The following is a 55,173-nucleotide window of genomic DNA, read 5'->3' as shown; positions in this document are numbered from 1 at the left end:
ATTCTGTTCCCTAGTTTATGAGAATATACCGCTTTTGCTGCGATTTTCCCCAACTTGAGAACAGATCGGTCGCAACTCGAGCACAGTATCCACTTCACCAAGCTTACCATTGGTTCTTAAAGAAATTGTTTCGTTCAACTTATTCAGCTGGAACTTCACACAGGTGCTGCCAGTCTTTTGTTCATCCGAAAAGACCGTCACTCGCCTTCCCAGCCGCTTGTTTCCATATCTATAAGCCAGTGACTACGCAGCATAAGCGCTCGCTCAAATCCTGCCAGTGCACCTGCCCCAAAGATTAAGGCATTCACTGGTATTGACAACGTGATGGGAGATGTGAAAGTGCCTACATTCTCTGTCACCCACGGGACATCACTTATCGTTTCGATTAGCTGCGGGATGCTTAAGGCAAGTGAAACCAATAGAACAATTGCTGCAAGACCGCCAATCACTCTACTAAACAATGGGAATTGCTTGTGCACCCACATTCGTAGGCCTCGAATGGAACGTCGGTCCGGATAAACCGAAAAGGATTCATCTTTCTCCGTTGCGTAATGTATCCGATTAATCCCGTAGCCCCCACTACTAATTTCTAAAACGCCATTTTCTATAGGGAATGCGGCTGGCAGTTTTGAAAACGCCTCATGTTTTCCTTCACGGTATAAATCAACTTTAGGTTCGTCAGCGAAGTAGCTCGATTTTATCGCATACATCGTTTTTGTATTCTCATTGTTCTTAATAACGATATGAAACAAGGAATGTGTAAATATGTGCCAAAATTGATACTTCTTTAATAAGTGACCGTCCCCTTTCTTCACTTTTTTCATCGTCCTCTGTCGCTTCCTTCTTCGCATAAATCGGAACACCGACGCTCACCCTCACTTTCTTTCTTTTGAATAAGTGAAGCAATCACCAAATCTCATTCTTACATAGAAGTTTGTACGTATGTGCCTTTAATTTAGACACAAATATCCTTCGATTAACACCAAAATACGTGTCACTGTCATGAATAGAGAGAAACGGGTCGCGACGGGTCTATAGAATCGAACACTTGCGCGTAATGAATGACATGCTCTTTTCTCAAATCGCTCACAACATATATATGAGCAGATAAAGTGTATATGGAATCAAAAGCCCAATCGCCGTAAACAACCCAGGCGTGTATGCTCTCAAAATGATGGTTTGAGCAACATGAACGACATGATGAAGGAGTGCGAGAATTAAGAAACCAATATACAATCCATCAACCCATCCATTACCAGCAAAAAATACTTTAACTAGCGTGACCCCTGTTGTTGTTAACAAAATGAATACGTCTCTTTTTGCAAAGTCATGGGAGCTGATGTTCCAAAACTTCCATATGTATTGTTTGAGACGTGTATTCGCCAAATGCTTCGTGTGCGCTCCCCATTTTTCAACCGTAATGATCTCTTCAAAATCATGGAACATGAACAAAATAACAAAAAGCCATACAAGCGTTACACCGAGCGTATCTTCCATAATGACTTCTTCCCTTTCCCGACATACATCTTTTACGCATCGGTTTGACATTTTGTTTCATCTACATAAGTTGAACGAAAGAGTTTCACTGAATTCGATGACCGAGATTGGTCTTTACAGGCGAACGCCTACCTATCGACTGTTGAAGTTCATCTCACTTCGATATCGATCGTTGTTCCTCACTGCAAGGGTTGCAGGCAACACGGAAAACGTATGCCGAAAGGTAAAAAGACGTGACCGATCGTCACCACCTGGCGCAAGCATGTGATGACCTCTTACTTAAGTGACAAACCAGCCCTCAAACCGTTCAATTTCGGCCCTCAACGGTCACATATATCGAAATTTGTGACCGTTGACTCCGTTTATGTGCGCATCCACGTTTAAAATCATGATTTTCTTTCTCAAGTGTCACAATAATGAATATATGGTGCATTTGGACTTCTTTCCACACCGTAACCAGTAGGCAGAAACGTGAACCGTGTTGCACTTGTGCTCTGGAGTATAAAGAAAACACGGTGGACGTCTTTTGGCCACCAATGTTGACCTTATAGTCTGGACTACATAGAAAACACGGTGGGCGTACTTTGACCACCGATGTTGCCCTTGTGCTCTGGAGTACAAGCATCCGCCCGAAATGGAAAACAACAACAAACTCCGCGCAAGTTTAGCGGAATAAGCGCATAAATTCGTTAAACTAGGCAAACGAGCGCGCAAATGGCACCCAGCACCACGCTACCCCTCCAACCCAACAGCGCAAAATAGGAGAATCTTAATTTCATTCTATCTACAACAGAAATATCATTTGCACTTGAACATCACGTAACGTGATGTTCTACGCTGGATAAAGAACGTCACTAAACATGAGAAAGGTGTAAAATGATGAAACGTTTTTTAAAGGTTCTATCCGTGTTCGCAGTTTTACTATTGTTAGCTGTGTTATCGATTTTTGGAATGCGTGTTTACAACCACGCTACGTATCAATGGAATGAAGAAGCGACTGTTAATCTCCATGATTACGAAGCTTATCCGGATACTTTCTCTAACGGTCAGATTACTCACTTTGAAGATGGTCTGGCAAATGGGTTCCACCTTCAGCCAGACGACCCGATCGACGCTCCACCAGTTGTTCTTTTTGGAGGCTCGGAAGGCAGTAGCAATTTCGAAGAAGCTGTAAGACTTGCGGAAGAGGGCTACGAGACGTATGCATTATTCTTTTTCGGAGCCTCTAATCAGCCGGAAACACTTAACCGTGTTCCACTAGAATTTTTCTCAGATTTTCTCAAAACTTTTGATTTAGAGGAAACAGCTGTCACAGTCATTGGCTATTCAAAAGGAGCAGAGCTCGCACTGAACTTAACGAATTATTATCCAATGATTGAGAAGCTTGTCTTGTACACCCCGAGTGAGTATACGTATATGGGGTTGGAATTTAGTGCCGACACTGGGTCTTCTTGGACGTGGGGAGGTGAAGAGTTACCATATATCAACTTTGATGGTGTGGATGGATTTACGATGTTTACGACGATGTTTGATATGCTCGTTGCCAGTCCGATTGCGTATCGTGACACTTATGAAAGTGCCGTAGAAAATGCGAAGAACCGGGAAAGCGCACGTATTAACACGTCAAACTTCGAAGGTCGAGCACTTCTGTTTGCCGGAGAAAAAGATGAAATGTGGCAAGGCGACACAGCCGCTCGGCAGATTGGCGAGGCACTTGGTAGCCAAGCGAGGTTGTCCTTTACCGAGAAGCCGGCCATTCATTTGGCATGTCCCCTTACTATGCGGGATGGCACTCGGCGGCACCGCCCAAGCAAACGTTGAGGCTAAACGAGATAGTGATGAATTGTTGTTCGATTTCCTCGCCGATTAATTACTTCAGCATTGCTCTCGATATACGATCGATGATTATTGTAGAAAAGTAAAAGGCTAACCCTGCCATACTTGCTAAGAAAACGTCTCCAAACCCTAATTCCAGGTCCAAATATTGATTACGGTTTATCGCAGATTTTACAACACCGATGAAGACAAATGCGACGACGCTCGCCGCCATGTAATACACCCATTGAAAGCCAAATCGGATGCGCTCAATGAAAAAAGCTGCGGGAATGGCTAGAAAGATATACATCGGCCAAGCAAATATAAAATAAATGATAGCGTAGGCATTGAAGATCGTTGGAAATGATAGCGACTGTGCACCTTGATGAAAAAGATTGTACGCTAAAAGAGCAAACATAAATAAAAATGGAGAAAGAAACGCGGCGAGCAACTTCTTTCCGATGCTTTTTAGTACAGTCATGTAGTCCCCCTCTAATCTCCCATTGTAACAAGGTGGAGGAAGGTTGTACGTCATTCCATGATATAATTTTCTTTAAATGGGATCTTGAGCATCAGAGTACGTTCTTCAATAATTAGATGTAGCGCTATTTACAACATCTATATGAGGTGAATACGATGAGCTTCCTGCTCGACCGCGCCCTACCGATTACGGGGTACGTATTATTTTTGGCCGCTATCTTGAGCCGTTCGTCTCCACTATTTATTGTTGCGCTCTGCGTCATCGGCTTTGCGGTTACTCGAAGAATTCTAATGTTGAGTCGTAACAACGAGCATAAGAAGATTCCTCTTGTCGTCGGTATCTTAATTCTCATCATTATGACGTTTGCTCCGCTGTTTTGGTAGTCTACAACAAGAGGAAGCTTCCCACTTCGGGACTTCCTCTACTCTGCTACTAGCCTCGGCAAAAGCTTTCTTTCAAAATCGATCATTTCTCCACGCTTCACTTCAAATGGCAGCATACTTGTTTCATCAAGCATGTAGTTTAAGAAGAAATAGCAAAAGTACGATGCCCGGAGTGTCGGATCATAGTTCAAGTCAAACACTCGAAACACCCTTACAAAATATTCATCATACTCCCCATGCAAATAAGCCATCACACTAGAATTATCGTTATTCACATCAAATTCATTCCACATAAACTTAAAGAAATCATAAAAAAATACGTACTGCCCAGACGTATCATAGTCGATGTACCACACTTCTTTCTCCCCGGCTCGGTCTTCGGTTATTAGTAGATTGTCCGTCCACAAATCCCCGTGCAACGGGATATACGGGAAGTTTGTGTCAAACAATGATTGGTCGATTAACGCCGCAGTTTGCTCAAAGAGTCGTTGGTGGATTCGATTTCCACTACGGTTAAGCAACTCATTCATCGTTTGTCTTGTGAAACGTGCATCACCCTTTATTGAAGTAAAGTAATTTGCATAATCGGTAAGAATGGTGTCAATTGTGTCCTTTTTATGTGGCTGAGTGTGTAAAGTCGGTTCAATGTACGGCTCAACGATCGTTCTTTGTTTTGCATTACGGGCGATGATCGGTGGTGTGCGAAAATACTGAGAAAAATGAGCCGTATTCGCGACTTTTCTATCGTACGTGTCCCGACTGCAACTCACAGTCAGCACCTCATCGGCAGAAAATATTTTACAATCACCGTTGCTCGAGAACCAAAGGATCGAACCATGAAATTGCTTTTCGCCTTCACCCGTTATTTCAAGCGATTCGTTCATCGTGGTCATTTTTGCTGAAACGACGGGGTGAAGACGTTGCTCATCCTTATAAATCATTCTCTTTTCATCACCAAAGTAATAGCTGCCATCTACTAAATATTTATGGAGCTCAACTGCTCTCCTCTGTTTCCATTCCTCACTCACGTTTCAACTCTCCTTTACATACCGTTACTCTTTATATCTATTGTATTAAAAAATAAAACCAATAACAGTACGATCGTTACTGGCCCTCGACTATGAATAAGCTTTTTTAGGTATGAAAAAATCGCTCAAGATTTGTGATCAACGGTTAGGAAAATGGTGCAACCAGAAATATGCAAAGTACTTATTGCACCGAACAAAACCGCTCCAATAGGCTGTAATGACAACGATCGATCCTCCAAATGTAATATTCATTTGAAATGATCAGTTTTTTACTGTTGCACGAACTGCACAACAGCCATATACGCTACTCTCGCTAAGAGAAAGACGACCACCGCGACACTCGTTACAGTGATTTTCACTTTTTCAATAAGCCGGAAATATGGCCTACACATCATCGTCCTTCATCCATTAATACCTCTTTGACAAAACGACAAATGAAAGAAATACGACACTAATCATGATCGCTGTGATGATTCCGACGGTTTGCATGCCATTAAAATGAATAACGTCTGCCATAGATAGCGTCATTAATGCGATAAAAACCCCCATCATAATAAGAAATGTATAGAACATGCCTCTTTCTTTAATTTTCTGTGTGCGTTCGTCGTTCACTTTAAATTGTGGGTACAAATAAGCTAGTGAAAAACACATCGTCGCCACGCCAAATTGGATAAACTCAGTTCCTTGTAAACCTGTGCTACTTTGAGTTCCAGCATAGACGAGTAAAAAGGCATATCCTAAAAATATGACACTCGCAACGATAAAAAAGATGCGAAATCCAACATTTCTCATGACCATCATCATTCCTCCTGATCTACTTCTTCAAAAATAAATACGTTTTCAATGGATATCTCAAATGAACGAGCGATATGAAACGCTAACGGTAACGAGGGGTTATATGTTCCCATCTCGATTGATATAACCGTTTGGCGTGACACACTTAGCTGTTTGGCCAATGCTTCTTGCGACCACCCATATAGTTTCCTTAATTCTTTCATTCAATTTTTCATCTCGAATAACCCTCTCGCATTCTATTCATACTATAAAGTAAAGCTAATTTTACTGACAAGTTTGTTTTACAAAATACTCATTTATTGCTTTTTTCCAACGTTTATTTTATTATAAATAGAGTGATCGATCTATATATAAAGGCAGGTATATGCGATGAGCAAAAAACGTGAACAACTGCTCCAACGGTCAGAGCTGCTTTTTAGTCATCAAGGATTTCATGCTGTTGGTTTAAAACAGCTCATTAAGGAAGCGGACGTTTCTTTAATGACGTTATATAATCACTTTGATTCAAAAGAAAGCCTGATTTTAGAAATTCTAAAACGGCGAGAAAAAAGGTATTTTGAGTCACTTAATATGGCAAGCCGGAGCGATGACTTGTCAATTCCACATGCTTTCACAGAAGCTCACCTCAAGTGGACCGCTGCAAATAAAGCGAATGGCTGCATGTTTCTAAGAGCAAAAGAGGAATACAACTCGATCAATGATGAGGTTGTTGCATTTGTAGAACAGCACAAAACCCACTTGTTTCAACTGTTTCATAAACACGGATTAACGAAACGAGAATCGTTACGATTAGTGCTGTTATTTGAAGGAGCTACCAGCTCAGCAGAAGTGTTTGCGCTCAACGAAGTTGCCGAAGAGTTGCGATATTCGGTCCAAGCGTTGTTCCCAAATTCATAGGGAATACGCTTTTATTTTCACTTAAAAATATAGTGATCGTTCTATATAAAAAGGAGTCTTTTTCATGTGGAAAATTGTTGTGCCCGGTCTTGCCATGATTGCCGTTACTTATGCCTTTGCACGTCTTAGCTTCGGAATGTTCCTCCCCGACATATCAAATACACTCGGTTTGAATGCCAGTGATGGCGGGTTGGTGGGTTCTGTTGGTTATATATCCTACTCAATCGCTTTATTCTTTTCATCGTTTGCGATCAGTCGGTTTGGTTTTAAGTCGGTCAACGAGATGGCGGGGCTAACAGCCGTGGTTGGACTGGTCGGTATGGCCACATCCACCTCACTTTTGCACCTTGGCGCGGGCGTATTTATTGCCGGTTTAGGTAGCGGTCTTGCATCACCGGCGCTTAGTCAAATGGCTTATCAAACATTCACCCGCACACGAGTGGACCAAGCAAATACGTGGATCAATAGTGGCACGAGTTTCGGTATTATCCTCACAGGCCCTGTTGTGCTACTGTTCACAGAACATTGGCGACTATCGTTTTTCATGTTTGCTATCGTCGCATTTGTCGTGACCCTATGGAACAAACGTATCATTCCTAATGCTTATGAGAATCGACATCTTGACCAGACAAACGTAGATTGGACGTCCACGCTGCGAAACGGTTGGTCACTGATCGCAGCGTCGGTCATCGTCGGTATTAGCTCATCCATCTATTGGACGTTTTCGAGAAGTTTTGTTACAGAGCAGTACAATATGACCGCAAATGAAAGTGTTCTCTTTTGGATTGTCGTAGGCGCAGCGGGTATAATCGGAGGTGTCGCTGGAGGTTTGATACAAAAAATCGGACTCAGTTTATCGTATCGGATGATTTTAGTGACGTTGTTAAGTTCTGTCGCACTGCTAACGGTTCACACTCCGTTGGCCATCTACACTTCACCTGCCTTTTTGGTGGAGCATATATCTTCCTTACTGGCTTACTCATCGTTTGGGCAACGAGAACCTTTGCCCATTTGCCAGCGCTAGGTGTGAGCATGTCCTTTTTAGCTTTAGGCATCGGCCAATCTTTAGGATCTTCTATCGCCGGTATGGTTATAGACATCAGCTCCTATCCATTTGCCTTTATCTTGTTCGCATGTGTGGGCGTCATTGGTTTATTCATCCCGGTGAAGGACACGAACGACATCCCGTAGGCGTTTGAACTACAAATTGGTCAATCAGGGTCAAGGAATACCGTCATTTTCATACTAAGGACACCTCTGTCCCTCGTAGCCACGACTAAGAGAAACCAATCCTAGATAATGGTACGCACGTTCTTGGAGGTACAATCTAGGAAAAAATAAATCCATATACTGTAAATTACTATCTCTATATCGCGAATGCAGAATACATTATTTTTACATTGCTGCGCATCATTCCTTACCAAATAACATTTCTACCACCGGCAGATAAAATACGCTCACGTCGCACTGTATGATCAACGATGATTTTTCCACCACTTATTTAACTGCGATCGGTAGGCAATCCCTTCAAACCAATTATAGAATTTCTTTAACTTAACTTATCTATATAGAATGAACTTAACATTTTCCTGATTTGCGCTGTTGGGTTGGAGGGGTATCGGGGTGCCATCTTGCGCGCAGTTTGTTCCAACTGGAGCGCAGATTCGATGCCCATAATCGAGCAAGCTGTCAGCCCCAGCGTGGCAGAAGCCAAATCGAACTCGGTTCCGCGCGGCTCACGCCGACGTCTTGCTAGGTTTTTGGCTTGGAAATGCAAAGGATGGTTCTCTGAACCGTTGCCTCAGGGGATGGCGGCACATGCGGTCAAGACGAATGACCGTTCTGCGCGCAAGTTTGAGCTTTTCACTAATTTTAGCGCCGATTTCGCCAAACTTGCGCGCAGATTCCAGGCTGAAGTGCCAACGACACGTCGGCCCCAGCGGGGCCGAAGCCAAATCGAACTCGGTTCGGCGCGGCTCGCGCCGACAGAATGTGGGTACTTTGTGGCGGGGATGCATAGGTGACCCGGTAATCTGTTCCCAAGATTGTCCATTCTATATAGATCGGTTTTGCACGATTTTCTGCATCTGCGGCGGTGAAAATCAATCATATTGGGAATTTCTAGGTGATTCGTAATCTAAATCGCTTTGAACATCGCAGTTTACCTGATCGTCGACGATTTATGAACGTTCGCTTCTACACTGAACTTCAACTTTGTTTATTTATAACCAAACTCAAGAGCTGGCAACCAAAGGTGCCGATGGTAAACCGAACGACCCTGTGCTGACATGTTGTTGGCTCTTCTGATTAGAAAGGAGGAGTACAACCTTAAGAACAAGTGGACTTCTTCATTTCATCCTAATATAGATTACTGAAATTCAGTGAGAAACAACTAACCCTCATTCGTCACTATCGAATGGGGGTTAACACGCCGTTTCTATAAGCTATTAAACGAACTGCTCCACAGATACATCGGACTGTCTGACGCCGATGTTCTGCTCATACCAAACGGCAAACACGTACAATACCCAGATTTTTCGGCTGTGGTCAGCAATGCCTGCTTGATGTTCTTCGACGAGCTGTTTGGCATAGGCAAGGTTCACGTAGTCGCCAACACCTGCTTCGTAAATTTTTTCGAGGCATTGCTCTCCACGCGACCCTCGCAACCAATCACGCAACGGGACAGGAAAACCGAGTTTCGGGCGATGGAGTACATGGTCAGGCACAAGATCGGCAAATGCTTCTCGAAGTAATGCTTTCGTCGTCTTTTTTGTGACGAGCAACTCCGTCGGAATGGTTTTCGCCACATCGTACACCTCTTTATCCAAAAACGGCACCCGAAGTTCAAGGCTATGAGCCATTGACATCCGGTCTCCTTTCGCTAATATATCGCCAGGGAGCCAGAAGTTTTGATCGATATATTGCATCTGTCTAACAGGATTGAGATGAGTGACTTGTTCATAATATGGAGCGAGTAAACCCTCGATCTTATGATGAAACAAACGTTTGTTTAAGATGATTTCTTTATCATCGGTAAAGATTTTTGCGTTTCCTACGAAGCGCTGTTCAATCGGTGTCATCGCCCGCGTAAGATAGTTTTTTCCATAGAATGAGGGTAGGTGGCTTAACACCTTCTGGACGGATCGTTTCATTACCCCTGGTAACCAATTCACTTTGGAAAGTGCCATCGGCTCTTGATAAATCCGGTAACCGGCAAACAGCTCGTCCGCTCCTTCACCAGACAGAACGACGGTTACTTCCCGACTCGCCATTTCACATAATGCATAAAGAGGTACAGCGGAAGGGTCGGCAACCGGCTCGTCCAGCTTTTGAATCACTTCTTCTGCTAACTGGAAAAATTCCTCCTCACCGATGATTCGCTCATGATGATGAGTGCCGAGTATTTTTGCCGTCTTTCTAGCAACGACACATTCATTTTGCTCACCTTCAAAGCCGACAGAAAACGTATGAAGGGGCCCTAATTCTCGCATAAGCGCCGTGATGATGGTGGAATCAATGCCACTGGATAAAAAGCTACCAATTGGAACGTCACTTTGCATGTGTAGACTGACGGATGACTCCATCACTGTTCGAATCCGTTCTTTCCATTCTTCCGATGAGTATGAAGCCGCTTCGTGTTGTGTACACGGTTGCCAGTAACTCTCGACGCTCACTAATCCATTTCGTTGGACGTGCATTAAGTGCCCGGGTTTTAACGAATTGATACCCGTTGTCATCGTTTCAACTCCCGGAACATATTGAAGTGTAAGATAGTGAGACAAACTTTCATGATTCACTTGGACGTCACGATCCATAACACTCGCTAAACTACTCGCTTCAGATGAAAATAACATTCGCTCTCCGTCCCGTGTATAGAGAAGAGGCTTGATGCCAAACGCGTCTCTTCCGGCGATAAGCACTTCGTTTTCGTCATCCCACAAAAGAAAAGCGAACATCCCCCGCAGTTCTTTAACGAAGTCACTTCCGTACTCTTCATATAAATGTACGATCACTTCCGCATCACCATTCGTGGCGACTGGTGACCTTTCGCTTCCAAGTCCAACCGTAATGAACGATAGTTGTATATTTCGCCGTTACAAACCAGGCGCAATGTGCCATCTTCATTTTTGAGTGGCTGTATCGCTCCTTCTGTATCAATAATGGCAAGACGACGAAAGCCGAACCCGACGGGTTGTTTTACCCACACCTGGTCATCATCCGGTCCCCGATGATGCATCCTTTCATTCATCGCATAAAGATCTTTTACATTGATCGCCTCATTTTGAAAAGAGATCATACCGTTAATTCCACACACTTCGCTTGTCCCCTTTGCACTAATTTGGCACGGTTGCTTCCTTCCATTCCCAACTATCGACCAGTTGTTCTTCGATGTGTAATCTTCCCTCTATCGCTTCGATCGTTTCTGCAATGGATGTGATTGCAATCGTATACTCGTCGTATTCAATCAAGTAAGCGTACCCTCGCTCATAATCTTGGTAATCAATCACAGTTCCTCCGAGATTTTCAAAAGGATTGTCTGAATAGCTTTCTACAGGTGTATCAATTTCATTCGCATACGCATCAAAATCATCGGTTTCATCTCCATTAAAAACTTGAACATGGATCGGATCCGCACGAATTTCTTCACCGTCCTGAACGTCAGTATCAACCGATTCTGGTAGGTAAAACGAGAAAGGTAAGTCTTCATCATCAACAAGCTTTTGCCTTACATCTGATGGCATGCCTTCTTGTTCAATCGTAATTTCTCGTTCATCAGGTCGCTCAGAAAGACCGTACGTTGCAGGTATTTCCGCAGGGGGACCCTCGGCAGGAAGTTGTGTTGATGAATACTCTGGACGAACAGACTCTGGAACGACGGTAACGAGCGTAAATATGAGTGCTCCAATAAGGACTGCTCCACCACCAAGACCAAAGATCATCTGCTTCCTTCGCCGTTTAGGCGCGTGGGATCGCTGTCTTTTGCGGGCATCGCTAATCCCTTCCAACGCACTTGCATACGTTTTTGTTTTCAACGATTCTGGCGCCCCAATTCGCTGCTTAATCAATACATCCCAATTACGCATCACGATCGCTCCCCCTTTCTGCCATCCGCTTTCGCAATGCTTTACGTGCTCGGTGTTGTAAAGCCTTCACAGATAAACTTGATTTGTTAATGACGGCTGCTGTTTCTTTGATGGTCAGTTCTTCAATGTAACGACAGTGAATCACCGTCTGCTGATCGATCGAAAGCTCTCGCATACACATGACCAATTCATCGAATTCACTTTTATCAACAATCGCTTTCTCAATCGAATATTCCTCTGCAGAGGCCATTTCCATTAAAGCTTCCGATTTATTGTTTTTATTTTTTTTTGTAATAATCAATCACGCAATGACGACTAATCTTAAACAACCACGTCTTAAAGCTGCTGTCGCCACGAAACGTATGCAGGGCACGAGCCATTTTCAAAAACACATCTTGTGTAATTTCCTCTGCATCATGATAATTGTTGGCGCTCATGTACGCATACTGAAAGATATGATCAACATAACGATCATGCAATGTTTTAAGTGCGCCATCATCCCCAGCAAGAGCCGCTTCAACGCAATGAAAATCATCCATAGCCTTCACCTCAAATTGCCTTCTCATAAGTAATAGACTGTTCTTAACACTAAAGAGATACGGGTAAGATTAAAATTTTTTCAATCAGTCTGAGACCTTCTCTGAAGTACAAATGTGATAAAATACAGATTAGCATGTATATTGCTTCAATAATGGTGAGGTGGAACGTATGATGAAGTTTGATCCAATGTATTATCCATATCATTCCAGAAGAAGTTCTGTCTATAGTCAAAAAGGAATGGTCGGCACGTCGCAACCTCTAGCGGCTGAGGCCGGCATGGAGATGATTCGAAAAGGGGGAAATGCTGTTGATGCAGCGATTGCAACGGCAGCTGCACTCACGGTCGTTGAACCGACGTCCAACGGGATTGGCGGCGATTCTTTCGCCATAGTGTGGATGGATGGGAATATGTACGGAATGAACAGCAGCGGTCGGGCACCTGAGGCCATTTCCATTGAGCGTGTGAAAGATTTTGGACATACAGAGATGCCTCAAAAAGGCCTTATTCCCGTCACTGTTCCTGGTGCACCGAGCGGATGGGTTGCACTGTCCGAGCGGTTTGGGAAACTTTCATTGGAAGAAGTCCTTGCCCCAGCCATTTCGTATGCTGAAGGTGGCTTTCCTGTTAGCCCGGTCGTTTCTCATCACTGGAAACGTGCGGTGCGTTCCTACCCGGCTGACAATCCAGTGTTTCAACCGTGGCATGATACATTCACAAAAGACGGGCGAGCACCAGAGCCAGGTGAGGTATGGACATTGCAGGACACGCCGATACCCTTAGAAAGATTGCAAAAACGAATGGGAGAGCGTTTTACGAGGGGGAGCTTGCTGAAGCGATTGACGCGTTTTCTACGGCTCATGACGGGTTTATTCGTAAATCAGATTTGGAGAGTTTCCAAACGGACTGGGTAGATCCAATTTCAGTGAATTATAAAGGGTACGACGTTTGGGAATTGCCACCAAACGGGCAAGGCATCGTCCCACTCATTGCTATGAATATTCTAAATGGCTTTGACTTACCGGCAAAAGAAACCGCACAAACGTATCATACACACATTGAAGCACTCAAACTCGCTTTTGCTGATGGCTTTGAATACATTACCGACCCAGAACATATGAAGATCGACCCGTCGTTGTTGCTTAAGGAGGAATATGCTGAAAAGAGACGGGCGTTGATCGGCCCAGAAGCGGCCGAACCTGTTGCAGGTGAACCCGCTCGTGGGGGTACGGTTTACATGACCGCGGCCGACGGCGATGGCAACATGGTTTCTATGATTCAAAGTAATTACGCAGGCTTTGGGTCCGGCGTTGTGATTCCAAATACAGGCATTAGCTTGCAAAACCGCGGATGGGAATTTAAGTTAGACCCAGACGCTGCCAACGCATTAAAAGGTGGGAAGCGGACGTACCACACGATCATTCCGGGATTCTTAACGAAAGGTCGCGTACCCGTCGGACCCTTTGGCGTTATGGGTGGGTATATGATGCCGCAAGGTCATTTGCAAATTCTAACGAACAGCATCGATTATGGATTTCATCCGCAAGCAGCTTTAGATGCCGCTCGCTGGAAGTGGACCGGTGGAAAAACCGTAGAAGTCGAAGCCAGCTTTCCTACAGAGATTGCAAGACAGCTAGAAAGAAAAGGACATATCATTAAACCGACACTTGAAGGGGGCAGTTTCGGACGTGGTCAGATCATTTGGCGCGACCCGGATACCGGCGTGCTCGTAGGTGGTACAGAACCCCGTGCAGATAGCCATATTGCCATATGGTAAGATGAGCTTCTGCTAGCCATACTCAACAACGAAGGCAAGGGGGCATCCCCTTGCTGTTCATCGTTAGAAAGGATGCAATCCTCATGAATTTACAAATCCAATGGAAGATCTTCATTGCAATGGCACGGGCAAATGCCCTCGGATATGGCGGGGGACCCGCGACGATCCCACTCGTACATAAAGAAATCGTCGAAAAATATCGCTGGATGGACGATGAAGAATTTACAGAGGTGGTCGCGCTCGGAAACACATTACCAGGCCCAATCATTACGAAACTCTGTGGGTACATTGGCTATAAAGTAGGTGGGATTGTCGGCATGATAAACGCCGTGTTAGCCACCGTCTTGCCGACCGCCATCCTTATGCTCATCCTTGTAGGTACACTGACAACATTCAGGGAAACGCCGATCGTTCAAGGCATGACGAATGCAATTATGCCAATTGTAGGTGTGCTCTTGTTATCCTTAACGTACAACTTTTTAAAACAATCCACACAGAAAGCCGGATTCTTCCTGACCATTGTTTTGACGGTCATCAGTCTATTATTATTTGAATGGCTAAATTTGCATCCCGCAATTCTTATCGTTTCATTGATTGCGATTGCCTTCGCACAGAAACCGAAACCACAACCTGCTAGAAAAGAGGAGGCGTAATCAATGCTAACGGACTTATGGAACTTATTTCTTGCCTTTTTCATTCCGGGTATCGTTGGTTATGGTGGCGGTCCAGCATCCATCCCACTCATTGAGCATGAAGTTGTACATCGTTACGGTTGGATGAGCACTCAAGAGTTTGGCGAAGTTCTCGCGCTCGGAAACGCCATTCCAGGGCCAATTGCCACAAAAATGGCTGCTTTTGTCGGTTGGGAAGTCGCTGGTATTCCCGGCGTTCTTGTCACCCTGCTCGCAACAGTTGGTCCGTCGCTTGCGCTCATGATGCTTTTGATGAGTATCCTATTGAAATTTAAAGACCACCCCCGAGTGAAAAACATGACGAACTATATCCGTGCCCCAATTGCGGTTCTTCTCGGCGTACTTACGTATCAGTTTTTCTTCATGTCTTGGGAAGGGAATGGAATGTGGCAAACGGTACTTTTGGTTGGCACTGCGCTATTACTCTTAGAGAAATTCAAGGTTCACCCTGCAATCGTCATCGTTAGCTCACTTCTGTATGGTGCGATTTTCTTATCATAAATAAAAATAGGTAATAAGAACTATATCAAAGACCGGTTCTGTTGGTATTTTATGGTAAATAATCCCTCCTCAATTCGTTTTGATTTTCAGACTATTGTATGGTTTAATAGAAAGTGAGTAAGCCATTCTTGAATATATTTTTATTCACTAGGGGAGCCGGCACCGGCTGAGAGAAGCAATGTTTCGACCCTTTGAACCTGATCTGGATTATACCAGCGTAGGGAAGTGGAGCTTGTTTTAACCATGCTCTGTTTTCTATGCAGAGCTTTTTTTATTGCTCTCATAGAGAATTGAACGCCGGTGCCTCACTGTGAATCAAAACACTTATGGAGGGATTCTGTAATGTCATTTACTGAAGAATTACGTAAAGAATGTGCCCCTGTTTTTGAAGCAATCTTTGAGCATCCGTTCGTGCAAGGAATCGGAAACGGCGACCTTCAACCCGGTCAACTGACCCATTATGTAAAACAAGACTTTGAATATTTGAATACGTTTATGCAAATTTACGGACTGGCGATTAGCCGCTCAGAACGAAGAGAAGATATGCAATTGTTAAATGAACAAATTTCTTTCGTACTAAATGATGAAGTCCATCCGCACAACAATTTCTGCCAAGTCGCTGGTGTAAACTACGAAGACTTGCAGTATGAGCCTCTCGCACCAACCGCTCATCACTATACTCGGCACATGTTGGATGTGGCTCACCGTGGGTCGTTTGGCGAAATAATTGCCGTCCTCCTTCCTTGTCCTTGGACGTACTACGAAATTGCGGTTCACTTGGACGAGACGAAAAAGCCGGATAAAAACCACCCGTTTTATGATTGGATTTCTTTTTATAAAGAAATGGGTGACGGCGTTACGATGGCCTTTCGCGATCGTCTAGATGAATACGCCAAGACCGCTACCGATGAAGAAAAGACACGGATGCGCGATGCCTTTTTAAAAAGCTGTCAATTAGAGTGGCAGTTCTGGCAAATGGCGTTTACTGAAGAAAAGTGGCCCGTACAAATATAATTTAGGAAAGCCAGAATGGGTACATTACCCATTCTGGCTTTTTGCGAGCATTCAAATCCGACCGACTCGTTCTACTCCGATTATGCTAGGGTGAAGGGACGCTTCTACACGGGATTTTTGCGTTTTTGCAGCCGTTTCGGTGATGTGCACACTTCCGGCAATGCGCCCCGCCGCAAATGAACCGCCCTCTACTTTGCCCCGCCAGTCTTCTTATTTTTTCTCCAGTAAATAAAAATAGCAAGCCCTATTAGAAGTAAGGGGACGAGCACTGGAGACAGACCAATGACGAATACCACTACGCCTGAGACGATTGACATGAGCACGTTAATCGTGTCGGTAAACATATTCGACGCTTGTCCCCACGTGTTTAAAGAGGTTTGATCGGTCAACGTTGAACCTGCGGTCTCGCGCACGTTAATGTTCACCAATGCGTACGTGACTTGATGGTCCAAGTAATTGATGCGACCTTGAATCGTTTCAATTTGCTCTTGCGTGTTCGCCAGATCATTCGAGATGGAAAGCAAGTCTTCTGTCGTATCTGCATCTTCCATAAACACGAGCTGCCGTTCTTCAACAGCTTCATGGGACCGAAGTCTTGACTCTAGATCGACGTACTCTTCTGTCACATCTTCCCCTGTTGTCATTCGCTCGACGACTTGTAAACTGAGGGACTCTACCTGATCCAAGAATGGTGTAAAGTTCTCTTCAGGCACTCGCACAGCAAATGTTCCGCTCACTTCACCGTCTCCTTCATCTTGGACAGACGACTCCACAACAAAGCCATTCAATTCGTCAATGGATTGCTGAATCTGGTCTTGAGCTTCTTGGAACCTTTCAACGTCAATAATGAGGTGACCGTTATATACGATCATTCGCTCTGCCGTATCAATCGCTTCCACTTCCGCTTCATTTGCAGCCGAGTCTTCCATGGCTTCACCATCGTCCAACTCCACCTCCGACTCTGCATGATCTTGAGCAACATCCGCCCCACTATCATCTCCTGTTTGAATTAGATCTGCCGATTCCTCATTTTGGTTATCACTACACGCAACAACAAAGGCGAAAAATAGAAAAACGAGCATCATTTTATCTTTCATCTTTTGACCCCCTTCTCTTTCCTTCTTTGTCGTTGCCCGCCATTATTTGTTTCAATTATTTGAAAATATGTAAAAAAACCTGATAGGGGAGAACTCCCCTATCAGGTCTTCACGTTTAAGGTTCAGGTCCTTCAAAACGAAGCAATCGGTCATCTTCATCGATCGGATCGCCTCGTCCATCCGTATTGTTCGTAATCACATAAAACATGTTCTCGTTTTCGTCATATACGACATCGCGCCAGCGTCCTTCTCCTTCAAGGATTGTATCTGTTGTGTCGTCGTCCACATCAAAGCGAATCAACTGTTCACCCGCAAGCGCAGCTACATAAAATGATTGCTCACCAACCATCGCAGCTCCTGACGGAGCCCACGTCTCTTCACCAGAGTTCATGACTGCCGTTTCCATGCCTTCTTCGGTTTCATCACCAACAATTTCTGGCCACCCATAGTTGTTTCCAGGTTCAATGTGATTAATTTCGTCATTCGCCGTAGGACCATGTTCTGTGCTGAACAGTCGGTCATCATCTGTCCAATCCAACCCTTGTGGGTTTCGATGACCGTAAGAATACAAGTAAGAATCATCAAATGGATTACCTTCGGCTACCGTACCATCGAGGTCCATACGCAAAATTTTACCCGCTAAGCTGTCCGTGTCCTGGGAAAGCTCTGGATCTTTTGCATCACCTGTCGTCGCGTACAAATACCCGTCTGGACCGATCGCAAGTCTACCCCCGTTGTGCGTTGTGCTCCTGGAATGTCTTCTAGCAGGATATCGATCTCTTGCCATTCATCACCGTCGCGTTCAATCTCAACAATCCGATTATTAATGCCATCGGTCGCTGCATACGTATGGTAGATGATCGCTGTATTCTCATCTTCTGGGTGCAACACCATGCCGTGAAGACCGCCTTCACCTTCTTGGTGAACTTCCTCGTCTAGCGCGAGACTCATTGGCGTCGTTTCTCCGTCGGTAATTTCAATAATTTGTCCTTCTCGCTCAGTAACATATACTGTGCCGTCATCAACGAGTGTAAGATCCCACGGGGCAGCTAAGTTCTCTGCCAGTGTTTCATAGTCTCCAGCCATTTCATCTTCGTCAATGTCTTCATCATCTGCAGGTTCAGGGTCACCTTCAGTCGGATCATCTTCACCCAATTCATCGGAACCACTGTCTGTCATCTCTTCGCTTTCTTCCTCTTGCGGTTCTTCTGGTGAACATGCACCTAACATCAGCACACTTGCACCGAAGATCATTGTATATTTTTTCAAGCTATGACGCCCCTTTTTCTAGAAATCTATTCTCCTGTACCCCGTACAAAAGAACTTCAATCTAAAGATCAGGGCGACATCGGTTTACACTCGGTAATACTTCCAGCTGCCATTCTCTTCGTGACGAGCGATTTGCTGTTTATCCCGCAAATACTCGAGGTGGGCAAGTGTCTCACCGATAGCGAACCTTGTTTCGTGAACGGTGAGTACTTTAGGGAATAACTTCGCACAAACATCATGTACAACGACAGGCTCTTTCACATACTCATACACTCGTTCTAGTCGCTCATCATGATGAGCAGCAATTTCATCGATTCGCTCGTTGGCACCGTGAAACGGCTTCCCGTGTGATGGAACAACCAAATCTGCGTCAAGTTTCTTTATTTTTTCTAATGATGTGAGATAGTCTTTCAGCGGGTTATCTCGACCATGAAACCAATACGAAATATTCGGCGTAATTTTTGGTAGCAGATGATCAGTGGATAACAGCATATTTCGTTCACGATTGTACAAAACGATTAGGCCATCTGAATGACCCGGCGTAAAGATCGCCTCATACTCAAATCCGCCGAGCACGAACCGCTGTCCTTCTACAATGTGATGATTGATCGTTGGCAAAGGGTTAATTCTCGGTATAAAAGAAGCGGTATTTTCTTTCATCTCTTGTGCATCGTGCTCTGGAATTCCTGCAAGCAAATAGTACGCATACATTTCATCAAGAAATTCCGGCGTCCATGCATTCAATCCAGCCTTAGCGTCGGTCTCTGTCATCCACACTTGCGCCCTGTTTTTTGTTGAAGCGCACCTGCGTATCCGAAATGGTCGGGGTGATAGTGCGTAACAATGATATTGGTAATATCTTTTCCTTTCAGTAAAGGTGCCCAAGCGGCAACGGTTTCATCGTTATGAAGACCAGCATCAATAATTGTCCACCCCTCTACCCCTTCTGCAAGAAATACATTCACATGGTTTAGTCGCAGCGGCAAATTCAATCGTAGCGATTGGATTCCTAACTCCTCCAACATCGGTTCTCTCTCCTCTCGGCTTTGGCAAGCGAGCGCTCGCTCACTATAGATTCATGATGCGAGGCACTCTCTTCTGAGAGCACCTCAGCTTAACTAATTGTCAGTTAAATGGGCTCGTTCTTCATCAGAAAACACCCGTGAACGGACGAGAAAGCGCTTTCCTTCAGGGTTTTCCAGAGAGAACATGCCACCTCTCCCTTTCACCACGTCAATGATGAGTTGCGTATGTTTCCAGTACTCATATTGGTCTTTAGAAATATAAAACGGGGCATCTCCTAAATCCCCAAGGTAAATATCATGTCTACCCGGATTAAATTCCTTTTGTGAGAAGCACATTGGAGAGCTGCCATCACAACAACCTCCCGATTGATGAAAAATGACAGGTCCGTGCTTGCTTTTCAGGTGGTTGATGAGGTCTAGCGTCACTTCTGTCGCTTTCACCTTCTCAACGTGCACGAAGAACCCCTCCTTTTAGAATAGGCCTGCAGGTTGTTCACTGTAGCTTACGAGCAGGTTTTTCGTTTGTTGATAATGCTCTAACATCATTTGGTGATTCTCTCGACCAATTCCCGATTTCTTATAACCACCAAACGCGGCATGGGCAGGATAGACGTGGTAACAATTCGTCCACACCCGTCCCGCTTGAATTGCACGACCAAAGCGATACGCCGTATTCATATCTCTTGACCATACGCCTGCTCCAAGTCCGTAAAGCGTATCATTGGCAATTTCCAACGCTTCCTCTTTTGTTTTGAATGTAGTGACGGACACAACCGGACCAAAGATTTCTTCTTGGAAGATCCGCATTTTGTTATGACCTTTATAGATCGTCGGCTCAATATAATAACCGGTGCTCCGCTCTCCTTGTACTTCGATGCGGTTGCCGCCGGTAATGAGCTCGGCCCCTTCTTGCTTCGCAATATCAAAATATGACAGAATCTTCTCAAGCTGTTCTTCTGACGCCTGTGCACCGATCATTGTTGACGTATCCAACGGGTCGCCGGCAATAATCTCTTTCACACGCTTGAGCGCTCGGTCCATAAACTCATCATAAATGGACTCTTGGATGAGCGCACGAGATGGGCACGTACACACTTCCCCTTGGTTCAAAGCAAACATGACAAAACCTTCAACCGCTTTATCTAAAAACCCATCGTCTTTATCCATTACGTCTTCAAAGAAGATATTCGGCGACTTCCCTCCTAATTCCAACGTAACAGGAATAATGTTTTCTGATGCGTATTGCATGATCATCCGGCCGGTCGTCGTCTCCCCAGTAAACGCGACCTTATCAATCCGATCACTTTGCGCTAACGGTTTACCTGCTTCCAAACCAAAGCCTTGTACGACATTGAACACACCTTTAGGCAACAGATCTTCCATGATTTCCAGCCAGACACCAATAGACGCAGGGGTCTGTTCTGCTGGCTTCAAGACGACACAGTTTCCAGCAGCTAGTGCAGGAGCGACCTTCCAAGTCATCATAAGAAGCGGGAAGTTCCAAGGGATGATTTGCCCGACAACACCTAACGGCTCATGGAAATGGTACGCAACGGTATCTTCATCAATTTGTGAAATGCCGCCTTCCTGAGCGCGAATCGCACTTGCAAAATACCGAAAATGATCAACCGCGAGCGGGATATCTGCTGCGAGCGTCTCTCGTACTGGTTTCCCGTTATCCCACGTCTCAGCAACCGCCAACTTCTCTTTATTTTCTTCCATCCGATCAGCAATACGATTTAAGAGTAATGCTCGCTCTGTGACTGACGTAGCGCTCCAATCCGCTTTCGCCTCATGGGCAGCTTCAATGGCTCGCTCCACATCCACTTCCTTAGATCTGGCAATCTCCGTGAAAACTTCACCTGTGACAGGACTAATATTCTCAAAGTATTCACCGTCGGCAGGCGCTGTCCATTCCCCGCCAATAAAATTCTCATATCGCGACTTAAACTGGACAACTGCGCCTTGAGTACCTGGTTGAGCGTATTTCATTATGATAACCCCCTAAATTGTAATCGCTTTCAAATTCCTATACCTTATTTATTCTAGCTATCCAATCCATATCCTTTATTTCTGTAATAAAAAACCGTCACGAGCTTGGACCCGACGGTTACAAAACATGGTATGATTGCGATAATGCCCACTTGAAAGGAACCTGATCGCAATGGACGTCGCTACCATTACACTTACAATTGCGATGATGGGCCTGATTATTCTTTTTGGTACGCTCGTCGCCATTCGTATGACCGTGACAGAAGACACCAAAAAATTACTGATGGCTGTCATTATCAACATCGCCGTTCCGTTTATCATTTTGAATGGTGTATTCAACACTGAAATTACTGACGAAGTTTTGCAACAAGTATTCATCGTCTTTATCGTTTCAATAATTTTTAATAGTTCCGCCATTATCTTTAGTATCATCGTTTTGAGAATGTTTAGGTTCCAATGGTCGAAGGCAAAAAAGCTGTCGCTCCTTGCCGCTATTGGCAACACCGGATTCATTGCCATCCCGTTGTGCGCTGCCATATTCGGACCGATTGGCGGGCTACTTGCTGCTGTATTCGATGCCGGTTTAGATGTAATTTTATTCACTTTAGGTGTATTCATTCTCCAAAGCGATAACCAAAAGTTCTCACTTCGGCAGCTCAAAGAGCTGATTAATATGCCAGTCATTGCGATTGCCATTGGACTCACTTTCGCCGTTTCTGGGTTAGAGGCGCCTCGGCTTTTTCAAGATCTAGCCGGAATGTTATCTGGTTTGGCTGCACCCCTGGCTATGCTTTATATCGGGTTTTTATTACCGCCATTTTTTCGCCAAAATCAGCGCATTCTTTACCGCGACATTCAATATCCACTCTTTATCCGGTTGCTGTTCATTCCGAGCGTCATGATTTTACTCTTATCCTTTTTAGACATGGATCCGTTCTTGCGGCAACTGTTTGTGATTCTCTCTGCAATGCCGACATTTATGCTTGCACCTGTCATTTATAGTCGCTATACGAATGAAGAGGACACAGCCGCAATGACAACCGTCGTTTCAACACTCTTGTCGCTCTTTACGATCCCACTCATCACTTGGGTCGCTACTTTACTCTTTTCGTAAACCCTATAAGAGGAGGTACTAGGTTTGGACATCGCATTCATCTATCTACCATTATTCATCGTACTTATCGTATCTGTTTACACTGACCTGAAGTACCGCCTCATCTACGACAAATGGACGTTGCCAAGCATGGTGTATTTTCTAGTGGCGAATGCTATTCTTGATTTTTCAAACGTCCATATGTATGTGCTAGGAGGGATCCTTCTCGGAGGCATTCACCTCCTGCTAGCCATTGTGAGCAGAGGTCAAGTTGGCGGTGGAGATATTAAATTATTTACTGTCATCGGGTTAGCTTTAGGATTAAAGGCGGGAATGGGCGTCGTGTTTGCCACGTACCTGATCGCTGGTTTATGGGCGATTCCATACTTAATTTATCAGTCGTTTATCCTTAAAAACAAAGAAGTAACTATGATTCCTCTTGCACCGTTTATTGCCGCCGGGACAGCATGTTACCTCGCTATTTTACTTTGGGTATAGTGCAAAGAAACCGAAAATGGTATGCCCCTTTTCGGTTTCTTCATTTAGAATGTATGAATTTGTACTTTCATTTCAGTACTAAACCGTTCGCATTACACCCGCTCTTCCTTTTTATATTCCGTAGGAGTGCTCCCTGTATACCTTTTAAAAATCTGACTAAAATATCTCGGATTATTTCCAAATCCAACTTCCTCTGCCACCTCAAACACTTTCCGATCTGTATTCATATATTCCATTGCCATCTCCATCCGCCGTTCCATGAGATAATTCGTATAGTTCATCCCCATTTCTCTTTTGAACACTTTCCCTAAATAATCTGGATTCATGAAGAACACTTCTTTAGCGACTCTAAGCAACGATAATGATTGATCCTGAAGGTGCTGCTCTGTATATGCAATGATTTCCCTCACTAGATGGTTTTTCGTCAAGCTGTTCTCACGAACAACCTTCATGACATGTTCCATCATGTACTCTTCTACTTTCATAACATCACGCTCAATTGCATCAATGCCATTAATCGTCGTCAACAATTCTTCTTTTTCATCATGGTTGGAACGAAATGATACTGACCATAGCAGGCTTTTGCATTTCATGAGAATGAACCGGTCCGAAAACTTAGACGTGCTAAGCACATGGAAAAATTTGTGCATCGCGCGTTTGACATTATTTATATCCATCGCCCGTACCACTTCTATCATATTTTCATACTCCCAAATGACTTGCTGCTGATCAAACTTCGTTACTGCTGCACTTGTTAACTCATGGTAAAGAATCACTCTGCTTTTGCTGTTCATGTAAAACCGGTAAGAAAACGCTTCCAAAACCTTGTTATATTCGATTGCTAGCCTTTCTATACGACTCACTTGACTAATTACAGAAATTACAGCACTTTCAACCTGCACTTCCCACTCTTTATGAGAAGTTCGAATGACCCCCTGTAAATGCTGTTCAGGACAATCGCTAATCACAACAATTACTTTACCCGAAACAATTGCTGATGCATAAAAAGATGTGCTGTCTGCGAATTGCTTATCCATTAGTTGTTTTAATTTTCGGCGTTCAGTATGAGCATCTTTTGAAGGAATCTCACTGCATATGATTCTAAACTTCTCATTTCGGGAAGCAGTTTTTAATAAACCATGATCAAAAGAGGCGGAATTTAGTAAGAGTTCGCGCACTTGCTGCTCTTTTGCCTTCGGTGTGATTTGATCAATGTATTCTTGTACTTTTTCCTTCTCTTGAAGGTCCGTGACGACTTGTCGAAGCGCCTCCTCAATCTTCTGTTCATTGCAAGGTTTTAATAGATAGTGTTTTACACCATACTTCATCGCTTGTTTGGCATAGGCAAAATCATCGTGGCCGGAAAGAACAATAAATTGAACCTCGGGAAAAAAATAATATGTTTTCTCTATCAATTCCAGACCATTCAACCCAGGCATCTTAATATCAGTAATTACGATGCGCGGACGCTCAGACTCAATCATCTCTAAAGCCATTTGCCCGTGATACGCTTGATCTTTGCACTTTGTTCCGCAGCGTTCCCAGTCCACCATCTTCGTAATTCCTTCTACAATATGAACCTCATCGTCAACGACAAGCACATCATACATGTACAATTCACTCCTCAATGAATGGAATAGTTACGAACAAGGTAGTCCCTTTGCTTTCTTTACTTGTGATAGTAATGCCGTAATCATCACCATACAAGAGTCGAATCCTTTCATGAATATTGTTTAGGCCAATGCCTGTCCCTTTTGATACTACCGTCCCATTCAGGATTTGTTCGATTTTCTTAGCAGATATTCCCACTCCGTCGTCCCTCACATAAATCATTAAGTCGTTTCCATACCTCTCAATGTAAACCTCAATTTTACAAGGTTCAATCATCTCTTCCAACCCATGCTTAATGGCATTCTCAATGATTGGCTGAATGGTCAGTTTTGGAATGGAAGCTTTCTTCAACTGCTCTTCACAGTAAAGCCGAAAAACCAAGCGCTCATTGTATCTTGATTGCTGAATTGTAATATAGCTTTCGACAATGGCAAGCTCTTCACCAACTGTAATTAGAGGCCCCTTTTTGCTAACCATTCCTCTCATCATGCTGCCAAGCGCTTCTGCCATCTCAGCTATCTTCTTCTGGTCACTCACTTTCGCCATCCAATGAATGGAGTCTAACGTATTATAGAAGAAATGCGGATTAATTTGCGCCTGTAAAGCACGATATTCGGTCTCTTTAATAATTAGCTGCTTTTCATAATTTTCTTTAATTAATGAGTTAATTTTATCAACCATCACATAGAAATTCTCTTGAAGATCACCAATCTCATCTTTTAAAAATTCTTGGTTATGGTCAGGAACCACCTCGAAATTACCTTCTTGTACTTTTTTTACATTTTTTGTTAATCGTTCAATAGGTTTCGAAATGGCTTTCGCTGATTGCCGGCTAATAAAGATCGTGACAATTACCATAAAAAAGATGTATAGAAAAATCATCAATGATATGTACGCTTTTTGATCATTGATGTTATCCAATTCCACAATATTAAAATAACTCAAGTTAGAATGCTTTGAAGAGAGTTCAATAATAAAAAATTCCTCATTATTAATCGTCGCAATCTCGTAACTTTCAATTGGAGGCATTGCTAACAGCTCTTTTATTTCTCCTGATTCCATCGTGCTGGAATAGATAAGATCTTTATCATCTGCAATAACAAAGTTTTGCTCCGGCGCAAAGTTCAGCGCTGCTGAGATGAGGTCATCCACATCAATATATACATATAAAAACCCTAGATGGTTTAATGATAGATTCTCACGTTTTTTAATTTCCCTAGCGGAAATTAAAAACCTTGATCATCTACACCTTGCCAAACATTTCTACCACCGACATTGCGGATTTCGTGATTTACCCATTGGTAATCAATATTCAGATTCGTCCACATCCCAGCTGAAATTAGACGGCCGTTTGAGTCCATAATCTGAGCAGAATTAAAATAATGTTCTTGATTAATAAAGAAGGTAAGCCTTTCAATGAGGTTCTCCCGGGTGCGGAAATAATTATAGTTACGGATAGGCATATCAATTCGATCCATGATGACTTGCATCGTCGGATCGGTAGCAACTTGAAATGTAAAATCTTCAATATAATTCAATTCTCTATCCAAAACATTCGCAGAGACTCTAAGATTATTTTCGGCTTCCTCATACACTTTATCATTATATAAACTTGATAAAAGATGAAAAATAACAAGTCCACACACACCAAAAATAATCATAAAAACAACACTAATGGAAAAGAGCTTATATCTTATTTGCGTAAACTGATTAAATAAGCTTGTTGGATGGAGCTTTTTAAGCAATTTTTTTAACCATCGCCACGTTTTCATTCCCATAAAGATCATCCTGTATAATTTAGTAACCTCACGAACGTACAAACCAACCTTTGCTCTCAGCTTCCCCTCTTGATCATTTATATATCTTCGAATCACTTGTTGGATGATGGATGCCAAGAATTGCTGAAACACGATAGCTAAAACGATAGGGAGGGCAGTAGCCGGCGGAAAATAAACGACAGCTAATGCTGCACCAACCTGTGTTTCTTATCCCACAAGAGAACGTTACCGCAGCGAGCACGGATGAATGCCACTTAAAAAGGATGGATGCTAAGAATCCAATTGTATACCCAAGGCAGGCAATGCCGAGCACCGAAAGGAACAACTGAATGGTATTTAGATCAATCGTTGATAAATAGGGAGATACGACTGCACTGTTAATTAGAATTAACAATAGCATTGCCAGCTTGGATAGAGGTGAAGTGTAGACTGAAAGTTGCTTTGTAGCTGCAGGCAACCTTCTCGTTACCCACAAACCTAAAATGGACGGGAAGACAATCATTAAGAAGAGACTGCGACCATGCCGACAACATCAATTGATACGCGAGCCCCTAACAATAAAAGTATAGTCACAGGCAGTAATATTGGAGAAAGAAGCGTATTAATGAGTACGATAGAAAGAGCTGTTCCGATATTACCTCCGCTCATTCGAACCCACATGATGGTCGCAACGCCCGTAGGAATCGTAAAGGCAATCACAATACCCGCAAGCAGATCAACAGAGTGACTGTAATAAAGCGTTCCTACTGAAAAGGCAATAAGCGGCATAATCACTTGAATAATGACAAGAGATATAATAATAGGTAAAGGATTTAATACAGATGATTTAATGTCTTGATATTGAATTCCTAAGCAACCCGAAAAACAAATAAATGCAAAAATAAACATAATTGCCGCCGATAACGAAGCGGCTCCTTGCAATCCTGTCACGCCTAGAATGACAATCACCGGAATCATATAAGGCATAAATTTCATTAGCCAACGATCAAATGCAAAAACCATGGTGTATCGCTCTTCCTTGTTGTTAGATTTGCTGGCCGATTTTTACGTAATCCACTTCCTTTAGTTGCTCACCTTTGCTTTCAACTTTCTCTATCGTTCTGAATGCCAACCATACATTAAGGTGAATGATGAAACTGACCGCAAATAAAGGAATAAAACCCGGAAAGCTTATAAAAAAAGTAGTATACAGACACAGCCGACAAAATCATGAGTGCCGTTTGACCGAGATGCAAGATACTCAGTGCCGAAGCATATTGTATATACTTCTTAAACTCTAAATCGTAGTGTACGTAAACCGGAAAGATGTATAAAGCAATAAAAATAAACATCAATGCAATGATCGTACTGAAAACTTGCATTCCCATATGGAACATATCATCAAATAACCTAAAATAGTTTATATTAAAGTAGACGACAAAACCAATCGCAAGAAGCATTAGAAACAGAGCATTAGCCTTAATAAACTCTGCTTTATACACGTTCCAAAAGGTTCGAAATAACGGAAAATCCTCTTCACCAAGCTTTGTTTTCCTTGCAATGGCATACACCGCAACCGTACTTGGACCGATACCAAAAATTATACCTCCGAGTAGCGAACAAAACAACCACATGACGTTTAAATAGAAGAAATAACAAATCCATTGACAAAGTGTATAGATAAATACAAACAACCTGCCCCCCGTCATGGGACCACCTCCTATTTTTGATGCACGTCTCGCAAATTGATTGTCAGAATGTCATCGACGTTGATCGGTTGGTTCATTGTGGCTGATTTCCAGACCGCCTCTCCTGTCGCAACAGCATAAGCACCATCTTCACTGCCCGACAAGACATCATACGGTCTGTGTGGATCTTCCCCTAAGAATAAGTCCTCTTGAATGACAGGATCACCACCTCCATGCCCACCTTCTCGTTCGACTACATGAATCGTCTCTTTTGCTCCAAATAGCGGGAAATAGTCGATCGTCTGCCTTGGCGTTGGAAAAGGGACACGGGACGGAGCGTGATACTCCATCGTTTCAATTCTGCCCTTTGTCCCATTAATTGCCAGTCGATAGCCTTCATATGGCAGCGAGAAATTAATGGAGTAGCTTAGTATTGCCCCACGATCATATTTCACTGTAGCTGTATATGCATCTTCAATGTTAATCTCAGAATCATAGATGCACTGGTCAGGTCGATAATTCGAATAGCCATCACGTGATCGTTTATTCATTGATATGTGGTCATCTTGAACTTCTTGAGAATTACTTCTTGAATTCCAGCGTGTATAGTACGTGCATCGTTGCCTTACCTGACACGTTCCACAAAACCTGCCATCTTCTTTCTCTGGATTGTGTTCGCTATTGTCGCCATAATAGAAGCGATCTCCATAAGCAAACACTTGCAACGGGCGCTGGTCCAACCACCAGCTGACGAGATCAAAGTGATGAGAGCTTTTGTGAATCGATAAACCTCCTGAGCGTTCACGTAAGCGATTCCATCTTTGAAAGTAACTTGATCCATGAAACGTATCAATGTACCAGTTCAAGTCTACTGAAGTAATCTTTCCAATTTTTCCTTCAAGCAACAATTCCTTAATCTTTAAATGATAAGGACTGTATCGATAATTAAACGTCACGATTACCTTACCCTTACTTTGTTGCTCTGCTTTGACAATTCGCTCACTATCTTCCGCCGATGTGGCAAGCGGCTTTTCAACAATAACATCCAAATTTAGCGATAGAGCTTCTAAAATGTACTCCACATGTGTATCATCCCTGCCGGCAACGATAACGACATCAGGTTTTTCCTCCTGTACCATGAACTCAAACTGATGATTTTCATAGGTTGGTATCGCTTTCGTTTCAGGTATCCTCTCTGCACACACGTCAAACCTTTTTGCATCAATATCTAATAAACCCACCAACTGGCAGTGACCAGCAAACCGATAAATCATCGGAGCTATAAACATGGAAATTGCTCGATTGCTAACACCGCACACTACATATCTCTTCATTATTAGACACTCCTATTTCGCATCGTTTAACTTTTTAGACCGCTCGTACTAATTCCTTCCACAATGTAACGTTGGAATATGAAGAAAACGACAATGATAGGTAATAAACTGAGTGTTGTCATGGCAAACAACGCTCCCCAGTTCGTCACGGAGTCAGGATCGGCAAACAAATTCAACGCAAGTGATACTGGATACTTTTGCGGTGTTTGCAAATAAATTAACGGAGACATAAAGTCATCCCAACGCCAGTAGAACGAGAAAATCGCCGCTGTCATCATTGCCGGCACAACCAGTGGCAAGATGATCCTAAAAAATATTGAAATACTGTTACACCCATCGATCATTGCAGCCTGATCCAATTCTTTCGGAATGGTACGAATAAATTGCATGATTAAAAAGATGAAAAACGGAACGCCGAAGAACGAGGGTAGAATGAGTGGTAAATAAGTGTCTATCCACCCAAACCAATTGAACATAATGTATTGCGGAATCATGACCATTTCGAAAGGCAGCATCATCGTGAGCATCATTACAACGAACCAAAACCTCTTGCCTTTGAAATTAATCCGTGTAAACCCGTAAGCGACAACTGCGGAGAATAACACACTTCCAACAGTTGCTACAGTTGCAATGAAAATCGAGTTCATAAAGAAGGTTGAAAACGTTATGCCGCCAAACCCTTCCCAACCAACGATATAGTTTTCAAAGTTCCACTCCGATGGAATGATGTGATGTGGATTGATAAACACTTGCGAACTCTCTTTAAATGAACTGCCGGCCATCCAGACAATTGGATAGAGCATAACCGCTGTAAAGGCAATTAACAGAGTGTGCTGAATGATCTTTTTTAAACGAACCTTTTTTTTATGCTCCATTCCTAAGCTCCACTCCTTTACTTATCTTCATAATGAACCCAGTATTGAGAACTTTTAAATATAATCGCTGTTAATATTGCAATAATGACAAGCATTACCCATGCAAGTGCTGCAGCATAACCCATGTTGAAATATTCGAACGCTTGGCGATACATATACAAGATGTATAAGAGTGTGCTGTTTATAGGGTCCCCTGCAGTTACTACGTAAGCCGGTGTAAATGCCATAAACCCTTGAATGGTCTGCATAATTACATTGAAGAGGATAACGGGTGTCAACATTGGTAAAGTAATTTTAAAGAACTGCTGAATAGGCCTTGCACCATCGACAGCAGAGGCTTCATAGAAACTCGTCGGAATATTGCGTAAACCTGCAAGAAAGATCAACATTGAAGACCCGAACTGCCAGCCATATAAAATCACGAGTGTCCAAATCGCTGTATTGGGATCACCTAGCCATGAATGTGTCGGCAAGCCGAGCATAGACAAAACTCCGTTAACTGCCCCTTCATTTCCAAACAGCTGACGCCACATAATGGCAACACCAACACTTCCGCCTACAACGGACGGAAGATACAATAAAGTCCGATAAACTCCTACCATTTCAATGACTTTATTAAGAATTATGGCCACAAACAAAGCGAATATAAGACGAAGTGGAACTGCAGTGCCTGCATAGAAAAACGTAACTTCCATTGACTGCCAAAACATCGCGTCGTTGTTGAACATATGGACGTAATTACCAAAACCGATCCATTCCGGAGTTCCGCCCATCGAATAATTTGTAAAGGAGAGATACAGTGAATACAATATTGGGAACATCGTAAGTAAGATGGTTCCAATGACAAACGGTGATAAGAATATGTATCCTACACCATTTTGCAAGTCTTTTCTAGGTCTCTTATTTTTCCCAAAACCGAACCGCCCTTTTAAATTCCGATTTGGAGGAAGGCCGGTATTCTCTTGTAATCTAGCTTGGTCGTCCATGTGAGATTGTGACACGTTGTTCACCTCTTAGCCTATTAAATTCATTGTCTAACTACCAAGCTCACGAGATTGATTGAATGCGATCCTGCTATAAAGAGCAGAACCGCACCTTTTTATATTAGTTCCCAAGAATTGCGTTCGCCTCTTGCCTAAATTGGGCAGCGCCTTCTTCCGGCGTCATTTGCCCATAAATTACTAGCTCATCAACATCCTCAAGAGCATTTAAGACTTGCGCGGCTTGTGGTGGATAATTTGAATCGACGGGTGTACTGTGGTCCGTCACGTAGGAAATAAAGTCAAATACTTTTTGGTCTGTCTCATTAAGATCGCTTCTCATCTCCTCTTGAATGTCTTCATTAATAGGCACACCGCGATCAGATCCTACCACATCGAAAACTTCAGTTTGGTTCGTGTAAAAATCAATAAATTTTGCCGCTTCCTCTTTATGCTGAGAATTCTCAGCGATTGACCAGAGCATGGAAGGCCTCAAATACATTGCCTCATCATTGTTATCACCGGGTAAAATCGCAAGTTCAATATTTCGATCATCCCCTGCAGCAGACGCAATGGTATTTAATTGGTTTGTCCACCGAAAGTTAATGGCTGCCGTGCCGTGTACAAGTAGTTCGTCTTCCAGCCCTTGAATTTCTCCAATAACATCATAGCCGGGAGCCACTCCGTCATCCACCATTCGCTTATTCATCGTCAAATACTCCACAAAAAGTTGGTCATCTTCATACCCCAGGTCTGTCCCATCTTCATTGAACAGACGCTTACCGTTATCTCGAAGATAGTATTCAAACATATTTCCCGGCTCCATTAACCGCATCCCGTAATTCCCTGTATACTCATGGACCGTCGTAGCCATGTCAATCATGTCTTCCCACGTCCAGTCCTCATTCGGAAGCTCTGCACCTGCAGATTCAATCATGTCCGGATCATATAGCCCCGCCAATGCGTTCATACCTGTCGGAAGCCCGACCAATTCCCCATCAAATTCACCAGATTCTAACACCGTTTCACTGACTGCACTGACATTAATCGTTCCGTCATCAATGAAAGGCTGCAAATCCGCTAACTGCCCTTGAGAAGCATATTGATTTACGAATTCCCCATGATTTTGCTGCATAATATCCGGGAGATTCCCACCAGCTGCTTGCGTTGCCATCTTCTCAAAGTACCCATCAAACCCTGCAAAATCTGGCTGAATTGACACGTGAGGGTTCTCACTTTCATACATTTCAATGATTTCATTTGTCATATTATGCCTTTCTTGTGACCCCCACCACGACATGCGTAGCACTATTTCCTCTTCACCTGCAGTTGCTTCCGTCTCGCTTCCGTTATCAGTGTCCCCTCCGCACGCGGCAAGCAGTGCAGCTGCCATAACCGAATATAATGGCACTTGATAGTTCCTTTTCACACCCTTCACACTCCCTTAAATGCAGTTTTGAAAGCGCTTTCCTTTATATCTTCATTCTAATTTTTATTCTGAAAATTTTAAATTTAAAAACCCGATCTTTTCATTCAAAAAACAGACATGTTTGAAACAAAACAAAAAAGCGACAGCGATCAAGCTGTGCTGCATGAGGAGTCGATTACGCCTCCAAAAGAGAGGAATACCGGCACGCACAGCATAACAAGACGCGATAGCCGCTTTTTTTACTAGGTGAGTTTATATTGCCGGCGGAATCCAATAGAGGAAATCTCCCCAAATAATATCTCCATTCTCATCTCGTTTATATGGAAGTTGAGGATGTAAACTCCTGAAATGCTGTTCATTAATTTGGATACCTTTTTTATTCTCTGATACGTCACCATCAAACAAATAGTTGCTGTTTGATTCCAACCTGTAAGGATAACGATCTCTTAGTGCAGGACGGGTGTGATAGGAAATAAAACGGTCTAATTCAAAATCCTCCTGTATGTTGGTATATGTGGACATATCCAAATTCCCGCCTTCATTATTGAATGCGATGTTGTTTTCAGCGATCAGACCCGGGTTGCTATTGCTCGTAAAACCTGTCGATCCGTTTTCAAAAGCTATGCTATTGCGAATGATGTGAGGAACGTAGATTCCTTCACCCCCCAGTTTAAAGCCATTTTTATCCCCACCACCTGCACTACCATTAGTAAGTGTGCCGTTTCTATATGCAATACTGTCTTCAATGACAACAGCACCAATTGCACCGGTTCCTACCTTTGCATATAAATCAAAACCATCATCAATATTGTTATGAGCAATTGCTCCTCGAAACACATTGCCTTCCCCTGACGTTAGCTTTGCTGCAAATCCATCCGCGTTGTTCTCTGCAGGGTCTCGATTATCAAAAGATGTCGAGTTTAAGACAAGGTTGTGTGACGGCCACATAGATATATCGTCTTCAGAAGGGTCCGTACGACTGATCTGTAGTCCCGTATCGCCGTTTTCATAGAATCTGCTATTCTCTACAATATTATGACTGCCGCCGATGACGAAACCTTTCGTATTACCTGCGGAACGGGCAAAATCAATGCCCTCGATATGCCAATAATCTCCACTCAGCACCGCACCCTCTGATACAGAGTTAAAATCAATGACCGGGTGACTGCCTTTCTTTGCTTTCAACGTTTTCATTTCACCTTCTGCTCCATCATTATACTTACGAATGTTCAGCTTTTCATCCCGAATGTAGTGCCCATCATGGAGAAGGATTGTTTGTCCTCGGCTGACAAAATCTATGGCAGTATCAACATCAACTGGATCATTCCTTGTACCCTCTCCTGTATGATGGCCTTCAGGTGTCACATGAATTTCGTCTTGGAATGTTCGGTTTATAACCGTGAAATTTTTGATGATCGGCTGATCGTTTGATAAGTTTTTCGAGTCATCGGGTATAAACACAGCCGTAAATCGTGTTTGTTCATTATCATTAAGAGGTGCATGAATGGGCAGGACCACACCAGAGGACATTTTTCCTTCCTCTTTAATCACTTGTCCTTCTTGAATGAGCCGGAGAGTCCCCTCAGTATTGGATTCAGCTTTTACATGATACGTCTCTGTGTCTGATGTCCGTTCTAAGGATACGATGTTCAACGTCGGCTCAACTGGCTCAGATGGGGGGGCAACTTTTGGTGGGTCTACATTTGCATCGGTTACCGACAAATCAATATTATGAACATTTATTGTAGCTTCTCTTGCGACAAAGAAACCTACATACATTTTATCATCTTGTACGCTAAGAATATCTGGTTCAAAGATTATGGTCTGATTCTCGCCATTTAGTGAACCTTTAAACCCACTGTTGGTTTTTGTTAATTGTAATCTGTACTCCGTTGCAGGAAAAGTGTTTGACGAACCGGGGCGCTCTTCCCGTATCATGTTTTTCTGAATACCTTCACTGCCTTCTCCATCAGGAGATATCACCCCGCTTCTTACATACAATTGCGTTCCATTGGCTTCGCTAGTTCCACCGCTAAAGCCTCCGACTGTAGCAACATTGGATGAAAATACGCCTGAATCCCACGCTGGACCGATCGCATCGCGTGCCATAATCCCAAATGACTCCTGACCATCGTGAGGTGCCTTCGCATACTCAATAACTTCAATATCTGCAGATAGGTCAAAATTGTCGCCTTCTGCATTTAATTCAGTATAGTAATAGGAAATGCCATCATGGTCTTGCGTCACCTTCCCGGCATTTCCATGGGCATACAACTCGATGTTGCCACCCTCATGTTCTTTAATGCTGTTGGTGTCTTCACCAATTGATTGGCCAAATACAATCGATTCCCATTGATGTTCTCGCGGATTTTGGACGATAACAGGAAGTTTTATCGCTTTAAACGCCTTCCCGTTTGCCTCAATAACAATCTCGTACCTCCCCGGTTCCAATTCATCATATTCCGATATGTCCAACGACAATGTTTCTTCTTCCACCGTAGTTTGATCTCCATTATCATATGCGTATACAACTTCCAGACCGTTAGGATCAAATGGTTGGCCAATTTCATACGTCGTTTTTGGATATTCCACAATTTCTATATGTGTGACTTCAGGTTCTTTGACTTCGATATCGAAACTTGCTACTTCACCTTTGTAGCTAATTTCAACGGTTTTTCTCCCGATGTGATCGGTGTTCACATCATCAATCTCTACCTCTTGAAGACCTATTCGAACTTCTTCTCCGTCCTCATAATGGGCATAAACCATCGTTCCTGCGGGCTCAAATTCTTCTCCAATAAAATACGACGTCTTAACAGGAGCTTGTCTAATCTCCAGTTCAGTGATCGCCTCGTCACGAATGTCGATCGTGAAAGAATCTAAAGCTCTGAAATAATCATCTGAAACTACCCAGACCGTTTTTTCTCCTGGACTTTCCAGTATTTCACCCGGATGAACCGTTTTACCTTGAATTTGAAAGGATACCTCGGTATGCTCGAGCGGTCCATGTTTGTAACCGTCATTGTATTCTGCCTCGATCTCCAACCCGTCCGTGTTCAATATATCGCCGACATAATACGTTGACTTTGCGGGTGCATATTCCACGGTCAAATCGGTTACAGATAAAGGATGAACAGTCACTTCTATCTCTTCTGTCAATCCATTATAATGTATATTAATTTGCTGATCGCCGGTCTCTTGTGGGTCATAACCCGTAACGATCCACTCGTCTTCGTTGACCCTTCGCTCACTTCCATTGGCGCTTTCAACATGCACACGAAGCCCTTCTAAATTTAAATCTTCCCCTTTCAAATATTCTTTTTTCACCCGTTGATCATCAACAACAAGGGAAGCACCATCTGCTTCATCAGATAATACATCCACCTTATACTCACTAAAAGTCACCGCTGTATTACGTGCCGTAAAAAAACCTCCATAGGAAAGTGCTGCATCAAAATCTTCTACTATTTGATGCTCACCATTCACAGAAAGTTGATACACATCTCCGCTTTTGATGAGAGCGAGTGAGTATTCTTTATTCCCATGTGGGGGATCAGAATCATCAAAAGACCAATGATCCTTTTCGATACTGCTCCTGTCGTTCTTGTTGTAAAACCCTTTCATCTCTTGATCAAGTGCGCCAACAGCCAAGTAATCACCCGTAAAGTGTTCATCATTCTCATTTTTTAGAATCTCATCTCTTACCATGATTCCAAAGCTCACTTGATTGTTCGGTGTCCAATCCTCTACCGTCACAGTCGTGCTTAAATTAAAATTTGAACTTTCTGATATTTGTTTGTATGTGTAAGCGATGCCCTCACTGTTGCTCGCGATTTTCCCTTGGTTATTGGAGCTCCTCATGTATAGCGTGCCATCATCGTTCGTATCAATCTCAAAATTCTCAGCGGTTATACTGTTCTGTCCTCCAAGATCACCAAAAACACTCGCTTTATAATGATCAGGGGGATTAATAAACCCTTGATCTTGAACCGCCTTTGCAACAGAACCATAAGGTGATGCGACAAGTAAAAAAGCTAAGGCGGCTGGAAGCCACCTCTTGAACATGATCATTTCGTTCCCTCCTTTCATTTAATACCCCTTTCACATAGGGAATTTGAAATAATGTTTTGCATTCCAATACGATATGTTTTGGACAAGATCACCTAAATATTTGTAATCCTTTGGTGCTTCCCCATTCTCCACCCACTCACCAATCAGTCTGCAGAGAACGCGCCTAAAGTATTCGTGTCTTGTGTATGACAAGAAGCTCCTTGAGTCCGTCAGCATACCAACAAAAGTACTTAATAGGCCAATATTTGCAAGGTCACTCATGTGCTTTGTCATACCTTCCTTGTGATCATTAAACCACCAGGCTGAACCGAATTGAATCTTACCTACTTGCCCATTCGCAGAAAAGGCACCTAACGCGGAAGCAATCACCTCATTAAACTGAGGGTTCACACTGTATAAAATTGTTTTTGGGAGCGCATTATCTTTTTCCAACTCATTTAAGAAACCATTGAGCTTGGCAGCAATCGGCTGGTCACCAATTGTGTCAAAGCCTGTATCAGCCCCAGCACTTCAAACCACTTGGAGTTGTTGTTGCGCATCGCACTTATATGCAGTTGCATCGTCCAGTTATGATCGTGATACATTTGACCGAGCACTCGCAATACGAACGTTTGGTATTTTTCCTCATCAATCATTGACACTTGTTCACCATTCAAAGCTTTCAGAAAAATGCGGGTTGCTTCTTCTTTTGAACACGGTGAAAACGGAATCCCATATATTCCATGGTCAGATAAACGACATCCATGTTCGTGGAAATACGTCATTCGTTTTTCTAAGCTCATTATAAGATCGTCCAAATGTTCAATCCTTGCGTTTGATGCTTCGCTTAATAATTGAACATATTCTTGAAATGCAGGTGAAGAAATCTGCAGAACTTTGTCAGGTCTGAACGCTGGCAGCACTGCGACTTCGAACTCTTTATCATGAGATAAGCGCTTGTGACTTGCTAAGCTGTCGATAGGATCATCTGTCGTACAAATAAGCTCGACATTCGATTTTTCAATGATTCTTCTCGTGGTTAGGTCGGCTCCTTGCAAGTCAGCATTCACCTTGTCCCAAATCTTCTCAGCATTCGTTTCTGACAACATGTCATTCACATCAAAGTATCTCTTTAATTCTAAGTGAGTCCAGTGAAACAATGGGTTTCCAATTGTTTTCGGAACACACGCTGCCCACTTCATGAATTTCTCTTTATCACTTTTATCTCCGGTAATGTAGGATTCATCTACCCCGAGCATTCGCATCGCTCGCCATTTGTAGTGATCTCCATGTAGCCATATTTCCGAGATGTTTTCATATTTACGATTCTGTTCAATCTCATTGGGAGGAACGTGACAATGATAATCAATAATCGGCATCTCTTTCGCATAATCATGGTAAAGTTGTTTTGCGGCGTCTGAGTTTAATAAGAAATGATCATCTATAAACGTGTCTTTAGAAATTAGCATTCAACCTCTCCTTTTACTTGTTTGTATGCTTCATTAGCGTTTCAATGGCTGCACTACCGCCTTCTTTACATAGAATCGTTAAATACGAAGCAACAACTGCAGGACTCACACATTCCATACTCTCTTTCCAAATCTGTTCATTGTTCATCACATTCAGTACGAGCTCTTGCATGGTTTGTTTTCGCTGTGAAACGTTGTTCCATTCGGCGTACATAAAATTCATGGTGGAAAGTTCCTCTCGCAAAGGCACCGCGATACCGTTAATGACCGTTGTCCCACTCTCTTGATCGGGCTCTGTCGGTCGGAAATAATAAATTAACGCCGCAAGTGACAAGCTAAGATAATGTTCAGCTGCAGTTTCCTCACCTTTCCACTTGCGCCAAATGGGCACTACCCGAGAGCGGAATTTCTGCATTCCATTCAGGCCTAAATCCGAAAGTTGATGATGCTGATAAGGGTTGTCAAAGCGTTCAATGACCCCCTCAATATACGCCTCTTTCTCTTCGTCAGTTTGAGGAAGTACCGGGCGAATAACCGAGTGCATGACTTCCTTGATAAATTGCCTGAGTTGGTCATTACTCATCGCTTGTTTGACAGTCGTTGTACCGACAAACTGTGCCAATGCAAACATCATCGTATGCGGCGCATTAAGAAGTCTCACTTTGAGTTCTGAATACGCTTTCACTTCCCCGTACTGCACATTCAATCCACTAACCTTGTGCAAAGGAAGAATATCCTTAATGGTATCGTTCCCTTCAATGACAAGCAGATGATACGGTTCAGCAACTGTGAGAAGATAATCCTCATACCCTAACCGATGAAAATAGTGTTCGTCGTTCTCTTTTGGATAGCCGGTCACAATTCGATCAACGAGTGTGTTATAAAAAATTGATGGTTCAACACCCAATTTTTGAAATTTCCACCTAATTCCCAGTCATGGATTTTCCGTAAAATAATCTCTTTTAGCAGACTCCCATTATTGTCGATTAACTCTAAGGGAAGAATATGTAATCCACCCTCCTTTGATCCTTTAAAAGCTTGATACCTTGCATACAATAGTTGTGTTACTTTGCCCGGGAAAGATAAACAGGCACGATCCTTTTCCAAACGTTCGTAAGTGTATGAGAGCCCTGCTTCTGTCGTGTTTGACGTAATGACTTGCAACTCTTCAGATGCGGCAAACGTCAAAAATCGCTCCCAATCTTCATACGGATTGATCCCTTCGCCAATGGATGTAATTACCTCCGATTCATCGATGACCTTTTCCTTCATATATCCTTTTAACATGACAGTAAATGATCCGTCTTGCCTATCAAATATTGACATCTTCTTTCCGTGAGGAGTCGGCTGAACAGCAACCGCACGTCCTCGATACTCTCCGGTTGTATTGAGCTGATGAATCATCCAATTAAAGTATGCACGTATAAAATTGCCTTCTCCAAACTGCATAATTCGAAACGGATGAGGTTCGTACGCTTCTTTTGGTGCTAGTTCTTTTGCGCGGATAAGCGAATGATCTAATATAGCCATAAACATTGCACCCTTTCACTTACAAAATCACGCCATCTTTGAAAATGGCTATCTCTTTAAATTCATACTTCTCGTTTTGCGTTTGAACTTCGCCGGAGGCAAGTTTAATAATGTATTCAAGCAGCTCTTCTGCAACGCCTTCGATATTCGCTCCTTCAACAATTTGACCGGCATTAAAATCAATCCACCGTTTTTTCTTACGGGCAAGCGTTGTATTTGTCGAGATTTTCACGGTTGGCACGGGACCGCCATACGGCGTTCCTCTACCTGTCGTAAACAAGACAATATGTGCACCAGACGCTGCAAGATTGGATACAGACACAAGGTCGTTCCCTGGGCCTTGAAGAAGGTTTAGACCATTTCTTTCCGCTCGGCTCGCATAACTTAATACATCCACAATCGGAGCAGATCCACCCTTTTGCACACACCCTAAAGATTTCTCTTCCAGCGTTGTAATACCACCCTCTTTATTACCTGGGGAAGGGTTTTCATAGACGACTTGATTGTGCCGGATAAAATAATCCTTAAAATCATTAACGAGATGAACGGTTTTATGAAATACGTCTTCACTTTCTGCACGATTCATGAGCAGCGTCTCCGCGCCAAACATCTCTGGAACTTCAGTCATAATTGCAGTCCCGCCCATTTCAATTAATCGATCAGAAAACCGCCCAACCAGTGGATTGCCCGTAATTCCTGAGAACCCATCGGACCCACCGCACTTTAAACCAATTTTCAATTCAGAAATAGGGATGTCTTCTTTCTGAAAAGTATTCGCATATTCCACCAATTCAGAGATGCACTGAAGTCCTTCTTCAAGCTCGTCATCCACTTCCTGCGCACTAAAAAACATGACTTTCTTATCTTTTACTTCTCCTACCATAGATTGAAATGATTGGATTGTATTATTTTCACACCCTAGCCCCATAACAAGTACACCAGCTGCATTTGGATGTTGTACGAGACTGCTTAAAAATTGCTGCGTATACTTCAAGTCGTCACCAAGCTGTGAACATCCAAACGGGTGAGGGAAGCTACGAATCTCATCTACTTCATCAGCAGTAGTTAGTTCTTTCGTTGCCAGTTTGGCTAAGAGCTCTGCAGATTTGTTTATGCAGCCTACCGTGTTAATAATCCATATCTCATTTCGAATGGCCACATCTTGATTGCCTCGTCGATACCCTTTGAACGTTACAGAGCTCTTTTTTTATTCTCACGATCTGTTTGCAGAGGATTGTATGAATACGTTAATTTTCCATCTAAATTTGTTTTTAAGTTGTGTGAGTGCACCCAGCTGCCTGCCATAATATTCTCTGTAATTGACCCGATCGCATTGCCGTACTTTATAATTTCCGTACCTGTCGCCATTTCTTGGAGAGCTACTTTATGACCTGCTGCAATATCTTCCTTCAATACAATCGTTTCGTTTCCGACTTTTAGCCATTGCCCAGATTTTCCATCGCCGAGCATGACCGCGACATTGTCTTTATCGTGTATTTTGATATTTTGAACGCTCATTGCGTCCTCCTTTAGTGTGAGAATATTGATGTATAACCTCGCACTGCCCAATCAGCTTCTTCTAACTCGCTTGGAAGCTTCCACAATTCAAATGATTTTTTCATGATCTCGTCTAAACCTTTGACTGACCTCCGTTTGTCTTCACGAATTACGGATTGATCTGGAAACACAATGGTGTCATTCATCGCTGTATGCAAGGCATCAATGCACATTACGTGAGGGATTACCGATTCGGGACCGCATAAAACATGTGTATAGTCTTTAGTTTTCACCGCTTCAATGCATGAAAATAGCTTTTGACTTCTTTCCTCTTCAGGATCCGAGTACCTTCGTATCGTCCCGTCCCGCATCGTAACGATGATTGAACCATACCGCTCATACTGAATCACAGCGTCTTCAAAAACATACTCATAGATCGGGCCTTTTTGTTCGGCTCCCGCGTGCGTCGCTAAATAAAGAAGCTCAGTTCCTCCTTCTACTTTGACTCTCAATGCACATGTATCAAACGTTTCAATTGGGTTAACTCGGTATAATTCCGACTCTAGCTTTAACGGATGTGCACTTTCAAAAGGGGTGCTGCCCAGCAAGTAGAACATGTTATGAAGAAAATGAGCCGCTGCATTATTGGCTACGCTGTCATAAATCGGTATGCCGTCATCAGTTTTGCATTTCCCCGCCCATACGGCTCGCTGAAAATAATTGTCATCCCTTGGCCATAGCACTAACGTTTTAAACTGAATGGGCCGACCAAAGGTTCCGCTTATGACCTCGGCCTTTAATTTTTGTATCGAACGCGAGTAAGACCAATCGAAGCCAACAGCAACAAATCGTTTTTTCTCATTCTTAAGCGCAATGATGTCATAAATCTGTTCAATGTCCGTTGTCAATGGTTTCTCACATAAAACATGGCTGTCGTGTTTTAGAGCGGCAAGAGTTTGTTCATTATGGTAAGGTATAGGACTCGAAATAATTGTTAAATCAGCCGAGTGATTTGCAAAGAATTCATCAACCGTTTCAAAGACTGGAATGGACCCCTTTTTTACTTCGGCGTAGAATGGACTCCTCTCTGGGTTAGGATCTACAACGCCTTTCACCAATGAGAATTGATCCATTGAAAGAAGTTCACGCACATACGTGCTTCCGTAACCGCCGATACCGACGAGCAATATAGATACTTCTTTTATCTCAACCACCCCTCTCTCGCTCAGCCATATTCTGTGCTTTCAGACTTAACTCAGATGCTAGAAAAGCATGTTCCTGAGTCATTGCCTTCTCAGTTCCATGCAAACAGTCTCCAATAAGATGGTGATAAAACGGGAGTCCTACTTTACCTTTTAATGAAAAGTATTGTTCTCCTTCATGATTAACAAGAAATAGGTGATCACTTTCTCGACTACGCATGAGGTCAAGATTCTTGCGCAATTCAATATACCCGTCTGTTCCTAAAATAAATGTCCGGCCATCGCCCCAAGAATGAAGCCCATCTGGTGTCAGCCAATCGACACGGAAATAATTCGATGCTCCGTTATCTGCCTTTAGGGACACTTCCCCAAAATCTTCAAGTTCCGGATAATCTGGATGTGCATAATTCTCCGTACGACTAAACACCACTTCAGCACGTTTAGCTCCTGAGAAGGTTAGAAATTGTTCTACTTGATGACTGCCAATATCACAAAGGATTCCGCCGTATTTCTCCTTTTCAAAAAACCAAGAAGAACGCTCTCCCTCTTTCAGCTTGTGAGGGCCTGTGCCAATGACTTGTACCACTCTGCCAATGGCCCCTTCTTCAATAAGCTGTCCGGCAAAAACGGCACTTTCAACGGCAATGCGTTCACTGTAATTCACCGCCCAAACCTTGCCTGTTTGCCTAACCATCTCTTTTGCCTTCTCTAACTGTTGGATGCTCGTGAACGGTGTTTTTGCGGTGAAATAATGCTTGCCGTGCCGATGGACTTTTAGACCTAACTCTCCTCTTTCAGAAGGAATCGGCGCAGCCGCAACCATGTGAACTTCTTGATCTTCTAAAATTGTTTGCGCTGAAGGAGCCACCTCCACTTCAGGAAACTTCTCTTTAAACCATTGCGTTTTATGAGGATCTGGGTCATACACCCACTTCACAGATGCTCCAGCATCTGCAAGTCTTTTGCACATTCCATAAATATGATTGTGATCCAAACCGATTGCTGCAATGTTGAACTCTCCCTGTTGCACCGCTCTGCCAAGTTTAAGGTTCGGGGTGTATGTCTTCATGTGCTCACCTCATTTCTTATACATGCTCAATGAATCGTTCTTTCATCTGAACGAGAACATCATCTCCTGGTTGATTCCAAAGATCTTGATTAATAATCTCTACTTCAACCGGTCCGCAATATCCATTCTTTTCTACTGATTCTCTTAATTTTTTAATGTTAATCACCCCATCACCCATCATGGCTCTGCCTTTAAACATGTCTTTCATCGGTACTTTCCAATCCGACACATGAAAACCAAGGATTTTTCCATGTGCACGATCAATTTCCTTCATAATGTTTGGGTCCCACCAAATATGAAACACATCAAGAACAATACCGAGGTGGGCTGAATTGAAATGTTCTATTAACGTATTCGCTTCACCAGCAGTAACGATCACAGAACGATCTGCTGCATACATTGGATGTAACGGTTCAATACCTAATTGAACCCCTCGTGAAGCTGCATATGGCAAGATTGCTTCGATACCTTCAAGCACCCACTGTCGACTCACTTCAAGATCATCGTCACCAGAAGCACCACACACAAGCACTAAGACTTTTGCACCCAATTCTGCTGCTTCGTCAATGGCTCGTTTATTGTCTTCAATTCGTTTTATTCTCTCGTTTTTGGTACGTGCAGGGAACATTCCGCCGCGGCACAAACTAGAGACTTGCAACCCATGAGCCTGAAGCATTCGCTTCGTTTCTTGAATTCCTACTTCTTGGATTTTGTGGCGCCATAATGAAATCCATGACACGCCATGCCGATCACAACCTTCAATGGCCTGTCGTACATCCCACTGTTCAGTTGTAATTTGATTTAAACTTACACGTTCAACTTGTACTTGCTGCATGTTTCGCCTCCTTGTTGAATACCAGACAACTTTAACCACTGCTGCATTCGCTCGGTAGCCAATTGAGGTGCTGTCAGGACTCCTGCTTGGTCTGCCAACGTAAACAATTGAGAAAGGTGTAAAAGAGAACGTGCACTCTCTGCACCACCGACCATGCGAAAATGGGATTGATGCCCATTCAAGTAGGCTAAAAATACAATGCCCGTTTTATAAGAGAACGTTGGCTTTTGGAAAATATGTCGTGCCAATGGCAATGTCTTTTCCATTTTTCTGCGATATCCCGCCACATCTCCTGCATCCAAATCATTCAATGCATCTGCCGCTGTTGGGGCAATGGCGTCAAAGATTCCGAGCAGTGCATGGCTATAGCCAACTTCATCCCCTTCGATTAACTCCGGATAATTAAAGTCATCGCCCGTATACATCTTTACACTTTCCGGTAATTGGCGACGCATGACGATTTCTTTCTGTTTGTCTAGCAAAGAGATTTTAATTCCATCTACTCGTTGTTGATGCTCCCTAATCACATCCAAACAATGACTCATCGCTTCATTGAGGTTCGCGCTGCCCCAATAACCGGAAAGAGAAGGATCAAACATTTCTCCCAACCAATGAAGGATGACAGGACTCGATACTTGACTTAGTACACGCCCGTATACATACGCGTAATCTTCCGGAGATCTGGCTGTGCGCGCCAATGCACGACTGGCCATTAGTATAACTTGACCTCCAGCTTGCTCAATATGTTCGCACTGTTCTTCGTAAGCAATTGCGATTTCATCGAGTGTGGCAGGCTTATTCGGATCAAGCTGGTCGGTGCCTGCACCGCAAGCTATTTTCCCATTCACTGCTTGAGCTTCTTTTACTGAACGAGTAATCAGTGTTTTCGCTTGACTCCATTCTAGGCCCATCCCACGTTGTGCAGTATCCATCGCCTCTGCCACAGCAAACCCTAGATTCCATAAAAAATGTCGATAGTTAAGCGTTGCTTCCCAATCAATACCTGTATCTTTCAATGGGTCACCAGTCGAGAATGGATCTGCCACGACGTGAGCCGCAGAAAACGCAATTCGCTTATGAAACGTCACTTTTTCCGCTTGCTTTATCTCTTTAGTTTGCAACACGTATTCGACCACTTGTCGATCACTTGTTGGTAAAAAAATTGATGTTCGTGTCATGAAGTGACCTCTTGATTTTCAAGTGAGGGAACTTTCATCCATCGCTTTTCATCTGAAGATTGCACCGCGAGGTCTGCCAATTGTGTTCCCCTTGCACCTTCTAAGAAGTCCCAAGGAAATGGCGTATCGCTATGCACATGTTCTAAGAACATCTCCCACTGAAGCTTAAATGCGTTCTCATAGATTTCATTACTCGGAACATCCTCCCACTGGTTTGTAAACGCTATCGTATTCTCAAGATCAGGGTTCCAAACTGGTTTCGGTGTGTTAACACGATGTTGTGTCTTGCATTCCCTAAGTCCTGCCACTGCACTTCCAAACTCCCCGTCAACTTGAATTGTAAGCAGGTCATCACGATTGACCCGTACTGCCCAAGAGGAATTAATTTGAGCGATTACATCATCTTTCAGTTTGATCGTTGCATAAGCTGCATCATCCGCGGTTGCCTCATATGCATTGCCATGTTCATCCACCCGTTTTTCGATGTGCGTTGTATACGTACAGCTAACTTCCTCCACAGATCCAAACAGATGATCGAGGACATACCGCCAATGTGGGAACATGTCGCTAATGATTCCTCCACCTTCTTCTTTTTTATAATTCCATGAAGGACGCTGACACTCTTGCCAGTCTCCTTCAAACACCCAGTACCCAAATTCCATCCGGACCGATAAAATTCTACCGAAAAATTTTGAATCAATGAGTTTCTTTAATTTGATAATTCCTGGAAGGAATAATTTATCTTGAACTACACCATTTTTAACACCCGAATCTTTCGCAAGCCGAGCAAGCTTCAAAGAGTCTTGTAACGATGTTGCGGTCGGCTTTTCACAATAAATATGTTTGCCCGCAGCGATTGCTTTTTCAATGCTCTCTTTGCGTCTCGTCGTTGTTTGAGAGTCGAAATAGATTGGATAGTTGCCGTCGTAAAGCACTTCATCAAGATTTGTGGTCCACTTCTCAATGCCATGCGCTTCGCATAATGCTTGTAATTTATGTTCGTTTCTTCCGACCAAAATCGGTTCTGGATAGACAATATCTCCATTCTCTAATGTAACTCCTCCTTGTTCCCTTATCGCTTTAATGGAACGAATAAGATGTTGCCTTGTCCCCATTCTCCCAGTAACCCCGTTCATAATGATTCCATATTTATACACGTTCGTCATATGAAGCCCTCCTTTTCGCCTATGCATATAACGTAATACAGATTGGAGAAGCTTTCTTATTAAATCGCACCCATTCATTCTGAATTTCTCAAAAAAAGAACTGATTTTTCAAATAAAAAACATAAGCCTGCGCAAAGGCGTTGACTTATGTTTTATTGTATGTCGAACGATATGTGTTTGGCGGGATTCCCACATGCTTTTTAAAAATACGATAAAACGTCGCCAATGATGAGAAGCCAACTTCAAAACATATGGATGAAATTTCTTGATCCGATTCAGTAAGTAACTGCTTTGCACGGCCAATCCTTACTTCAGACAGATAATGCATAGGGGTCCGGGAATACTGATCTTTAAAAATTCTTTGTATATAACTCTTACTCACGTTGACTTTTTTTTGATAAATCTTCGAGGCTTTGCAGTTCATAATAACGGCGGTCAATGGTTTCTTTAATGCTCTCTAGCCGAACCACACTTTGATATTGATTCGTGGATTCTGATCGTTTAGAGCGGATAAGGATGCACAATATCTCAATTAAGTGAGATTTAAGGATATGGTCCTGCAAATCATCCTGCAGTGATTTTTCGTACAGCATTTTACGCAGTAGTTGCCTAAACTCACTGCTTTCGAATGGATACAATGTCCTTCGCTCAGGTTGTATAAATGCCCGCTCCAGCAGGTCATCTTCGATATGGGTATTTAAATATTTTTGGTCAAATTCTAGCACCAATATGGTAAGTTTTGTATTTGCACTTATGGAATGGGAAGTGAACGGAGGAATGATGAGTACATCATCTTTGGTGATGATATAGTCATCATTGCCGAGCTGACAGTTTCCGTGCCCTTCAAGTGCATATAAAATCTGAAATGTCTCATGAAAATGCTTGTGTACTTCTTGAAAGTTTTTGTGTTTGCTTTCAAAAATACGCACCTTATCATTATGCAGTATAGAAGACATTCGGTCCCACCTCACTTTCCTTTAAACGTTTCGACGCATCGCTTTCCTTTCCTTCAACGACTTAATCTCTCGATCGTTTCTCGCAACGACTTCCCAACAGACTCCCCCACCCCGGAAGTGTCTGACTGCCTTTCGTTGTGAAGACGAGTAGAGATGCCATCGCATCCATATGCTTCTTTCATGGCATGGGCGACGAGCTGGGTAACGTAATGAATCGGTCCCGCAAGGTGAACGGGGAGCTCATACAGGTTTTCATAATGTTCGTTAGGAACAACGAGCACGTGCCCGTGATTGTTCGGCCACCATTTACTTGCAACGAAGACCGTCACATTCGAATCTTGGTAAACAATGTACTTTTGCTTCGTCCCGTTATTTGGTCGTGCTATTCCTTTGACGACTCGGTAAAATGGACATTCATAGTTTTTAGGGACATGGGAATACTTTTTTCATACTCACTTCTCCAATCCATTGAAAAGTCAAATTTCCTTGTAAGTCGCTAGGAATAGTGTTATTTTTTAAAAAAAGGAGGATTTACGATGACAACCATCGGACCACTCGTTTCAACTGATTGGCTAGCAGAACATTTACACGACGACAACCTTGTTATCCTAGATGCAACAACATTTCTTAAGTTACCAGAAGGAGACGGTTTGTACTCGATTAATAGCGGGATCGATGCCTATAAAGAAGCTCATATCCCTGGCGCTGTGCACGCAGATGTATTGCACGAACTCGCTGATCCTGACGATGAGAACGCATTCACGCTCCCTTCAAGAGAACGATTTGTTAATAAGATTGAAGCGCTAGGTGTTGGTGAAGGCAAGCATGTTGTCATTTATGACCGTGTCGCGGAAGTGGGATCAAGCAATGCGGCTTCAGACTGGGCTACTCGAGTGTGGTGGATGCTGCGTTTTGAAGGATTCGACGACATTTCCATACTCGAAGGCGGAATCCGCAAATGGGAACGTGAAAACCGCGAGATGCGCTCCGGGGTAGAAACGAATCCACACGCGAACTTTACTTTCGAACGCAGGCCAGAACTTCTCGCAACGAAAGAAGACGTTAAGAACGCAATGACCGATTCATCAACGGTGTTAATGAATTGCCTGTCTCCGGATACATTTTCCGGCACAGTGAACACGTACGGCAGGCCCGGACACATTCCAAGCAGCGTGAACGTATACTTCCGCAGCTTGTCTGACGAAGAGTCATTACTTGTTAAAAAAGAAGAAGAATTACACGAAATTTTTGAGCCGATGGGTGTATTTGATACGAATAAAAAGGTAATTACCTACTGCGGCGGTGGCATTGCCGCTACGTGGAATGCCTTCATTATGTATATGCTCGGCAGAGAAGACGTTGCTGTTTATGACGGTTCCATGACCGAATGGGTGAAAGATGAATCGTTGCCGCTCACTACAGCATAAAGATGTTTACCCGAACACGGGCATTTCATATTTACTAGCATGGTGAGATTGCCACGTGCTGCCCTTAGGCTCTTGTGTATAACTACACTTTCAACTTGATCGAGATTGCCCACATACGTTTTGGTATGTGGGTAACTGTATACATACGTATGCTTTTCCACATGTTTATCCACTTTATCACTACTTTTGTGGACAGAATGGAAGTTTTGCTTTGTTTAAAAGAAGTTTCTGTCCACATAAATCCCCCTATCGCGCAATGAGTTTATGTGAAGGAGGGTTTTTATGGCGCGTCTTATCCGAATGAGGTTCATGCGCAGAAAACAAACGGAAGCATACCCAAACCTGCTTCCTATCGTCTCATTTCTAAGGAATGATCTATACACGTTGCACGAAAGAAATTCAATAGTTCTTGATGTTGTAACTACATCAACCTCCGTTCCATACGCTCGACGCAAGAAATTCCACCCTTTCGGTCATAAAAGCTAACGATTATCGGCACCTCGGGAGCCGATGGTTACAGGCTCTTGAGGTATATGAATAAACAGGTTGACGTTAGGTATAGAAACGAACGCTCATAGATCACCCAGTATCAGGTGAACTGCGGCATTCTAGAGCGTTTCGGACGCAATCTATATAGAATGAACATAAGATCTTCCTATTTTATGCTGTTGAGTTGGAGGGTAACGCGGTACTGGGTGCCATTTTGCGCGCTAGTTTGCCTAGTTTAACGTTTTCGCTGCTCATTCCGCTAAACTTGCGCGCAGTTTGTTCCAACTGGAGCGCAGATTCAATGCCCATAATCGAGCAATCTGTCGGCTCCAGCAGGCGGAAGCAAAGTCGCACTCGGTTCGGCGCGGCTCGCGCCGACAACATGTTGGTACTTCGGGGCGGGGATGTGCACGTGACCTTATAATCTGTTACCTAGTTTATGAGAATATACCACTTTTCCTGCGATTTTCCCCAACTTGAGAACCGTTCGGTCCCAATTCGAGCACAGTTTCCACTTTTCCAAGCTTACCACTGGTTCCTGAAGAGATTATTTAGTTCAACTGATATAGATCACCATTCTCCATTAAATTCCAAATACATGAGTGCTTAGGAAACGGACATAATCACACGTAATACAATCTGCTTTTTTCCATACCCTACCCACTCCCCCGTGTATAATCCCTCTTATATACCGTTTTTTACCGCCCGGGTCGCTGCGAAGCTCTTAATATGTTGATCAATGAGCCGAGTGCCACCAAAATCATCCTCATAGAAACCAATAATTGAGAAGCCGGCATCAATCTGCCCTTGCAGTTGATCTTCAAGTGTATGTGCGTATTCAACCGTGTTATTTTGTTCTAACCAGCGGTTCTTCTCGACTTCTGAAAGGTGCGCAATGGAATTTGTCGGGACCGAATGCCGTACCTTGAGCCTTCCCCGCTCTTCTTCCTCATCATCAAACACATATAAAAACGGATGTGTGAATCCCGCGATAAGCTCCCTCCTTTTTTCAGCACACGGGCACACTCCTGCCAAACAGGTTGTATGTCTTCGACAAATACGTTCGATACTGGATGAACGATAAGGTCAAAACTCTCATTCATAAAAGAAGACAGATTGCTCATCTCACCTTGAATCGTTTTGAGCACTAGACCATCGCGCTCCGCGACGTAGCGGTCTTGTGCTAACTGATTGTCGGAAAGATCAAAAACAGTGACGTCTGCACCTGCTGCTGCGAGGATCGGTCCTTGTTGCCCACCACCTGAGGCGAGACAGAGGATTTTGACGTTGTGCAGTGAGGAAGGGAACCAATGCTTTGGAACCGGTCGGTCAACGGTAATGTGAATGCTCCAATCTCCCTCTTTCGCTTTCTGAATCGCTTCACTTGAAACTGGATGTGTATACGCGGCACCCGTTTTAACTTTTTGATCCCACGCTTTTTGATTTTGTTCGATCATGATTTACCCCCTACGGAGAGGATGAAAAACGATGGTTAAACGGCTCGTCATCATCATCTTTATTGTACTGCTTGCGATCGTCTCCATCTCTTTATATGGATTATGGGACCGATCAAATCAATACGCCGACGTGCTTTATCAACACAGCACGACGCCGTCACAAATACCTGCACAACCGTTAGACACGAATGGCTACACACCGATTTCCACTGATTATGAAGTTCGGTATGAACAAGACGGGGGAGCCACACCTCTCTTCACGATTGCAGAAGCTTATGAATCTAACGACGGGACGGAATCTTTATATCAGTTGCAATTTCAATTACACTTTCATGATCATGAAAACACCCCACTAACGAACAGACGAGCAACCCTGAAGGTTTATAGCCAAAATTTCTGGGAATATGAAGATGGACTTGTTTATGGAACATATACTACTTCTTCTGGTGATCAACAGCTTGTCCCATTGCATGCGGATGCTCACTTTACAAGCGATCACTATACCATAAATGCAAACTATTATAAAAATATTGACGGGTGATTCATATTTCCTAACCAGCATTGAAGGCGCGCTCAGTGTCACGCTTATGCAGCGAGAAGCTGAAAGTTTTCAGCTCGTCTTTTACGCAGATGAAAGGGCGGATTCACTCACTTCTGAACAGCATATCTATTGGATAAATAAAAGAAGGAGGCGACAAGCTCCTCAAAGAACGTAGCTTATTAGAGTACTAAATGTTGGTGAAAATGCCCACCGTCACCGTTCGTCAGCGACCGACGACTGAGTGGCTCTCACTCGCCCATGCCGCTCCAAAAAGCTAACCATTTCATGATGAAAGCGCTCTGGCTCATCAGCCATCACTTTATGACTGCTGTTTTCAAACAACCGGTACTCACCATTTGGCATGGCCTTCGCAATTTCTTCGTTGGCTGCCGGAGGTGTAATCCAGTCATGCTGACCCGCAATGATGAGCGCTGGCACCCGAATGTGCTTTAACGCCTCGATATAGTCCATATCCCGCAAAAAACCACCAAATCCGCGGTTCAACGCTTCTTTAGAACGATACGTTACGGGCCTTTTTTCAGCAGGTTTCATTGAATACCAAGGCCCCATCAGTTCATAAAAACGTTGCAAGTCCTCATCGGTATTCAGCTCCCCTGCCCACAACTTGTTGCAATACGCGGTGTGCTCTTCACTTCCACGCTCGTCAACAATTTCCTTCGCCATTTGCATAAAATTACCGTGACCCGCAGTCGTAATAAGGAATAATCCGTCCAAATGCTGTTCATATTGCGTAGCATATCCTTGCGCAACCATCCCACCATACGAATGCCCAAAAATCCACACTTTCCCAAGCCCTAGATACTGGCGTAACGATTCAAGGTCCTCCACATTTTGCTCCATCGTATACGTAGCAGGATCACTCGAATCTGAAAATCCCGATCCTCGCTGATCAATATAAATCAGTTGCATGTAAGGCTTCAACGAATCCAAGTACGGTTTAAATGCCACATGATTCCCACCAGGACCGCCATGCACAACAAAACAAACCGGCTTCTCTACTAACTCCCCATCAACCACATCAAACTGCGCCCCATCCACATCAAAAAATAAGCGCGTGCCATTCAATTCTGCGTACACACAATCCCCTCACTTTATTGATTGTAGAAAATTTTGAATATATAATGAGTGTACCAAGCTTCGGGAGTGAAGTATATGTGGCAAACGATGCAATCCTTTATTGAAGAAAAGAATGCTGTGTTCGGGGTGAGCGTTACACACGTGGAAAGCGGGGAACACTTCTCTGCGCGCGGTGACGACCCTTTCCAACAAGCGAGCGTGTTTAAAGTCCCAATTTTACTTTCGTTATTAAAGAAAGTCGATCGGGGAGAGATTGACCTCTTGGCACGTGTCACACTCACACAAGAAGACGAAGTGTATGGTTCAGGGATCCTTAAAGAACTCTCACCTGGACTAGCCCCGACGTTCAAAGACCTTGCTGTGCTCATGATTATTGTTAGTGACAATCTTGCCACCGATAAGATCCTGAAAATCATCGGTCTTGAAACTGTGCAAAAAGACTTAAAAGATTGGGGTTTACGCGCACGACGATGGACGTGACAACCTCTGACCTGCTCGCCCATTCTGTCGGCCTTACACCAGAGCCTTATTCTCAGTCATACGCAACCGAGCTTCACAAACGCCTTTCCTCGGAACAATTTGATCCGAATAATCGCGTGTTTCAAACACATACAGAAACGAACACGACGACACCAAATGAAATGAACCAAATCTATGAACGTCTTCTCGCTGGGGAGTTGCTTAGTCCGTCATCTACATCAATCGCACTGGACATTTTAAGTCGGCAACATTTGAATCGACGAATCCCTAGATACTTACCTAAAAGCGTTCAAGTGCTTCATAAAACCGGCTCATTAGCCGATCATCTTAACGATGCAGGCATTATTCGAATAGATGACCATAACACGCTCATCGTTTCCATATTTTCCAGAGGCCACGCCTCAACAGAAGCCGGAGAAGACGACATCGCACACATCGCCAACCGCGCGGTGCAAATTATTCTGAACCAATCATCTCATACAATCGTATAACAACAAAGGAGGCGACAACCTATGGATGCATCTGCATACGAATCATTTGCAAACACAATCATTGATACACACAAAACTCCGGGTGTAATAGTTGCAATAAAAGACCGCTATGAGAAAGGGTTTGGCTACCGAGATGCAGCCAACAAATTACCCGTGACCGAAGAGACCGTCTTTGGCATCGGCAGCATTACAAAGTCCATGACGTGTATCGCTATTTTACAGCTTGAAGAACGAGGAGAACTCGACGTCCAAGACAAAGTGACAACCCACATTCCAGAGCTCTCTTTTCCCGGGTCAGAACAGATCACCATTCATCACTTAATGACGCACACATCAGGCATCCCCCCACTGAACACACTTTTTTATGCGAACAAGAAGTCGATGGAAGCCGACGGAAGTTTTGATTTGCAAATGAAAATGGGCGTTCCACTTGATGCCAACCAAAAAAGCATCGAGACGTATGATGACCTCATTGACTACTTGAACACGACATCATTCACGATGCTTGAGACACCTGGAACGGTATTCAGTTATTCAAACGATGGTTACGCACTGTTAGGCATCATCATTGAGCGGGTGTCAGGTCAAGTTTATGCCGATTATATGGAGGAGTACCTTTTCTCTCCACTAGAAATGAACACTACATTCTTTAACCCGAAATACCTGAATGAGCACACAGCGACGCTCCTGTACTCTGCAGATCCTACTGCTGACAATCCTGAAATTGAAGCGTCTCCAGGCTGGTGGGACGCCTATTCAATGTGGTCAGCTGGGTATGTAAAGTCCACTGCTCGAGATATGATTCGCTACGGTGAGTTCTTCTTAGAGCCATATCAAGGACTACTTTCCCCTGAACGAATCCAGGCGATGTGCACCCCTCATATTCAAATCGAACCTGGCATCTACTACGGATACGGTGTGGTGATCACTCCTGACTTTTTCGGGACGACTCGCATTGATCACGGCGGTGGAATCAAAGGCGTTTCCGCTCATTTCGCTGTCCTTCCAGATAAAGCCATGAGTGCTGTCTGTTTAACGAACATCGCCGGTGCCCCTGCAGAAGTTCTGTTAAACGGCGCCGTACAAAG

49 protein-coding genes, 7 pseudogenes and 1 riboswitch (1 of these 57 only partly in view) are annotated in these 55,173 nt (G+C 43.4%); of the genes and pseudogenes, 15 read left to right on the top strand and 41 right to left on the bottom strand.

The genetic code is table 11. The features are described 5' to 3' along the window. Positions 1-197 precede the first annotated feature (197 nt). Positions 198-824 (bottom strand): hypothetical protein, encoded by a 627-nt coding sequence (locus JCM19039_RS09465; protein ID WP_238544988.1) that lies wholly within the window; start codon positions 822-824, stop codon positions 198-200. A gap of 262 nt (positions 825-1,086) precedes the next feature. Next, complete coding sequence (locus JCM19039_RS09460) at positions 1,087-1,548, bottom strand: HXXEE domain-containing protein (RefSeq protein WP_238544987.1); 462 nt, start codon at positions 1,546-1,548, stop codon at positions 1,087-1,089. 828 nt (positions 1,549-2,376) lie between these two features. On the opposite strand from JCM19039_RS09460, the gene JCM19039_RS09455 reads away from it, so the two are divergent. After that, positions 2,377-3,318, top strand: a complete 942-nt coding sequence (locus JCM19039_RS09455; RefSeq protein ID WP_042426356.1) for an alpha/beta fold hydrolase — start codon at positions 2,377-2,379, stop codon at positions 3,316-3,318. 49 nt (positions 3,319-3,367) lie between these two features. Here JCM19039_RS09455 and JCM19039_RS09450 read toward each other — a convergent pair whose 3' ends face one another. Continuing rightward, positions 3,368-3,793, bottom strand: a complete 426-nt coding sequence (locus JCM19039_RS09450) for a hypothetical protein (RefSeq protein ID WP_042426355.1) — start codon at positions 3,791-3,793, stop codon at positions 3,368-3,370. Positions 3,794-3,948: 155 nt separating this feature from the next. Here JCM19039_RS09450 and JCM19039_RS09445 point away from each other — a divergent pair, with 155 nt between their 5' ends. Continuing rightward, positions 3,949-4,176 (top strand): hypothetical protein, encoded by a 228-nt coding sequence (locus JCM19039_RS09445; protein WP_042426354.1) that lies wholly within the window; start codon positions 3,949-3,951, stop codon positions 4,174-4,176. Between the two features lie 38 nt (positions 4,177-4,214). Here JCM19039_RS09445 and JCM19039_RS09440 read toward each other — a convergent pair whose 3' ends face one another. The 4 genes from JCM19039_RS09440 to JCM19039_RS09430 all read right to left on the bottom strand — a co-directional run bounded on the left by JCM19039_RS09440 (position 4,215) and on the right by JCM19039_RS09430 (position 6,202). Continuing rightward, positions 4,215-5,204, bottom strand: coding sequence for a phosphotransferase (locus tag JCM19039_RS09440; RefSeq protein WP_042426353.1), 990 nt, complete (start codon positions 5,202-5,204; stop codon positions 4,215-4,217). 269 nt (positions 5,205-5,473) lie between these two features. Further along, the gene (locus JCM19039_RS26460; protein ID WP_255343648.1) at positions 5,474-5,599 is read right to left on the bottom strand and encodes a hypothetical protein; all 126 of its coding nucleotides are present in this window, start codon (positions 5,597-5,599) and stop codon (positions 5,474-5,476) included. A 13-nt stretch (positions 5,600-5,612) separates the two neighbouring features. Continuing rightward, a complete protein-coding gene (locus JCM19039_RS09435) occupies positions 5,613-6,002 on the bottom strand; it encodes a DUF2178 domain-containing protein (RefSeq protein ID WP_042426350.1) in 390 nt (129 codons plus the stop codon). 2 nt (positions 6,003-6,004) lie between these two features. Further along, positions 6,005-6,202 (bottom strand): helix-turn-helix transcriptional regulator, encoded by a 198-nt coding sequence (locus JCM19039_RS09430; RefSeq protein ID WP_042426347.1) that lies wholly within the window; start codon positions 6,200-6,202, stop codon positions 6,005-6,007. A 166-nt stretch (positions 6,203-6,368) separates the two neighbouring features. Here JCM19039_RS09430 and JCM19039_RS09425 point away from each other — a divergent pair, with 166 nt between their 5' ends. The 3 genes from JCM19039_RS09425 (at position 6,369) to JCM19039_RS25390 (ending at position 8,087) form a co-directional block, all read left to right on the top strand. Further along, a complete protein-coding gene (locus tag JCM19039_RS09425; protein WP_042426342.1) occupies positions 6,369-6,896 on the top strand; it encodes a TetR/AcrR family transcriptional regulator in 528 nt (175 codons plus the stop codon). Positions 6,897-6,960: 64 nt separating this feature from the next. Then, positions 6,961-7,920, top strand: coding sequence for an MFS transporter (locus JCM19039_RS09420; protein WP_052398674.1), 960 nt, complete (start codon positions 6,961-6,963; stop codon positions 7,918-7,920). A gap of 8 nt (positions 7,921-7,928) precedes the next feature. Continuing rightward, on the top strand, positions 7,929-8,087 hold the full coding sequence (locus JCM19039_RS25390) for a hypothetical protein (protein ID WP_238544986.1): 159 nt from the start codon (positions 7,929-7,931) through the stop codon (positions 8,085-8,087). 1,256 nt (positions 8,088-9,343) lie between these two features. Here the strand turns inward: JCM19039_RS25390 and asnB are convergent. From asnB to JCM19039_RS09395, 4 genes and pseudogenes are all read right to left on the bottom strand, one after another. Beyond that, positions 9,344-11,133, bottom strand: a pseudogene (asnB, locus tag JCM19039_RS09410) (asparagine synthase (glutamine-hydrolyzing)). 97 nt (positions 11,134-11,230) lie between these two features. After that, positions 11,231-11,983 carry a hypothetical protein gene (locus tag JCM19039_RS09405; RefSeq protein WP_152550154.1) on the bottom strand — a complete coding sequence of 251 codons (753 nt, stop codon included), beginning with the start codon at positions 11,981-11,983 and terminating at the stop codon, positions 11,231-11,233. Then, positions 11,973-12,236 carry an RNA polymerase sigma factor gene (locus tag JCM19039_RS09400; RefSeq protein ID WP_042426333.1) on the bottom strand — a complete coding sequence of 88 codons (264 nt, stop codon included), beginning with the start codon at positions 12,234-12,236 and terminating at the stop codon, positions 11,973-11,975. The genes JCM19039_RS09405 and JCM19039_RS09400 overlap by 11 nt, the downstream gene beginning before the upstream one ends. Before the next feature lie 22 nt (positions 12,237-12,258). Further along, a complete protein-coding gene (locus tag JCM19039_RS09395; RefSeq protein WP_042426331.1) occupies positions 12,259-12,519 on the bottom strand; it encodes an RNA polymerase sigma factor in 261 nt (86 codons plus the stop codon). Between the two features lie 277 nt (positions 12,520-12,796). On the opposite strand from JCM19039_RS09395, the pseudogene JCM19039_RS25380 reads away from it, so the two are divergent. The 4 genes and pseudogenes from JCM19039_RS25380 (at position 12,797) to tenA (ending at position 16,502) form a co-directional block, all read left to right on the top strand. Beyond that, positions 12,797-14,295, top strand: a pseudogene (locus JCM19039_RS25380) (gamma-glutamyltransferase family protein). A gap of 83 nt (positions 14,296-14,378) precedes the next feature. Continuing rightward, a complete protein-coding gene (locus tag JCM19039_RS09385; protein ID WP_042426445.1) occupies positions 14,379-14,948 on the top strand; it encodes a chromate transporter in 570 nt (189 codons plus the stop codon). Between the two features lie 3 nt (positions 14,949-14,951). Beyond that, positions 14,952-15,488 (top strand): chromate transporter, encoded by a 537-nt coding sequence (locus tag JCM19039_RS09380; protein ID WP_042426328.1) that lies wholly within the window; start codon positions 14,952-14,954, stop codon positions 15,486-15,488. 139 nt (positions 15,489-15,627) lie between these two features. After that, a riboswitch (TPP riboswitch) is annotated at positions 15,628-15,729 on the top strand. 101 nt (positions 15,730-15,830) lie between these two features. Then, positions 15,831-16,502, top strand: a complete 672-nt coding sequence (gene tenA / locus JCM19039_RS09375) for a thiaminase II (protein ID WP_042426325.1) — start codon at positions 15,831-15,833, stop codon at positions 16,500-16,502. Positions 16,503-16,690: 188 nt separating this feature from the next. Here tenA and JCM19039_RS09370 read toward each other — a convergent pair whose 3' ends face one another. The 6 genes and pseudogenes from JCM19039_RS09370 to JCM19039_RS09350 form a co-directional block, all read right to left on the bottom strand. Beyond that, the gene (locus tag JCM19039_RS09370) at positions 16,691-17,599 is read right to left on the bottom strand and encodes a DUF4349 domain-containing protein (protein WP_052398671.1); all 909 of its coding nucleotides are present in this window, start codon (positions 17,597-17,599) and stop codon (positions 16,691-16,693) included. 115 nt (positions 17,600-17,714) lie between these two features. Beyond that, positions 17,715-18,685, bottom strand: a pseudogene (locus JCM19039_RS25375) (sorbosone dehydrogenase family protein). A 267-nt stretch (positions 18,686-18,952) separates the two neighbouring features. Further along, complete coding sequence (locus tag JCM19039_RS09360) at positions 18,953-19,639, bottom strand: MBL fold metallo-hydrolase (protein WP_307190217.1); 687 nt, start codon at positions 19,637-19,639, stop codon at positions 18,953-18,955. Then, positions 19,636-19,893: an MBL fold metallo-hydrolase gene (locus JCM19039_RS27265; RefSeq protein ID WP_307190216.1), complete on the bottom strand. Its 258-nt coding sequence runs from the start codon at positions 19,891-19,893 to the stop codon at positions 19,636-19,638. The genes JCM19039_RS09360 and JCM19039_RS27265 overlap by 4 nt, the downstream gene beginning before the upstream one ends. A gap of 93 nt (positions 19,894-19,986) precedes the next feature. Then, entirely contained in the window at positions 19,987-20,349 is a 363-nt protein-coding gene (locus JCM19039_RS09355) for a DUF779 domain-containing protein (RefSeq protein WP_042426322.1), read from the bottom strand. A 15-nt stretch (positions 20,350-20,364) separates the two neighbouring features. Then, positions 20,365-21,885, bottom strand: a complete 1,521-nt coding sequence (locus tag JCM19039_RS09350) for an aldehyde dehydrogenase family protein (RefSeq protein WP_042403967.1) — start codon at positions 21,883-21,885, stop codon at positions 20,365-20,367. Positions 21,886-22,057: 172 nt separating this feature from the next. Between JCM19039_RS09350 and JCM19039_RS09345 the strand changes: the two genes are divergently transcribed. After that, a complete protein-coding gene (locus tag JCM19039_RS09345; protein ID WP_042426320.1) occupies positions 22,058-22,999 on the top strand; it encodes an AEC family transporter in 942 nt (313 codons plus the stop codon). Between the two features lie 24 nt (positions 23,000-23,023). After that, positions 23,024-23,476, top strand: a complete 453-nt coding sequence (locus JCM19039_RS09340; RefSeq protein WP_042403964.1) for an A24 family peptidase — start codon at positions 23,024-23,026, stop codon at positions 23,474-23,476. Between the two features lie 92 nt (positions 23,477-23,568). Here the strand turns inward: JCM19039_RS09340 and JCM19039_RS09335 are convergent, their stop codons facing one another. From JCM19039_RS09335 to JCM19039_RS09235, 22 genes and pseudogenes are all read right to left on the bottom strand, one after another. Continuing rightward, positions 23,569-25,086, bottom strand: a complete 1,518-nt coding sequence (locus JCM19039_RS09335; protein ID WP_042426318.1) for a response regulator — start codon at positions 25,084-25,086, stop codon at positions 23,569-23,571. Positions 25,087-25,093: 7 nt separating this feature from the next. After that, positions 25,094-26,239, bottom strand: coding sequence for a sensor histidine kinase (locus JCM19039_RS09330; RefSeq protein WP_052398668.1), 1,146 nt, complete (start codon positions 26,237-26,239; stop codon positions 25,094-25,096). 74 nt (positions 26,240-26,313) lie between these two features. Further along, positions 26,314-26,865, bottom strand: a complete 552-nt coding sequence (locus JCM19039_RS09325; protein ID WP_042426315.1) for a cache domain-containing protein — start codon at positions 26,863-26,865, stop codon at positions 26,314-26,316. A gap of 501 nt (positions 26,866-27,366) precedes the next feature. After that, positions 27,367-27,867, bottom strand: a complete 501-nt coding sequence (locus JCM19039_RS09320; RefSeq protein ID WP_042426311.1) for a hypothetical protein — start codon at positions 27,865-27,867, stop codon at positions 27,367-27,369. A gap of 116 nt (positions 27,868-27,983) precedes the next feature. Next, positions 27,984-28,553: a YesL family protein gene (locus tag JCM19039_RS09315; RefSeq protein ID WP_042426308.1), complete on the bottom strand. Its 570-nt coding sequence runs from the start codon at positions 28,551-28,553 to the stop codon at positions 27,984-27,986. 11 nt (positions 28,554-28,564) lie between these two features. Beyond that, on the bottom strand, positions 28,565-29,866 hold the full coding sequence (locus JCM19039_RS09310; protein ID WP_042426307.1) for a Gfo/Idh/MocA family protein: 1,302 nt from the start codon (positions 29,864-29,866) through the stop codon (positions 28,565-28,567). 26 nt (positions 29,867-29,892) lie between these two features. After that, the gene (locus tag JCM19039_RS09305; RefSeq protein WP_042403954.1) at positions 29,893-30,741 is read right to left on the bottom strand and encodes a carbohydrate ABC transporter permease; all 849 of its coding nucleotides are present in this window, start codon (positions 30,739-30,741) and stop codon (positions 29,893-29,895) included. A gap of 17 nt (positions 30,742-30,758) precedes the next feature. Beyond that, positions 30,759-31,742 (bottom strand): carbohydrate ABC transporter permease, encoded by a 984-nt coding sequence (locus JCM19039_RS09300; protein ID WP_238544984.1) that lies wholly within the window; start codon positions 31,740-31,742, stop codon positions 30,759-30,761. A gap of 103 nt (positions 31,743-31,845) precedes the next feature. Next, positions 31,846-33,150, bottom strand: a complete 1,305-nt coding sequence (locus JCM19039_RS09295) for an ABC transporter substrate-binding protein (RefSeq protein WP_052398667.1) — start codon at positions 33,148-33,150, stop codon at positions 31,846-31,848. A 252-nt stretch (positions 33,151-33,402) separates the two neighbouring features. Continuing rightward, entirely contained in the window at positions 33,403-37,221 is a 3,819-nt protein-coding gene (locus JCM19039_RS09290) for a bacterial Ig-like domain-containing protein (RefSeq protein WP_052398666.1), read from the bottom strand. A 30-nt stretch (positions 37,222-37,251) separates the two neighbouring features. Beyond that, positions 37,252-38,669, bottom strand: a pseudogene (gene uxaC, locus JCM19039_RS09285) (glucuronate isomerase). A 13-nt stretch (positions 38,670-38,682) separates the two neighbouring features. Beyond that, on the bottom strand, positions 38,683-39,576 hold the full coding sequence (locus JCM19039_RS09280) for a hypothetical protein (RefSeq protein WP_042426304.1): 894 nt from the start codon (positions 39,574-39,576) through the stop codon (positions 38,683-38,685). Then, the gene (locus tag JCM19039_RS09275; protein ID WP_042426299.1) at positions 39,525-40,199 is read right to left on the bottom strand and encodes a hypothetical protein; all 675 of its coding nucleotides are present in this window, start codon (positions 40,197-40,199) and stop codon (positions 39,525-39,527) included. The genes JCM19039_RS09280 and JCM19039_RS09275 overlap by 52 nt, the downstream gene beginning before the upstream one ends. Before the next feature lie 19 nt (positions 40,200-40,218). After that, positions 40,219-41,717 (bottom strand): annotated as a pseudogene (locus JCM19039_RS09270) (UxaA family hydrolase). 11 nt (positions 41,718-41,728) lie between these two features. After that, entirely contained in the window at positions 41,729-42,910 is a 1,182-nt protein-coding gene (locus tag JCM19039_RS09265; RefSeq protein ID WP_193744191.1) for a Gfo/Idh/MocA family protein, read from the bottom strand. Then, positions 42,903-43,967, bottom strand: a complete 1,065-nt coding sequence (locus JCM19039_RS09260; RefSeq protein ID WP_042426295.1) for a Gfo/Idh/MocA family protein — start codon at positions 43,965-43,967, stop codon at positions 42,903-42,905. Before JCM19039_RS09260 ends, JCM19039_RS09265 begins: the two co-directional genes overlap by 8 nt. 16 nt (positions 43,968-43,983) lie before the next feature. Next, the gene (locus JCM19039_RS09255; protein ID WP_042426292.1) at positions 43,984-44,802 is read right to left on the bottom strand and encodes a sugar phosphate isomerase/epimerase; all 819 of its coding nucleotides are present in this window, start codon (positions 44,800-44,802) and stop codon (positions 43,984-43,986) included. After that, complete coding sequence (locus JCM19039_RS09250) at positions 44,775-45,980, bottom strand: dihydrodipicolinate synthase family protein (RefSeq protein WP_052398664.1); 1,206 nt, start codon at positions 45,978-45,980, stop codon at positions 44,775-44,777. Before JCM19039_RS09250 ends, JCM19039_RS09255 begins: the two co-directional genes overlap by 28 nt. Continuing rightward, the gene (locus tag JCM19039_RS09245) at positions 45,977-47,146 is read right to left on the bottom strand and encodes a Gfo/Idh/MocA family protein (protein ID WP_042426289.1); all 1,170 of its coding nucleotides are present in this window, start codon (positions 47,144-47,146) and stop codon (positions 45,977-45,979) included. Before JCM19039_RS09245 ends, JCM19039_RS09250 begins: the two co-directional genes overlap by 4 nt. Before the next feature lie 145 nt (positions 47,147-47,291). Next, positions 47,292-47,570, bottom strand: coding sequence for a helix-turn-helix domain-containing protein (locus tag JCM19039_RS27905; RefSeq protein WP_081834430.1), 279 nt, complete (start codon positions 47,568-47,570; stop codon positions 47,292-47,294). Continuing rightward, positions 47,521-48,102, bottom strand: a complete 582-nt coding sequence (locus JCM19039_RS09240) for an AraC family ligand binding domain-containing protein (protein WP_081834429.1) — start codon at positions 48,100-48,102, stop codon at positions 47,521-47,523. Before JCM19039_RS09240 ends, JCM19039_RS27905 begins: the two co-directional genes overlap by 50 nt. A gap of 53 nt (positions 48,103-48,155) precedes the next feature. Continuing rightward, the gene (locus JCM19039_RS09235; protein ID WP_307190218.1) at positions 48,156-48,452 is read right to left on the bottom strand and encodes an HIT family protein; all 297 of its coding nucleotides are present in this window, start codon (positions 48,450-48,452) and stop codon (positions 48,156-48,158) included. A 186-nt stretch (positions 48,453-48,638) separates the two neighbouring features. Here JCM19039_RS09235 and JCM19039_RS09230 point away from each other — a divergent pair, with 186 nt between their 5' ends. Beyond that, positions 48,639-49,529 carry a sulfurtransferase gene (locus JCM19039_RS09230; RefSeq protein WP_042426286.1) on the top strand — a complete coding sequence of 297 codons (891 nt, stop codon included), beginning with the start codon at positions 48,639-48,641 and terminating at the stop codon, positions 49,527-49,529. A 1,173-nt stretch (positions 49,530-50,702) separates the two neighbouring features. Here the strand turns inward: JCM19039_RS09230 and JCM19039_RS09220 are convergent. Further along, positions 50,703-51,475, bottom strand: a pseudogene (locus tag JCM19039_RS09220) (class I SAM-dependent methyltransferase). A 31-nt stretch (positions 51,476-51,506) separates the two neighbouring features. On the opposite strand from JCM19039_RS09220, the gene JCM19039_RS09215 reads away from it, so the two are divergent. Beyond that, positions 51,507-52,016 carry a hypothetical protein gene (locus JCM19039_RS09215; protein ID WP_042426280.1) on the top strand — a complete coding sequence of 170 codons (510 nt, stop codon included), beginning with the start codon at positions 51,507-51,509 and terminating at the stop codon, positions 52,014-52,016. A gap of 213 nt (positions 52,017-52,229) precedes the next feature. Here the strand turns inward: JCM19039_RS09215 and JCM19039_RS09210 are convergent, their stop codons facing one another. After that, complete coding sequence (locus tag JCM19039_RS09210; protein WP_042426277.1) at positions 52,230-53,114, bottom strand: alpha/beta fold hydrolase; 885 nt, start codon at positions 53,112-53,114, stop codon at positions 52,230-52,232. A gap of 75 nt (positions 53,115-53,189) precedes the next feature. On the opposite strand from JCM19039_RS09210, the pseudogene JCM19039_RS27900 reads away from it, so the two are divergent. Both JCM19039_RS27900 and JCM19039_RS09195 read left to right on the top strand, forming a co-directional pair. Continuing rightward, positions 53,190-54,085 (top strand): annotated as a pseudogene (locus tag JCM19039_RS27900) (serine hydrolase). Between the two features lie 21 nt (positions 54,086-54,106). After that, positions 54,107-55,173: the 5' portion of a serine hydrolase gene (locus JCM19039_RS09195; RefSeq protein WP_238544983.1), read on the top strand. 199 nt of this gene lie beyond the right edge of the window; 1,067 of the gene's 1,266 nt are visible here — the first part of the coding sequence; its start codon is at positions 54,107-54,109; its stop codon lies off the right edge, out of view.

Origin of the sequence: Geomicrobium sp. JCM 19039 (genome assembly GCF_000698145.1) — a bacterium.
GTDB lineage: Bacteria > Bacillota > Bacilli > Bacillales > Marinococcaceae > Geomicrobium_A.
Note: the sequence above shows the minus strand (reverse complement) of the source record. Positions and strands in the feature narration are given on the sequence as shown.

Excerpts from the sequence above, each read along its gene's own strand:
- JCM19039_RS09455 (WP_042426356.1), top strand. The coding sequence starts at position 2,377 with ATGAAACGTTTTTTAAAGGTTCTATCCGTGTTCGCAGTTTTACTATTG.
- JCM19039_RS09460 (WP_238544987.1), bottom strand. The coding sequence starts at position 1,548 with ATGTCAAACCGATGCGTAAAAGATGTATGTCGGGAAAGGGAAGAAGTC.
- JCM19039_RS09240 (WP_081834429.1), bottom strand. The coding sequence starts at position 48,102 with ATGTCTTCTATACTGCATAATGATAAGGTGCGTATTTTTGAAAGCAAA.
- JCM19039_RS09315 (WP_042426308.1), bottom strand. The coding sequence starts at position 28,553 with ATGACGGGGGGCAGGTTGTTTGTATTTATCTATACACTTTGTCAATGG.
- JCM19039_RS09320 (WP_042426311.1), bottom strand. The coding sequence starts at position 27,867 with ATGGTTTTTGCATTTGATCGTTGGCTAATGAAATTTATGCCTTATATG.
- JCM19039_RS09215 (WP_042426280.1), top strand. The coding sequence starts at position 51,507 with ATGGTTAAACGGCTCGTCATCATCATCTTTATTGTACTGCTTGCGATC.
- JCM19039_RS09425 (WP_042426342.1), top strand. The coding sequence starts at position 6,369 with ATGAGCAAAAAACGTGAACAACTGCTCCAACGGTCAGAGCTGCTTTTT.
- JCM19039_RS09250 (WP_052398664.1), bottom strand. The coding sequence starts at position 45,980 with ATGACACGAACATCAATTTTTTTACCAACAAGTGATCGACAAGTGGTC.
- JCM19039_RS09435 (WP_042426350.1), bottom strand. The coding sequence starts at position 6,002 with ATGGTCATGAGAAATGTTGGATTTCGCATCTTTTTTATCGTTGCGAGT.
- JCM19039_RS09445 (WP_042426354.1), top strand. The coding sequence starts at position 3,949 with ATGAGCTTCCTGCTCGACCGCGCCCTACCGATTACGGGGTACGTATTA.
- JCM19039_RS09395 (WP_042426331.1), bottom strand. The coding sequence starts at position 12,519 with ATGGATGATTTTCATTGCGTTGAAGCGGCTCTTGCTGGGGATGATGGC.
- JCM19039_RS09335 (WP_042426318.1), bottom strand. The coding sequence starts at position 25,086 with ATGTATGATGTGCTTGTCGTTGACGATGAGGTTCATATTGTAGAAGGA.
- JCM19039_RS26460 (WP_255343648.1), bottom strand. The coding sequence starts at position 5,599 with ATGATGTGTAGGCCATATTTCCGGCTTATTGAAAAAGTGAAAATCACT.
- JCM19039_RS09345 (WP_042426320.1), top strand. The coding sequence starts at position 22,058 with ATGGACGTCGCTACCATTACACTTACAATTGCGATGATGGGCCTGATT.
- JCM19039_RS09260 (WP_042426295.1), bottom strand. The coding sequence starts at position 43,967 with ATGAAGACATACACCCCGAACCTTAAACTTGGCAGAGCGGTGCAACAG.
- JCM19039_RS09465 (WP_238544988.1), bottom strand. The coding sequence starts at position 824 with ATGAAAAAAGTGAAGAAAGGGGACGGTCACTTATTAAAGAAGTATCAA.
- JCM19039_RS09385 (WP_042426445.1), top strand. The coding sequence starts at position 14,379 with ATGAATTTACAAATCCAATGGAAGATCTTCATTGCAATGGCACGGGCA.
- JCM19039_RS25390 (WP_238544986.1), top strand. The coding sequence starts at position 7,929 with ATGTCCTTTTTAGCTTTAGGCATCGGCCAATCTTTAGGATCTTCTATC.
- JCM19039_RS09255 (WP_042426292.1), bottom strand. The coding sequence starts at position 44,802 with ATGCAGCAAGTACAAGTTGAACGTGTAAGTTTAAATCAAATTACAACT.
- tenA (WP_042426325.1), top strand. The coding sequence starts at position 15,831 with ATGTCATTTACTGAAGAATTACGTAAAGAATGTGCCCCTGTTTTTGAA.
- JCM19039_RS09430 (WP_042426347.1), bottom strand. The coding sequence starts at position 6,202 with ATGAAAGAATTAAGGAAACTATATGGGTGGTCGCAAGAAGCATTGGCC.
- JCM19039_RS09245 (WP_042426289.1), bottom strand. The coding sequence starts at position 47,146 with ATGACGAACGTGTATAAATATGGAATCATTATGAACGGGGTTACTGGG.
- JCM19039_RS09350 (WP_042403967.1), bottom strand. The coding sequence starts at position 21,885 with ATGAAATACGCTCAACCAGGTACTCAAGGCGCAGTTGTCCAGTTTAAG.
- JCM19039_RS09450 (WP_042426355.1), bottom strand. The coding sequence starts at position 3,793 with ATGACTGTACTAAAAAGCATCGGAAAGAAGTTGCTCGCCGCGTTTCTT.
- JCM19039_RS09380 (WP_042426328.1), top strand. The coding sequence starts at position 14,952 with ATGCTAACGGACTTATGGAACTTATTTCTTGCCTTTTTCATTCCGGGT.
- JCM19039_RS09360 (WP_307190217.1), bottom strand. The coding sequence starts at position 19,639 with ATGACAGAGACCGACGCTAAGGCTGGATTGAATGCATGGACGCCGGAA.
- JCM19039_RS09310 (WP_042426307.1), bottom strand. The coding sequence starts at position 29,866 with ATGAAGAGATATGTAGTGTGCGGTGTTAGCAATCGAGCAATTTCCATG.
- JCM19039_RS27265 (WP_307190216.1), bottom strand. The coding sequence starts at position 19,893 with ATGTTGGAGGAGTTAGGAATCCAATCGCTACGATTGAATTTGCCGCTG.
- JCM19039_RS09230 (WP_042426286.1), top strand. The coding sequence starts at position 48,639 with ATGACAACCATCGGACCACTCGTTTCAACTGATTGGCTAGCAGAACAT.
- JCM19039_RS09400 (WP_042426333.1), bottom strand. The coding sequence starts at position 12,236 with ATGGAAATGGCCTCTGCAGAGGAATATTCGATTGAGAAAGCGATTGTT.
- JCM19039_RS09275 (WP_042426299.1), bottom strand. The coding sequence starts at position 40,199 with ATGGCTATATTAGATCATTCGCTTATCCGCGCAAAAGAACTAGCACCA.
- JCM19039_RS09325 (WP_042426315.1), bottom strand. The coding sequence starts at position 26,865 with ATGGGAATGAAAACGTGGCGATGGTTAAAAAAATTGCTTAAAAAGCTC.
- JCM19039_RS09290 (WP_052398666.1), bottom strand. The coding sequence starts at position 37,221 with ATGATCATGTTCAAGAGGTGGCTTCCAGCCGCCTTAGCTTTTTTACTT.
- JCM19039_RS27905 (WP_081834430.1), bottom strand. The coding sequence starts at position 47,570 with ATGAACTGCAAAGCCTCGAAGATTTATCAAAAAAAAGTCAACGTGAGT.
- JCM19039_RS09420 (WP_052398674.1), top strand. The coding sequence starts at position 6,961 with ATGTGGAAAATTGTTGTGCCCGGTCTTGCCATGATTGCCGTTACTTAT.
- JCM19039_RS09370 (WP_052398671.1), bottom strand. The coding sequence starts at position 17,599 with ATGAAAGATAAAATGATGCTCGTTTTTCTATTTTTCGCCTTTGTTGTT.
- JCM19039_RS09305 (WP_042403954.1), bottom strand. The coding sequence starts at position 30,741 with ATGGAGCATAAAAAAAAGGTTCGTTTAAAAAAGATCATTCAGCACACT.